Source organism: Deefgea sp. CFH1-16 (genome assembly GCF_016881365.1).
In the GTDB taxonomy this organism is placed as follows: domain Bacteria; phylum Pseudomonadota; class Gammaproteobacteria; order Burkholderiales; family Chitinibacteraceae; genus Deefgea.
Genome location: NZ_WLYT01000001.1, coordinates 2618742 through 2676412 on the forward strand (window position 1 = coordinate 2618742; position 57671 = coordinate 2676412).

Genomic DNA, 57671 nt, shown 5'->3' on the forward strand with positions numbered 1-57671 from the left:
ATCAAGACAGTATTTATTTAATGCTTCGCGTTGTTGATCGGCTTCTGGATTATCCACACCGTTGCCGCCGCGCACGGCATCCACCGCCGCTTGAATCGCAGCTTTATTGCCGCCATGGTCTTTGAGTAGGCGAGCGGCTTCGCCTTTGTCGTCGCACAGCGCGAGCAAAAATAAATCGCTAGAAATAAATTGATCGCCGCGTTGCATCGCCGCCTTATCAGTTTGATTGAGTAAGCGAGTCAGGTCTTTGCCAACGGTGAGATCGCTATCGCCACTGGATACTTTGGCGATGCGTGCAAGCGAGCCATCGAGCGCGCTGTGGAGTGGTTGCACATTGACACCCGCGCGCGCTAGCAATGCGGCGGTACCTGAATCACTGTCATTTAGTAGCGCCAACAATAAATGTTGCGGTTCGATATAAGCATTGTCGTTCAGGTTGGCGATGCTTTGTGCATCAGCCAATGCCTGTTGGAATTTGGTGGTGAGTTTGTCAAAACGCATCTTTCAATCTCCAAAAAAGTGAAACGGTATACGAGTTAAATTGCACCGGTTGTAATTTAATCAATAGGAAGTGCTGCGGAAATATTGACAAATTAGCGATGTGTTTACCTTAAGTGCGCTGTTGCTGCGGGTGTGTGTAAAACGGTACTGAAGAATTTATTTAGATCGATTGTTTTTCTGGCTTTGTTATAGCCCGAGTGCGCCGTTTGCAAAGCAAGAGGCTGATATTGCATGGGGTAGTCGGCTGCGGGCATAAAAAAACCGCCAGCAAGCTGGCGGTAGTTGAGTGCTAACCCAAATTAAGTTCGTACACAATCCATATAGTAGCGCGTGACGCCGCTGGTGGTTTCGGCGACTAAACCGTGGATGTACGTCTCAAAGCCAGGGAATTTCTGGTTGAAATCACGGGCAAATTTTAAGTAATCCACGATGGTTTTGTTGAATACTTCACCCGGAATCAATAGCGGAATGCCCGGTGGATACGGCGTGAGCATCACCGCAGTAATGCGGCCTTCTAAATCATCAATCGCGACGCGATCAAGTTCACGATGCGCCATTTTGGCAAAGGCTTTCGCCGGTTTCATCGCCGGTACCATATCGGACAAATACATCTCGGTGGTCAAGCGGGCAACACCGTGCTCTTTATAAATGCCGTGGATTTGCTGGCAAAGATCACGCAGGCCAATGCGCTCGTATTGCGGATATTTAGCAATGAACTCAGGCAAGATGCGCCACAGCGGGGCGTTTTTATCAAAGTCGTCTTTAAACTGTTGCAAGGCCGCGAGTAGCGTATTCCAGCGGCCTTTGGTAATGCCGATGGTAAACATAATAAAGAAGGAGTATAGCCCGCACTTCTCAACAACCACGCCGTGTTCAGCCAGATACTTGGTCACAATACTCGCAGGAATCCCTTGCGCGTCAAAGTCACCATTTAAATCCAAGCCCGGCGTCAAGATAGTGGCTTTGATGGGGTCGAGCATATTAAAGCCGTCGGCAATCTCGCCAAAGCCGTGCCAATTGTCGCCGGCTTTTAGCATCCAAGCGTCACGATGGTCTAGACCTTCGTCGGTCAAATCGTCTGGGCCCCATACCGAGAACCACCAGTCTTCACCGTATTCTTCATCCACTTTGCGCATCGCACGGCGAAAATCGAGTGCTTCCATCAAGGATTCTTCGACCAGCGCGGTGCCGCCCGGCGCTTCCATCATCGCTGCCGCTACGTCGCACGACGCAATAATTGAATATTGCGGGCTGGTCGACGTGTGCATCAAATACGCTTCGTTAAATAAATCGCGATCGAGCTGACGGTTTTCTGGGTCTTGCACCAAGATTTGTGATGCTTGGCTTAGGCCAGCGAGTAACTTATGCGTGGATTGTGTTGAAAACACCATCGATTCTTTACAGCGCGGACGGTCTTCGCCAATCGCGTGATAATCGCCATAAAACTCGTGAAAAGCTGCGTGTGGCAACCACGCCTCATCAAAATGCAGCGTATCGATTTCGCCGTCGAGCATGCCTTTGATGTCTTCGACGTTATACATAATGCCGTCGTAAGTCGATTGCGTGATCGTCAAAATACGCGGTTTAAAGTTTGGATTTTCCAGTAGTTTTTCCCGCGCAAATGGATTGTCCATCATTTTTTTGCGGATATTTTCTGGTGTAAATTCAGATTTTGGAATCGGACCAATAATGCCGTAATGATTACGCGTTGGCATCAAAAACACCGGCACTGCGCCCATCATCATGATCGAATGCAAAATTGATTTGTGGCAGTTGCGATCCACGACAACGACGTCACCCGGCGCAACGGTTGAGTGCCAAACGATTTTGTTCGACGTTGACGTGCCGTTGGTGACGAAAAATAAATGGTCGGCATTAAAAATGCGCGCGGCATTGCGCTCAGAGGCGGCAATCGGCCCAGTATGATCGAGCAATTGACCGAGCTCTTCCACCGCATTGCAAACGTCGGGCGCGCAACATGTTTTCACCAAAAAACTGGTGGAACATTTGCCCAACGGGAGATTTTAAAAACGCCACACCACCCGAATGCCCCGGGCAGTGCCAAGAGTAAGAGCCGTCTTGGGCGTAATGGGTTAGTGCGCGGAAAAAAGGCGGCGCAAGGGTATCGAGATACGATTTCGCTTCGCGAATAATATGCCGCGCCACGAATTCTGGCGTGTCTTCGTGCATATGGATAAAACCATGCAATTCACGTAAGACATCATTCGGAATATGCCGCGCAGTGCGCGTTTCACCGTAAATATAAATTGGGATATCTGGATTGCGACGGCGAATTTCGGCGACAAAGCTGCGTAAGCTAGTTAAAGCTTCATGCGTTTCTTCAATCGAGCCCGAGCCAAATTCTTCGTCGTCAATCGACAAAATAAAGCCAGCGGCACGGCTTTGCTGCTGCGCAAAAGAGGTGAGGTCGCCATAACTGGTATAGCCCACCACATCCACACCCTCGGCCTCAATCGCCGCAGCCAGTTCACGAATACCGGAACCACTGGTGTTCTCGGTGCGAAAATCTTCGTCGATAATGACGAGAGGGAAGTAAAAGCGCATGTCAGTCCTTCGCTAAAAGTAAAAACGCCCCTGTCTGGGGGCAGGGGCGTAGTTTAAACGAGAATGGGTATTGGGATGATGAAAATTAAGATGAATTGTCACCTTGATGTCACGCGGATTTACTTGCTCCAGCAAGCAGGTGGTGAAGGCTGTGCATTGCCATTACTTACGGTCATTACCATGGTGCAACTTACGCCATTAATTTTGTCATTGACTTGGCTCGTGCCACTGATTGCTGTGGCGGTGAGCGTATAGGTGATGCCTGTGGCGTTGGAAACCTTCACGCAGTAATAACCATTGTCGGTTTTAATTCCAGAGGTTTCACAATTGGCGGTAAGACCAAGATCACTGAGTGTTTCGGTATAGCTGACGTTATTAGCACGCCATTTTTCTTCGGCTTGTTGCAATTTACTGATGGTGACGACAGCGTCGCTACGACGGCTTTTGCGAATACTTTCCTGATAACTAGGAAAAGCAATTGCCGCCAGAATACCAATGATCACCACTGTAATCATTAGTTCGATTAACGTAAAACCTCGATGTCGTCGTTGCATGACTTTGCACCTAAAAATGAAATTAAAAGACGTATGAATCAATTGAGGTTGCTTAAATATGTCTTTTTGAAAAGGTTAAAGTTTTTTCCAAAGTGCAGGTGCATCCGTAGGACTCCAGCCGGTTTGTGATACGTGACCTTGAATGCACTTATAGCGCTGTCCCTCAAAAATAATCTCTTGACCGGTCGCATATGTCACCCCAATCTCCCATTTGTTTGATGCGCTCGGTGTAGGGGGTGGTGTTGCTGGTGCTGATGGAATTGCTGTTGGCGCTCCAGTTGCCGATGCTACTTTAGGGCTGCCATCGGTATTGGGTGGTGTGCAAGCGCTAGTGATATCAATGGTGCCGGAGTTACTAAATTGCCCTACATCGACCCATCCCGAGTTAGCGCTGCCCGGTGATGCTACGCCGCAACCGCTTGGTTTATTACACACAGCCAAACATCTTTTTTATTGCTGGACGCGGTGTGTAGTGCAAACATGCCTTTTTGATATCCGCCAGTGTTACTTGTAGTCCACTGACAAATAGGATTGGGCCACGGCGCAGTGGATTTTTGCACTTTGGTAAATAGAACTACATTTTGCGGTGTATTGCTTGCATCGGTCCATGAGGTGGTGGACTGTATGAGTAGCTGATCTTGTTCGGCAAAGGTGAGCTCACTGGCACTCGTGCGGCAGCTGGTTTCAGCAGTAGTTCTTTTAATGCAAAATTTTATTGATAAAACTAGCACTTTTGCCTGTCGTGCTCACATCTCCAACCAAATCTATTGCAGTGCCATTGTCGATGGTTTCGGTGCTAATTAATTGATTATGTGTATCGATAAATTGGCGCAGTTGATCCAATCGAGACTGTGCAATATTACTAGCTTCAATTTTTTGGGCTGCTAAGCCATTGTTGAGCGTAAATACGCCTTGAATTTTGGCCAGTATAATGCCGACGATACCAATGATAATCGAGCAAATTAAGACTTCAATTAAGCTAAAGCCAGTATTTTTATGCATTGTTATTCTCTTAAAAATCGATCCAGTTATCAGGTTTTTTGTCGGTTGATGGCAACGTGATTTGAATGTTAATCGGCGCATAACTGACGTGTAGTGACCCTCTGGCCGTTTTATTTTGTTGATTTGTGATATTTGCGCTTAATGCATCTTTTTTTGTATTGGCACCGTGTGATGTGCCGTGGACGTCAGTGATTGTTTTGCCTTCGGTGTCGACATCCCAATTGCCTTCGAGCACGAGCGAGCCATCAGTGATTTTAAATGCGCCATTTTGATAGATATTGTTGGCATATAGTAAGGCATCGCTGACTTGCATTTGTCCGACGGTGTTTTTGACGTCACCATTGATAATCACTGCGATTTGCGGCTGATTTGGTCCTGCATACAAGCTGGAGCAAGGTGCTGCGAGATTCAGGTCGCCATCGATCCATAATATTTTGGTTTTGGCTGCTCGTACGGCAGCAACTTGTGCTGTCGTTGGACAAGCTGCAGGAGAAAACCACTACGCCATTATTACTGGCTGCGGCTTTAACTTCGGCTTTGCTCAGGCCGCCAAAGTAACTAGCAAAAAACTCATCACCGGACTGGCCTGCTAAAGCACTGTCGATTTTGGTGCTGGCGTTAGCACCATCGAATGTAGTTTTGTCGGCACCGGTTTTACCTTTGGTGCTGCTGAGGCAGTAAGTGGGATCATTTTCTGGGCGCCATTTATCTGCTTTGCCGGTGCTGATATTTATGGTTGGATCGCAATTGTCTGGTGAATCAATCGCGTCTTTGCCCCCCGAACCAAATAGAATCCCGCAGTTCGCTTTGGTGGTTCTTCCGGAATTTAAATCGACCGTTGTACTTACATCGGTATCAATATAACCACGCGACGAAATGCCACTGCTGGCAGGGGTGAGTGAAGCGCCTAAATCAATTACGCGACGAACAATCGCATTGGAATTTCCTGTTTCTGAGCAGATTGCGTTATCGCCATTAGCGATTGTATTGCCTGCACAGCCGGTACTCACTGCCGTGATTTTGCCACTATTGATTTGTAGTAAAATGTTATATGCCAAACCGGGGTTGGTATTATCAAGCGATTTAATTAGGGTTAAATTATTCGCGAGATTGGTTTTTTTGAGTTTATAAGGGGCAGCTGCATTAGCGCCTGCCTTGCATTCAGCTGTGACGGCTGGGGCGGTATTTTTTTTCTAAAAAAACTGTACTACTGTCATCTGGATTGGCTTTGAGTAAAGCCATGTCATTGGCAAGAATGGGCATGATTTCGGTAATGCCATATTCGGCGGCTTGCAATGCCATATCGTATTGATAATTATTGTTTGATTTTTTTTGGAATAAAAAAGAGGCTTTATTGGCGTATAAAACACCTAAGGTCGCAATAAATAAAATAATTATGGTGGTAGTGAGTGCAACTACGCCATTTTGTTTAAAGTTCATCTTAAATTCCTTAATTACTGTATTACTGGCAAGTTTCTTAATTGCACGGTTTGTTCTAATTCAGCATTAAACGCGGGGAGGTTAACCCCTGCACCTTGCGCGCTTTGGCCGCGGATATAGAGTGTGATATTGCCTGCCGCTAAAGCGCCAATTTGCATGGCTGGCGTGGCGGTATTTTTGGTTACGGTCGGTGTCGTGCGTACAGTAAAGAAAAAATTATTGATTTTGGGTGTGCCACTATGGGCGCTATTGATTGGAAACCAGCCATCGGCTTCGTTGCCTGTACAGGTTGTGGTGCCCGTAGCGCCATTGAGTAGCACTAATACTTGGTTGTTTTTAAAGGTTAAGCCAAAAACATCCTCACTTCCGAAAGTTCCATTGCCAGAAGAAATGGCCGCGCTATCGTAATTGTCGTAGCGAAAAATAACGCATTGGTAAGCGTTTTTTCCTTCGATGGTTGCTGCTTGGCTGATATAGACTTTTCTAAATTGTGGGCTTAAATCCATGTCCTTGCTGTAACCTGCACGGCGTAAATCGCGGCTGGCTTCAGCCATCACAGAGCGTAAGGCTTCATGTAAATTGGTTTGTTGGATGCCTTCTTTACCTGATAACACGCTACCTAAGCCAATCGCCGATGCGGCACCAATCAGCATTAAACCGATGGTGAGTGAAATCATAATTTCGATTAAAGACAAACCTGTTTGTTTGGAGAGGCGAGTTAAACGCATGCTACATATCCACCGATGCTTGAAGTTCCATTGCTACAGATTGATATCAATCCAGTTGGTGTGAGATTGACTCTTAATTGGTAATTACCACCTGCAATTGACATGCTTTGTGTTGTTTTTACCGTGATGTCGTTGTTGTTAAAACCTGGACGTTGGCTTCTGGGGGTGAAGCGCGTTTTGTCTATTTGCTGGTGTTGTCGATTGTTAATGTAATTGCATTATTAAATTCGCTGGCACTGATAAGTCGATAAATTGTACTGTTACTGCAATTGGCCGTAATTGCCAGTTGCCAATTGCTACTGTTTTTATCAGTAATGGTGAGACAAGTTTCTTTATTTTGTTTAATGCTTTCTGATTTGGCATAACTTAATGTTGATTGGATTTCTTCCGCGGCGCCTTTTACACGTGTTTTGATCAGCCAGTCACTAAAGCTTGGGATGGCGATTGCCATTAAGATGGCGGCGATAGCAATCGTTATGAGTAGTTCAATCAAGGTAAAACCGCGGCTGCGATAAGAGGGCATGGTGTCCGACCAGATTTGGATTTGTTATTGTGGTTTGATGGTACGGGGTTTTGCTTACGGTGGACAAGACCACTTTTCTCGTGTGGGAAGAGCGGTCTTATCTTGGTGACGAACGGTAGTTTGTTGTTGCTTACGGTTAACAACTCAACTAGGCGTTGATTTTTTTGTGCGCTGCACGATTCAGGCGGTCGTGAATAGCCAGCCATTCTGCGCCTTCTGGCGGGGTTACCAGTAAAAGTTGATCATAGCCTTGACGGTCTAGCTGGCGGAGTGTGGCGTAGATTTGCTGGGCGTAGTCCGCTGGATTATTCGGCATGGCATGCTCGATATACGCTGCATGGTCTTGAATATGCGGAGTGAGTAATACCACTTTCTTACCATTGGCGCTTTCTGTTGCCGCCAATTGCTGCATGCTGGCTAAGGGGCCGGTAATGAGGGGGGTGCGCGGCGCGTAGTGTGAATCGAGTAAACCCGATACCCGTTGTTTGGCAGTGCTGCTGGTGCTGTGATGCTCAATCGCGTGACCCAATACGGCTTCGATCGCAGCGCGTGAAATGCCACCCGGGCGCAATAGTTTAGCTTGATCACCCACTAGGCTCACGATGGTGGATTCAACGCCAACGTCACAGGCACCGCCATCCAAAATTAAACGCACTTGCTCAGTGCTAAATTCATGGCGTACATGTTCCGCGGTGGTGGGGCTAACGTGACCAAATTGATTGGCGCTGGGTGCAGCAAGACCGCCGCCAAACTTTAGCAGTAATTCATGAGTGATCGGGTGCGCTGGCGCGCGTAGGCCAACGGTGTCTTGCCCACCGGTGACCGCATCGCTGACATGCGCTTGGCGCTCTAAAATCAGCGTTAACGGGCCGGGCCAAAATGCTTCGGCCAGTTGGTATGCGCTATCGGGAATGTTTTGCGCCCAGTCTGCCAGTTGCGCTACGCCGGCAATATGCACAATCACCGGATGGTCATTGGGGCGGCCTTTGGCAGCAAAAATTTTGGCCACTGCGGCATCTTGACTGGCATCGGCCGCCAAACCGTAGACGGTTTCCGTTGGGATGCCAACGAGTTCACCAGCACGGAGTAAGGCTAGGGCGGCAGAAAGATCGGCAGGAGAGGGCGCTAAGGTCATTTTGGTCTGGCTATACACTTTGGAATGCGCTGATTATATCATTGCCCTTCATTCACGGTTTGCTTTAGCTCGGACTCGGTGAGATGGCGTTGATCGGCACTGCTTCATGGTGCTCACGAGCCGAGCTTTTCACCGGCTCGCTGGCAAAGGCCGATTGCTGGCGCGATTGCACGATAAGCCGGTGCTGCTCAATTAATTGCGGGATGTTATTGGCTAGATTAATCGGGCGCTCTTCAGGTCTAAAGTCACTGGCTGGGCAGATGCCTGCCCAAGTATTTCGGCCATTGTTTTTTGCTAGATAAAGGCAGTAATCGGCCAGGCTGGCGGCGTATTCCCAACTACAGGCTTCGGGGTGCTGATCGATGAATGGGAAAAAAACAAAGCCAACTGAACAAGTGAGCCGAATGGGTTGAGGGGCGTCGATATTAAAGTGGTGATTTTCGATATCCGCTCGAATTCGCTCTACCAAAATCGGGAATTTATGGCGATTGACATTGCTGGCCACAATTAAAAATTCTTCTCCACCCCCAGCGCACCACGGTATCGCTATCGCGAGCGGCTTTTTGCAAAATCTGGGCAATTTGTTGCAATACTAGATCGCCCGCATGATGGCCAAATTGGTCGTTCACGCGTTTAAAATGATCAACATCAATCATTAATAAGGCCAAATCATGATTGGCATGCTGATCGGGTTGATTTTTAAGCTGATTAGCGCGATGCGCTTTCAAGGTAATGGCGCTCATGCCCAGCATGCTTGTTTCGAGAAAACGGCGGTTTTTGAGTTGGGTGAGTGAATCCGTATTACTTTGATCAAATAGCAAGGCATTGGCTTTATTGAGTTCTTGGGTGCGGGCGGCCACCATAATTTGCCGTAGTGGGCCGCCCACCCAGCGCGCCAGCCATATCGCTAAGCCACCGGCAAGTCCAAATGTGCCAACGACAAAAATAAAGATCATTTTTTCCATTTGATCGGCCATCTGGTGTTCTTGTTTCACGCGCTCGCTCAGCGACAGCACTTGCTGTTGAGTCATTTGTCTGAGGGCGTTGAGTACTTGGTTGTATTTTTCCGCCGCATCACTGAGCGACAGATCTACCGCATCGCGCCGGGCGGCGGGTGTGTCTTCTGACAAAATCTTGAGCACATCGCGTGAGGCATTGGCCCATGCGGCTAATGTTTTTTCAAACGCGGGCGGTGGGGCAATTTTGGCTTTATTTAAGGTGATGTACTGCTGCCAGAGTGCATCCAGTTGGGCAAGGTGTTCGGCGTGTTTTTGTAATGTTTCTTGCGCGGTGGGGGTTGCCGTTTGCATAAATAGCAGACTGCGTTCGGCCAAAATGACTTGATGCATTTCGCTTTGTGCTTGCTCTAGTTTGAGTAGTGCCGGCACGTCTTGGGTAGCAACGGTCTGAAAGGTGGTGATCATTCTCGCGAATGCCCAAATGCCAAAGCCACCGATGAGCCCCGTTAGCATGGCCAATGCGCCAAAACTAATCATCAGTCTGGCCAATACCGAAAATCGATCTGTGCTGGTACTCATCATCATCCCTTAATTGGCAAGCTTTTCGAGCTGTGACAAATTGATGCCGACCACTAAAACGCCGATCGGTTTGCCAGCACTGAGTACCGGCACTGCGATTTGGAGCGCATAGGTTTGGGTGGATTCATCAAACTCAGGCTTGCCTTGCCATGTTTTTCCGGTGGTGAACGGCACGTCAAATTTGGCTTGTCCTTGATGGATATAGCTCGAGGTTTTTTCGATAAAGGCGACTTTTTCGCCTTTAGCTGCAGATAAAAAAGCTTCGCTGATGGCGAGTTTGCTTTTGGCTTGCATCGACTTAAGATATTGCGCTGCGGCATTGGTTTGAAACTCATTAATCAGTGCATCACTACGCCGAATGAGTTTCCATTTGGCCTTATCCATGCCGGGTAATGGGCCGATTTGGTTTTGTTTTTCTACCGCTTGCACCACAATTGGATTGGCTGCCCATGTGGCAATGAGGGTTTTTTGTTTATCTAGCTGACTTTGAATTGCGGGTGTCATCATGAATTCGCCAGCATAAAGGCTGGTATTAAAGAGTAGAAATAGCATGCCGAGCATCGATGCCGCTAAAAATCTTACGTTTTTCATAACACCACCTTTCCGTTGGCTTGTTTTTGCCGCTTGATTCAAGGTTAGTGTATGTCTATCGATTTTGCTCGAAGGCTTGTTGCAGAGTGGATTGCTGAGGTTGAAATGGGGACGAATGAAACGCGGGGTGAATGATTTATTTGTCGCGGTTTTGGTGGGTATATGTAGCTAAATGAATACCTATAAAGTGTTCAAATAGATACCTTTGTAATAATGCCTTGGCTTAGGTATGAATCAGGGCTGGTGCTGTAGCACCAACCCTGATGATTGTGTGGTTTAAGTCTCGCAGCGCGGCTTAGTAAATCGGTAATGCCATAAAGATTTTAATAATGATGGCGTTCAGAATGTCGATAAAGAAAGCGCCGACCATGGGCACGACAATAAAGGCTAAGTGGGATGGGCCAAAGCGATGCGTTACCGCTTGCATATTGGCAATCGCCGTTGGGGTTGCACCCAAGCCAAAGCCGCAATGACCTGCTGCCAACACCACGGCATCATAGTTGGAACCCATGACTCGGAAAGTCACAAAGATGGCGTAAGCGGCCATGGCCATCGCTTGTACTGCGAGCAAAATCACCATCGGTAGCGCCAAATTCGCCAATTCCCACAGGCGCAAACTCATCAAGGCCATTGCTAAAAATAGCGCCAAGCTAACGTTACCCAACACCGAGACTTCACGTTCAAACACTTGGTACCAGCCTAAGCCAGACAAGACATTGCGCAGCACGACACCGGTAAATAAAACGCAAACAAAGGTCGGTAATTCAAACGCCGTGCCCGATATTAGTCCCGCCAAAAATTGCCCCCCCGCTAAGCTCAGCGCAATCAAGGCCAGTGATTCAATAAATGAATTCACCGTGATCAGGCGCGTCGCTTGTGGTTCTTCAAAGCCGGTTGGTGCTTGATCGTGGTTGTGCTCGGCACCAGGCACTTTGACTTTACGCAGCAAAAACTTGGCCACTGGGCCGCCAATTAAACCGCCCAACACCAAACCAAACGTGGCACACGCCATCGCTAATTCGGTGGCGCCTTGAATGCCAAATTGCTCGCTAAATACTGAGCTCCATGCTGCACCAGTTCCGTGACCACCCGACAGTGTGACTGAGCCAGCCAGTAGGCCTAAATGACCATCCAGCCCCAATAAATTGGCCAAGCTAATGCCAATAATGTTTTGCATTAATAACAAGCCAGCGACGACGCATAAAAACTTAATCATCACGCTGCCGCCCGCTTTAAGGCTGGCTAAATTGGCCGATAAACCAATGGTGGCAAAAAAGGCCAGCATTAAGGGCGTTTGCAATGAGGTATCAAATTTAACGGTGACGCCAGCCACTTGCTGCGCAAATAGCATCAATAACGCCACCACCAAACCACCGGCAACAGGCTCGGGGATGGTGAAAGCTTTTAGCGGCGCTGTTTTTTCGACCAGAATTCGACCAAATAGCAAAACAAGTGAGGCAGCAACCAATGTACCGTAGCCACTAATTGTAATCATAAGGTTTTCCTAAGTAATGCCCATGTGGAATGTGGCGCTGTAAGAATAAGGGCGGCACAATTGTGTCGCCTATTACCAGTAATTACAATGTGGCACGGTGTTAACTATTTCGCTTTACAATTCAAGCGCTAACAGTTCGGCGACGGTTTGCCGGCGGCGAATTTGCCGAATGGCATCGCCATCAATCAGCACTTCGGCGATTAGTGGTCGGGTATTGTAGTTGGATGACATGCTGGCACCATAAGCGCCGGTGTCGTGAAAAACCACCCAGTCGCCAATTTGAGCGCTAGGCAGTAAACGCGGTTCAACCACGCCGCCTTCGGCCTGAGTAAACACGTCCCCAGATTCACACAAAGGCCCGGCCAAGACTGTTGGGCGTAGCGCACCATCCGCTGGCGTGCCATCAGCGCGCAAAACGCTAATTTCATGATAACTGCCATACATTGCTGGGCGCATCAGATCAGAAAAACCCGCGTCAACTAAGACAAAATGATTGTTGCCAACGTCTTTTTTTGGCGCGCACTTCGGTGATTAACTGTCCACTTTCTGCAACTAAAAACCGACCGGGTTCAATTTCTAAATGCACTGGATGCCCTAAAAAGGCCGCAATCTCTTGGCGCGCCGCATCCCATAAATGAAAGTAATGCGCGGTATCAATCGGTTCGCCGCCGACTTGGTAAGGAATTGATAAACCGCCGCCAGCTGAAATCGCCCGAATATCGCGGCCTGATTGTTTCACTTGCGCCACCATCGCCGCGCAAACGTCTTGCAAATGGCGGTAATCCACGCCCGAACCAATGTGCATATGTAGGCCGACTAAATCAAGATGGTATTTTTCAATCAAGGCCAATGCTTCGGGCAGTTGTGTGTGCCAAATGCCGTGCTTGCTTTGCTCGCCACCGGTATTGGTTTTTTGGCTATGGCCGTGACCAAAACCGGGATTGATCCGGAGCCAAACGCGGTGTCCTGGATGCGCCTCACCCAGTTGCTCTAGCATTTGCGGGCTACCGCAATTGACTTGAATATCGAGCTCAACCACGCGGGCCAAGGTGGCGCGATCCAGTAAATCGGCGGTGAACACGATGTCGTCGGCATCGGCGCCGGTGGCAAAGCCCGCCGCAATCGCGCGCTCGATTTCACCGAGCGACACCGAATCGACTTTTACGCCTTGCTCACGCATTAACCGCAAAATATGAATATTTGAATTGGCTTTTTGCGCAAACCGAATGGTGTCAAATGCCTTAAGTTGGCCAATGCGCTGGCGAATCGTCGCGGCGTTGTAAGTCCATGTTGGGGTAGAAAATTCGGCGGCAATGCTGCAAATCTGTTCGGCGTTCAGCGCTTTCATTGTTTTTTCCAGTGGGTTGGGTTTGGCAAGACATAAGGAGCGACAGAGCCGCGCCAATAGGCGGCAATTCAGCGCTTTGGTTGGCATTTTTATGGTTGCTATTCAATCAGATTGCGAAATCGTGGTAAAACGATTAATTCTATGCCCCCACCATTTTTGCTTATGTTTGATTACAAATTACTCGAAGCACTGGATATGGTTTTGCGTTGTGGTAGTTTTGATGCGGCGGCTAAACGTTTGCATTTAACGCCGTCGGCGATTTCGCAGCGCATTCGCCAGCTCGAAGAGCGCCATGGTGAAGTGCTGTTGCGGCGTGAAACGCCACTCAGTGCCACGGCCAGCGGCGAACAACTGCTGGCGCATGTGCGGCAAGTTCGCTTGCTGGAGGCCGATTTAGCCAAGCGATTTGACGCCAGCAATGACGATGTCGCATGGAGCAATTTGCGCGTTGGCATTACCGCCGACAGTTTGGCCATTGGCCTGATTGCAGCGATCGCGCCCAATTTATTGCCGGCAAAATTATTGCTCGATTGTGTGGTGGAGGATGAAGCTTTACACGCTTGATTTACTGCGCGCTGGTGATGTAATTGGATGTATTAGCACGCAGCCATTGCCTGTAGCTGGCTGCGTGGCAATACCCTTGGGTGAATTGTCTTACATTGGCGTAGCTAATGCCGCGTTTGTTGCCCAATACTTTGCCAATGGGGTGAATGCACACAGTTTGGCTGGTGCACCGGCCGCAGTGTTTGGGCAAAAAGAAAGCTTGCATCGGCGCTTGCTGCGCGAACGCTTTGCTTTGCTCGACGCGCAATTTCCTTGTTATGTAATTCCCGAAAGCCATGCATTGTATGCCGCGGCCAAGTCGGGGCTGGCGTATGCGATTGTGCCGCGAGCGCAAGCTGCCACGGAGCTAACAGCTGGAACGATGTTGGCGCTCGCCGAATTTGCGACGACGGTGCCACTGTATTGGCATCATTGGGCGCGGCAAACACCACCCGCTTTGGCCTTGACGCAAGCGATTGAGCAATTTGCCGCCAGCCATTTTGCTCGCTAAATGGGGCGAATTCCACCTTGCGCTATTGATTTAGGCGCGGCGATGTTTTTTTGATGTTGTCTGTTGGCGTTGATTTTATTTTTACGGAGTGAATGTGATGCATGAACCTTTAATCGTTTTTTTGGATCGAGCCAGTTTGCCGGTGCGCTTAAAACCGCTGGCCATGCCGCATCATTGGCAAGAATATCCGCAAACGCTGGCCCATGAGGTGGTGGAAAGGCTGGCGGGGGCGACGGTCGCCATTAGTAATAAAGTGCCAATCAACCGCGAAATGATGGCGGCTTTGCCCGATTTAAAACTCATCGCGGTGGCAGCAACCGGATACAACCAGATCGACGTGTTGGCGGCAAAAGAATTGAATATTGCGGTGTGCAATATTCGTGATTATGCAATTCATGGTGTGGCCGAGCATACGCTGATGCTGATGTTGGCTTTGCGGCGACAATTGCTGTCGTATCGGCAGCAAGTGTTGGCCGGAGCATGGCAGGCGGCCAGTGGTTTTTGTGTTTTTGGTGCGCCACTGCATGATTTGGCCGGTAGTCGTTTATGTTTGATCGGCTCGGGCGCGTTAGGACAAGCGACTGCAGCATTGGCACGCGCTTTTGGTATGCAAGTGTTTTTTGTTGAGCATCGTGGTGCCGCCGTGGTTCGGCCAGGGTTTTTGCCGTGGGACGAGGCGTTGGCCACGGCGGATATTTTAAGTTTGCATTGCCCGCTCAATGACACCACGCGTGGCATGATTGCCGCGCCGGAATTAGCGGCGATGAAAGCCACGAGCATATTAATTAACACGGCACGCGGTGGTTTAGTCGATGAAGCAGATTTGCTAACGGCGCTGCAAACTGGGCAGATTGCTGGGGCGGGATTGGATGTTTTAGTGACTGAGCCACCGACTGCGGGCAATGCGCTGCTGGATGTCGCGCTGCCCAATTTATTGATTACACCGCATGTGGCGTGGGCCAGCGTGGAAACCATGCAAACCTTGGCCGATCAATTAATTGATAATATCGGCGGATTTTTGCAAGGCCAACCACGTAATTTGCTGTAAATGCCGTGCCGTATAGGGCGTCTGTGCCACCGCGCGGGTGGCACTGAGTCTTAGATGCGTTCTCGCCACGCGGCGATTTTGCGAAAGATCCAACTTTGCGGTTGCTCAGCCCCAGTGCGAGCGTATTCCATTAAGCTGACTTCACTACACATGGCTTGGTGAGATTGCTGGGCGTGATGGTCGCCAATAAATAGCAATTCATCGCCAAAGCGCAATGTGTCTTCGGCTTTGGGTAATAAAATATCTTTTTCGCCATGGCGACGCAGCAGCGCGATGCATTGCAATGGCCGACCGTGATCAATCACGCTGTGATAAAAATGTTTGATCTGTAATGCGGGTAACGGACGTGCCAAAAAGGCCTGCACCGCAGCGGGGTTTTTAGCGTTTAAACGCACCGTCCAGTGTTCCGGCACAATGCCTTGGCAAAGATTTTCGATGTCGAGCGTCAATTGGCTTGCCCATTCGTCCTCTTTGCTCACTAAAGCCAAAACAAACTGAGCCAATAGCGGATTGGCCATGGCGCGCAATGCTTCATGCGCGACGACTTCGCTGCGAATTGAAATAAAATTCGGCGCAAAGGCTTTGAATAGTAAATGATTGGTGGCTAAATTTTGCCGCGCAACAATAAATAGCGCCGGGTTAATCGCCCGGGCGGTGGCCAGCGACGAGAGATTATTGGCGTCGTCATCGTGGCAGACAAATAAACCCACGGCGTGCTCAATGCCGGCGATTTTGAGTGAGGCGGCGTCAACCCCTAAAGCTTGGTGGTAGATCTGAGGATCGAGTTCGGGCTGTGGATCGGGGTCGATAATGTGAACGCTAATACCTTCTTGCGATAAGGCTTTATGAATCGAGCGCCCAAAGCGCCCATACCCGACAATCACCCAATGCCCCTTGGGCGGTTTAATGCTCGGCGGGAAAGGGTTGCCGGGAAAATCCGACAAAATTTTACGCAAATGCGAAACAGCCGGGGCATGCATCGCCAATTGAAACTGCTGGCCCACCGCTTCAAACATATTAATGACTTTATTGGTGCCAAATGACGCCATATTGTCGCTAATTTCTTGGTTTTTGCTGCGGCAAATCGAGAGTAATTTGGGGCGTAACACATAGGCGGTGATGGCAATCGATAGATTGGTGTTTTCATTGCCAGTAATGCCCAGCACTCCAATGCAGCGTGGGTGCGATATCCCCGCGATTTTGAGTAACTCAGGATTGGCAGCGTCGCCGGCGTGAAATGGGGCGTCAAAATGGTAGTCCGCCAAGGCCACTTCATTAATTCGTTCTTCACGTTGATCAATAACCACAAAGCGAATGTCTTGCGTGTCGAGCACTTCGCAAAGGATGCGCCCGGTTTGCCCGTAGCCACAAATGAGATAAAACGGTTCATTCATCCGCTTCACTTTGCTGCTAAAGCGGGTGTATTGCAGCGCTTTAGCCAGCGCTTGATCGGCGAGATAAGGCGAAAATCGAGCTTAAGGCGTAAGTCCAGCCAATTACCGCCAGATAAATACACACTAAAACCCACATCCTTTGCGCGCTGGTAAAGGCATAAGGAATCTCACCAAAACCAATGGTGGTGGCGGTGTAGCTGATAAAGTAAATCGCGTGGAAAAAATCCATCCGATACGGCTGGCCGGCATTATCGACGCCGGGAATCAATACCAGACCAAATACCGAAATGGCATAGATCAAAATCAGCGTGATAATCGGCGTGCGTAAACGCCGCAGCATTAAAAAGAAAATATTGGGCATGGCAGGCTTAACGGCGATGTTGCAAGGTTTCACCAATTAATAAAATGACTGAGACCAAGTTGGCCGCCAAAGCACCGGCAGACAGCGACACAATGGTGGTGGTAATCGCTGGCGTCATTCCGACTTGGGTAATATACAGCGCTTTCCACCAAACGAAACTCGCGGCAATTAACTGTAAATCCGCCACCAAGCTGGTCGCTAAATGCAGCGCGCCGACTTGGGTTCGATCGCCAAATTTAATTACCGTGGCGATTAAATTGACGACGATGGCCGCAAACAGCTCATTCACATCGTGCTGGTGGGCGATGTCAATTTGGCCGATGACAAAACCAAAATTGAGCGTAAACGCCAGTAAGATAAAGAAGCCAAAGATGACTTTTTCTAAATTCATGGTGAAATTCCAATCAAGTAAATCGTGAACCGATGATCAGCGGGGGCGTGATGCAGATTTAATCAGGGCCTTACGCCGACCAATTAAGCGCCAACGCGCTGCTTTTATACGGTGCGCGCATCATGCTTTGCTTCCCCTATTGGGTCAAATCATTCGCCGTAAAAGCGCGATGTAATTATTACAGTTGCTTGGCGCGGGTGCTGGCGATTTGGCCGGACACCCGTATTTTGGATTTTATCCCCAGAAGTCGTGGATAAAATCCAGCTCCGGCTGTGGGTAAGTCACTTAAGTCGTTGAAATTAAGTGTCTCTTGTAAAGTGGCTAAGCCTATGTGAAAAAATAGGCCATTTCATGGCTTTATGCTCAAGTGGCGTGAGTTTTTGCGTGCATAAGCTGTGGATAAACGGCTTATCTTCATGATTTGTTTGAATAAATAAGGGCTGACTTTTTTTTAAGCAAGTTTTTGCGGGGAGGCTGGTAGGCAATGGCTGATTCGGGGCGAGTAAAACAAGCGCAATGTCTGACTAGCGAGCGTCAATCGGTGGCAGAGGCAGCAAAGCAGTGGCGGATCAATGTGGCGTAGGGCATGGAGTAGGGGCGCGAAGGATTGCGAAGGCGCTGGCAGAAAAAATGAACGGCTTAGTTTCAAGCCGATCGTTAAGCCATAAGGGGCTTATTATTTTTTGTCGCTGGATTTTGCTGCAGGCATAAAGCCCGCTACCGGCACTGTTGCTGATTTTTCTTTTTTCGGTTTTTTAGTTTCTTTATTGCTGCGTGCTTGACCCTTGGCCATGATGTTGCTCCGATTTGATGATTAAGTAGTAATGATGAATGGCAACCTGCACGGTGCATCGCGCACGAGGTTAGATTCATCATAGGCGCATCAAGCATGGCTTAGGGATTTAATTACGCGATTAGCCACAATTATCAGTCTGGGTATATTGCTGAAACTTAAATTTAATAAAAGTAAGCGGCGTATACCCCAGACGTGAGGAGGGGGTTATTTGGCGCCACCGAGTAATTGAGTGAGTTGGCGGTAGCGTTTGTAATAGTTTTCTTCCTGCTGCGTTTTTTCGGTATGAGCGAGTTTTTTATTTAAGGTGAGTTTGAATAAATCATGAAACAGCTGTAAATCAGTGACTTGGCGTAGGCTGCGATTGTCCGCGGGTATAAACCCCGCCAATTGGTCGGCATAATATAAGCGCTGTTTGGCTTGCGCGGTGTTGTTGCCCGTTTTGCCGTACTGAGTAAAAAACTGTTTGATTTTGTTTTTGAGCGGGGCAGGTAGATCTTGTCGTTGAATTAAGGGGTCAAAGGCAAATTCTGGCGACTGCCAAATCATGCGCATTTTGGCGTGATCACGCGGGTATTTTTCTTTGAGCTGCTCTAAGTCAAATGAATTACTGACGGCGACATCGACTTGCTGGGTGGCCAGCGCAATAAAGGATTGTTCGGCATTGCCATACACAATGTGTTTGAAATAATTTTCTGGGATGATGTTTTTTTGTAAAAACAAATGGTAGTGCGGAATGTAATATTCAGCGGTGCTGCCATGAATGCCTGAGGCGTAGTTCAGTTGCTGCGGATGTTGAAGTAATTGCTCGGCATTTTTGATCGGGCTGTTGGCGCGAACTAACATCACGCTGCGATACGTTGCCTGATTGCCACTTTGCACTAAGGATGCAAAAACTTCGGCCTTGGCATTTTCTACCGCATCGAGCGCCAATTTGTTATCAACGCGGGCCACTTGGATCTCATTGTTTTTAATTTTATTCAATAACACCGCTCTATCATTGCCCACCCAAGCTTTTACCGGTTGACCGACTGCGGCGGCCAGATCATTCAGAATCGGTTGCCAGTCCTCTAGTGTTTGCTCGTTATTGCGCGAGGTCAGTAAGCCGACGGTGATATCGGCGTGCGCGGGGAGCACCAAACAGCAAAGTAGCAAGCAAAGAGGGCGAAATGACATAGCAAATAATCCCAAGCAACGAAGGGACTACATCATAGGGATTGAGTGTGACGGTAATATGAAATGTTTGTAAGTAATCACGCATCAGTCATTAAGAGGCACGACTTTAGCGTTGATGAGCGGCAAAGTCGGTGAACCTAAAGCGAAAAAAGCCCAGCAGCGCGAGATTGCTGCAGTGTAAAGCGGCGTTGATTTGCTTTGAATGAGTTGTGGTTTCGACCTTGGCGTGCGAACAAGGTATAATCAGCGCCTTCTGGTTGGTCGCGTATGAATAATTATGCCTATTTATGCTTATCGCTGTACTGAGTGTGGTCATCAAGACGAGCACTTACAAAAAATGTCCGCTGATGCATTAACGCAATGCCCAGCTTGCCAAGCCGAAAAATACACTCGGTGTGTAACTGCTGCGGGTTTTCAACTCAAAGGCTCGGGCTGGTATCAAACTGATTTTAAAGGCGGTTCTGGCACAACCGGTTCGAACTCTTAATCGATTTTTACTTGAGTAAAATTGTGACCTCATTATTTAAGCGCTACTTTTTTACTGGTTTATTGATTTGGATTCCTTTAGTGATCACATTGTGGGTGCTCAATCTATTGATTAGCACCATGGATCAGCTAGGGGCATTTGTACCAAATCAAGTTCGTCCTGATTATTGGATTTTGCAAGCGATGGCGCAGTTATTTCCCCACTTAAGAGGGGAAGAAAACATTCCTGGCTTTGGAGTGATTTTAACGGTGCTGGTGCTGTTGTTAACTGGGATTTTTGCTGCCAATATTTTGGGTCGTCGTTTGTTGGAAGTCGGCGAGTCGATTTTGAAGCGCATTCCCATTGTTCGCTCGATTTATATGAGCGTGAAGCAAGTTTCAGACACCTTGTTTTCTGATTCAGGTAATGCGTTTCGCAAAGCAGTATTGGTGCAGTTTCCCCATCATGGGACTTGGTCAGTCGGTTTTGTGACCGGTATTCCCAGTGGCGAAATTAGTGACAAACTCGGTGGTGAATTAATTTCGGTGTTTGTGCCCACCACGCCCAATCCGACATCGGGCTTTTTGTTTATGGCTAAAGCCGATGACGTTAAAGAGCTGGATATGAGTGTGGATGAGGCATTGAAATACGTGATTTCGCTGGGTGTAGTGATGCCCAGTACTAAGCCCTTGATTTATCCGCAGGCGCAGGCTTTATCTGGCGAGCCAGCTGTCGCGGTAAAAGGCTAATTAAAAAATAATGTGGCTGTGCCACAAGCGGGCTTGTCCGTTTTATTGATTGTTTGTGTTATTTATTTGAGGAAGTTCTTTGATGCGTACCGATTATTGCGGTTTGATTGATGGTCGTTATCTGGGCCAAACTGTCACGATTAAGGGCTGGGCCCATCGTCGTCGTGACCATGGTGGTGTGATTTTTATCGATTTGCGCGACCGTGAAGGTTTGGTGCAAGTGGTGTTTGCGCCAGAAACGCCAGAAGCGTTTGCCATTGCTGATGCCACCCGCAATGAATATGTATTGGAAATCACCGGCTTGGTGCGTGCTCGCCCAGAAGGGACCACCAATAGCAAAATGTTCACGGGTCAAATTGAAGTCTTGGCAAGCAGCATTACCGTATTGAATCAAGCGGCAACGCCGCCGTTCCAGATCGACGATGAAAATCTCTCTGAAAACGTGCGTTTAACCAACCGCGTGATCGATTTGCGTCGCCCAGTAATGCAAAAAAACATGCGTTTGCGTTACCGCGTAGCGATGTTAATCCGTAACTACCTGGATGGTTTGGGCTTTATCGATATCGAAACGCCAATGTTGACGCGCTCAACGCCAGAAGGCGCGCGCGATTACTTGGTGCCAAGCCGCGTGCACGATGGTCAATTCTTTGCCTTGCCGCAATCGCCACAATTGTTCAAACAATTGTTGATGGTGGCCGGTTTCGATCGCTACTACCAAATCGTTAAATGCTTCCGTGATGAAGATTTGCGCGCTGATCGTCAGCCAGAATTCACCCAGATTGATATCGAAACTTCGTTCTTGAACGAAGACGAAATCATGGACATCACCGAATCAATGGCCAAACACGTATTTAAAGAAGCCATCGGCGTTGAATTGGGCGACTTCCCACGGATGGCGTATGACGACGCTATGCGTTTGTACGGCTCTGACAAACCAGATTTGCGCGTGTCGTTGCAGTTCACTGAACTGACTGACTTGATGAAAACCGAAGAATTCAAAGTCTTCCGTGGCGCTGCTGACATGGAAAACGGCCGCGTAGTCGGCTTACGTATTCCAGGTGGCGCGAGCATCAGCCGTAAAGAAATCGACGACTACACCAAGTTCGTGGCGATCTACGGTGCGAAAGGCTTGGCGTACATTAAAGTCAACGACGTTACCAATCTGAGCAACGGCGAAGGCTCTGGTTTGCAATCGCCAATCGTTAAAAACTTGAGCGAAGCTTGCCTGCAAGAAATCATCACCCGCACTGGTGCAACCACTGGCGATTTGATTTTCTTTGGCGCAGACAAAGAAAAAATCGTTAACGAAGCCATCGGCGCATTGCGCTTGAAAGTCGGTCACGAAAAAGGCGAAGCAGCGGGTTACTTCACACGCGGCTGGAAACCATTGTGGGTGGTTGACTTCCCAATGTTTGAACGCGACGACGACGCCGGCCGTTGGAATGCTTGCCACCATCCGTTCACCAGCCCGAAAGTGGAGCACATCGAGTTCCTTAAATCTGATCCGGGCAAATGCAAAGCCCGCGCTTACGATATGGTCCTTAACGGTTGGGAAATGGGCGGCGGTTCAGTGCGTATCCACCGCGCTGATATGCAATCGACCGTGTTTGAAGCACTCGGTATCGGCGAAGAAGAAGCGCAAAACAAATTCGGCTTCTTGCTCGACAATCTGCAATTTGGTGCCCCTCCGCATGGCGGCTTAGCCTTTGGTTTGGATCGTTTGGTGACTTTGATGACCGGCGCCGAATCTATCCGCGACGTGATTGCCTTCCCGAAAACCCAACGTGCACAGTGCTTGTTAACCAACGCACCGAACGAAGTGGACGAAAAAACAATTGCGCGAATTGCACATTCGTTTGCGTAACACCCAGCAAGCCAATTTAGCGTAATTGCTGATTAGCTTGGATTAAAAAAAGGCGACTTCGGTCGCCTTTTTTGTTGGGTATTGGCTGGAAGGCTTTGATGGATATTGGCTGTATTGATATACCCATTGGTTTGTTCGGGTAGGTTGGTGCGTAGGGCGGGTTAGTATAGGTAGGGCGGGTTAGCCTTTAGGCGTAACCCGCCGATCAGTTTGCCGTGGCGCAAATTGCGATCCGTGATGCTTAGATTGAGTAAGTTGGGCTAAGCCTGCGCGGCCCAACAATCGCGCGGTCAACGTTGGGTTGAATTCGATGCACACTTTAAATCAAAGTCGCGCTAATGCCGCGCGGCACCCACCTTTCTTTGCTTCGCCAAAGAAAGTGTGGGCCAAAGAAAGGCGACCCGAGTATCTGCGCGGGCTGTGCCCGTACCTTCGCTGCGGACAATCGAGGCGGTTGCGATCAAAACTCGGCCTGCGGCCTCAAACAATGATCGCAAAAACCCCGCCCCGCTTGTTCCTCGCTCAGCTTGCTACACGGGATCTCGCGCAGCTCAACGAGGCTTGATTTTAAATCGATGTATTGTTCTCTACGCTCTGTAAATAAAGGCTTGCAAGTAAATACATCCATATTGTAGGGTAATGAGTTATAACAAGTGCTTTTTTTATTTAAAAAGGATTTAAGTAATGGAACTGTTCGAGGGATTTAGAAAATCAGGAATGTTCGTAATCTCTGATGACTCAGAAATTTATGGCGACTTAATTCTTAATGGATCTAAGTCCACGCTAGATGCGTACTCTCGAAAAGCCTTCAACACAAATAAGATTCAAAATGCTTGTATTCTTGGCGAGCTACATGATAGGACGAAGGTTTCCCTAATAGATTGCATCACAACTCTGCCTGCTGGCGGCGGATATCGTGGAGATAAGCACTATTACTCCTCTAGCTTTTTCCCGCATTATGTCATCGTTGGTGATGAGCATATAAGGCCTGAGGATAAGAAAATTGAAAAAGTAAGCTTTCATGTCACCGACGACACTCCCTTATTCTACGATCTTCACGCTTTTGGAATGGTAATAAATACAGCTCCTTACTTGGCAAAAATCGCAGATGAAATTCGTGAAAAGGGGGGCGATATTACCTTAGGTGATGATCCCCATCTTTTCTACTTCACAGGCAAATACGAAATATTTAAAGCGGTAACTGATTTAGGAGTCGTGACCGCAGAGCACCGCCCTTCATATGGCATGCCTGGACCAAGTGGAAATCCATTTCAACAACAAAATTTTCGTTACTATCGCTTTTAATGAAAAAGTGGCAATCGATACAGCTATCCAATCGGTTAACACCTTACTACGTTTCTTAGAAATCATTGCTGGTCGTCCGCAATCCGTGCAGAGTCTTGCATTTATGATGGCAAGTACTACTACCAATCTACCTAATTCACTTAGCGTTTACTGGAGTATGTTTCCTCCATCCGAGGCTGATGCCACTGAACGGAAGCCACATCCAACGGATCTCCCAATTCAAGCTGCACAAACTCCTGAGTATTTCGCAAATGTACTAACTAACTGGTTAGCCAAAAATCAAGAATGGCAAGACGCGCGTTTTCGCTTCTCAAACGGATTTGCTCAACAGCATAATTTCACAATTGATCGTTTGGTAGGTGCTGCAAATATGTTCGACATACTTCCGGCCTCAGCCGTTCCTGCTGATTTACCACTATCGGAAGAGTTGGAAAAAGCAAAAAACTCAACTCGTACCTTATTTAGGAGTCTTTCTCAAAGCCCCGAGAAGGACAGCGTTCTTGGAGCACTTGGCAGACTTGGAAAAGCCAGTTTGAAACGAAAAATTCGTAGCCGAGCGCAACTCATTCTCGATCAAGTTCCAGCCAACTTTCCTGAGCTTGTAATGGTGATCGATGAGGCGGTTAATTGTCGAAACTATTTTGTCCACGGCTCAGATACAAAGAAAATGAACTACAGCGATGAATTTAATCAAGTGGTGTTTTTCACTGAAGTACTTGAATTTATCTTCGCAGCATCAGATCTCATTGAGTGCGGTTGGGATATCAGAACTTGGAGTAAGCAGCGCAGCACTTTATCGCATCCATTTGGTAGATTCCGTGTGAACTATGAGCTGCAACTGCAAGATTTAAAACGTGCAATTGCAGCAGCTAAATCTTAACATCGCGTACTCAGCGTATGGTGCAATAACGTAGAAACAAGGGTGCAATAAGCCCTGCATACCCCGCCGCATCATCACAATGCATCAAGCTGGAATGCACTTCGTTTATTCCACCCTACGTATACTTTCTGTTTATATCTGACGCTGAGTCATTGTCTTGGGTCATGCTCAAATAAGCTTTTAACGTGGCTGAGTCTTGGCTTGGGTGTTGGCTGTGATGTCAAGGTTAAAAATCAGCGTTAACCGTGGGTGAGCATACTCAATTTAGGTGTGGGATGTTGACTGTGTAGCGGCTGTATATTGGGTGCATTTGTAATTGGCTATCTCGACGGAGGGTCAGATTGTGTGGTGCTTATATGGTTAAAAAATACCCAGTATAGTTAGGTATTGTACTTTAAGTCTTTATTTATAAGGCTTGTGGCTATATACCTATGGTGTTGCGATGGCTTTCTGCTGTGCGAGTGTTGATGGTTTTTAAAGTGTGAATCAAGGGGTAGGCTGATTTTTTACTGTGTATCGGAGTGAGCTCGGCTGGTTTTAAAGCTTTGCGCTATTGATTTTGTATTGTGTGAGTTTTTGCGTCGCCCTTCGTTATGGCAAGGCGCACAATAGCGCGTTTATGAAGGCGGCTTGCAACCGCTATTTCTACCAACCTAGCCATCACAGTGAAGCTATGAACCACCAACAAATTGATACCATTCACAATGCCGCCAAATCTGGGCGTGTCGAGCTCGTTCGACTGGGCATTGCCTTACTCTTTATTGTCGGCATTGTGCTGTATACCGCTTCACGTGGCACCACGCCGAGCATCATGCTGATTGTGGCTTCGGTTGTCGGCGCGTATATGGCCATCAATATTGGGGCGAATGACGTGGCGAATAATGTGGGTCCTGCGGTCGGCTCTAAAGCGCTGACGATGGGTGGGGCTTTAATTATTGCCGGTATTTTTGAGGCGACAGGGGCGATTGTGGCGGGGGGCGATGTGGTGTCGACCATCCGTAGCGGCATTATTGACCCGAGTTTGATTCCGGATAAACAAACCTTTATCTGGATTATGTTGGCGGCTTTGTTGGGGGTGCATTGTGGCTCAATATTGCCACGGTGGTAGGGGCGCCAGTATCGACGACGCATTCCATTGTTGGGGCGGTTTTGGGGGCGGGTGTCGCGGCTGGTGGCATGGGTATCGCCGATTGGGGGCAAGTGGGCAAGATTGCCATGAGTTGGGTGATTTCGCCTTTGCTCGGTGGTATTTTTGCGGCGATATTTTTATATCTGATTAAACGAACGATTACTTACCAAACCAATATGATCGCTGCGGCGGCGAAAATGATTCCAGTGTTAGTGGGGTTGATGGCGTGGACTTTTAGCACTTATTTAATGCTCAAAGGTTTGAATAAAATTTGGAAAGTTGATTTTTGGTTTGCTGTTGGGATTGGCTTCGCAGTCGGTGCGGTTGTTTGTGCCATTTTGGCGCCGGTGATTCGGTCGCGAATTAACGATGTGGCCAATAATAAGCAAAGCGTGAATCGTTTCTTTACCATTCCTTTGATTTTTGCTGCCGCCTTGCTAAGTTTTGCCCACGGCGCCAATGATGTGGCCAATGCAATTGGTCCTTTGGCGGCGATTAATGATGCGCTAATCAGTAGCGGGACTAGTTTGCAAGACAGTGCCAGTATTCCACTGTGGATTATGGTGATTGGTGCGATTGGTATTGCACTCGGTTTGGCGCTGTATGGGCCGAAGGTGATTCGTACTGTGGGTTCGGAAATTACTGAACTCGATCAAATGCGGGCTTTCTGTATTGCGATGGCGGCAACGATTACGGTGATTTTTGCCAGTCAATTGGGTTTGCCGGTGAGTTCGACACATATTGCGGTCGGTGGCGTGTTTGGCGTTGGTTTCTTGCGTGAGTATCTTAAAGCCAGTCATGCGCGCACGCTGGATGAAATTAAGGCACATCATCCAGAAGGCGATGAGACTGCGGTAGATACTTTCTTGCTGCGTTTTAATAAAGCCGGCTTAAAAGAAAAAGCCTTGATGTTGCAAGAGCTGAAGCAGCAAGCCAAATCGCAACTTGATCCGGCGCATTTTTCTAAAATGGAGCGCAAAGGCTTGAAAAAAGTCTATCGCCAAGAGCTCGTGAAGCGCTCGCAAATTATGAAGATTGCGGCCGCATGGATTGTAACGCTACCGATTTCGGCCTTGCTGTCGGCGATGTTGTTCTTTATGTTGCGCGGCATGTTGATGCCGGCTTAAGCCACTCGATGCAAACAGCGCCAGCATTGACTGGCGCTGTTTATTGGTCTCGATTGAAGGCGATTGAGGAATTAGATTGGTATGGGTCTGTTGCATTTTATTGCTGGTGATGCAGCAGGGCTGTGTTTTGTTTAGCGTATCTATGTTGGGTATTGCTTTGTAGTCGTTATTGCATAAAGGTTAGATTTATATACCTATGGCGCTAAATATTAAAGCGCAAAAAAAAACCGCTGACGTGTCAGCGGTTTTTTTTATCCAAACTCAAGCAGCTTAGTCTTGGTGGTAGTTGGGTGCTTCTTTGGTGATTTGCACGTCATGAACGTGTGATTCACGGATGCCGGCTGAAGTGATTTGTACGAATTCAGCTTTGGCGTGAACGTCGTCAATCGTTGCGCAACCTAGATATCCCATTGATGAGCGTAGGCCGCCAACCAATTGGTGGATCACGGCAGACAATGGACCTTTGTACGGTACGCGGCCTTCAATGCCTTCTGGTACCAATTTGTCGGCATCGGCAGTTTTGTCTTGGAAGTAGCGATCAGACGAGCCGTTCGCGCCGCTCATTGCGCCGAGTGAGCCCATGCCACGGTAGCTCTTGTATGAGCGGCCTTGGTAGAGTTCAACTTCACCCGGTGCTTCTTCGGTACCACCGAACAAACCACCCAACATCACCATGTGCGCGCCAGCGGCGATGGCTTTAGCGATGTCGCCCGAGAAGCGAATCCCGCCGTCGGCGATCAATGGTACGCCAGTGCCAGCAAGGGCTTCGGCGACATTGGCCACTGCTGAAATTTGCGGTACGCCAACACCAGCCACGATACGGGTGGTGCAGATTGAGCCTGGGCCGATGCCGACTTTAACGGCATCTGCGCCAGCTTCAACCAAGGCTAAAGCCGCAGCGGCAGTGGCAATATTGCCACCAATGACTTGAACGTGTGGGAAGTTGGTTTTAACCCAACGCACGCGATCAAGAACGCCTTGGCTATGGCCGTGTGCGGTATCGACCACGATCACGTCAACGCCAGCTTCAACTAATAATTTAACGCGCTCGTCAGTACCAGCGCCAACGCCAACGGCAGCACCAACGCGTAAACGACCTTGTTCATCTTTGGCAGCCAGTGGGTGCTCGCTGGTTTTGATGATGTCTTTGACGGTGATGAGACCTTTAAGGCGGAATGCGTCGTCGATCACCAGAACGCGTTCTAGACGGTGTTCGTGCATTAAGGCGCGAGCGTCGTCGATGCTGGTGCCTTCGCGAACAGTAATCAAGCGCGCTTTTGGCGTCATGATTGATGAAACAGGCACATCAAGGCGCGTTTCAAAACGAATGTCACGGTTGGTAACGATACCAACGAGCAAGCCTTGGTCAATGACCGGCAAGCCCGAGATTTTGTGTTGTTGAGTCAGTTGCAACACATCACGAACCAACATGTTGGGGGCAACGGTGATCGGGTCTTTTACAATCCCTGATTCATAGCGTTTTACCTTGGCGACTTCTTGTGCCTGACGCGCTGGGGTCATGTTTTTATGCAAGATACCGATGCCGCCTTCTTGTGCCATTGCAATGGCCAATGGGGCTTCGGTAACGGTATCCATCGCAGCGGAAACCAGCGGCAAATTCAGGCGGATATTGCGCGTGAATTGCGTCGCCAGCGAAACATCGCGCGGCATAACATTGGAATGAGCGGGTACAAGCAAAACGTCGTCGAACGTAAGGGCTTTTTGCACGATGCGCATGAGTAGAATCCTTTTCGCCAAAAAAGCATTATACCGAAACCATGATGTCACGCCTATTGCATTAGTTATGAAAAGGGTGATTGCTGCGCAATGCGGCGAAGGTTTCGGGTGTTGTTTTCATCGAAATTTTAAATTTCCTGTGTAAATTGCTGTGGTCGCTTTCTTAGTGTGTAATCATTGCATTGGGAGAACAGAGAATCAAGCGCTGAATTGCGTGTCTGGACTCTATATAAAATAACCATGCAAAAAAACCCAAAGGGGGCGGTGTGCCGAGTTTTCCAAAGCGTTTGCGATTATTGCTGTTGGTGGCTGTTTTGTTAATTGTGGGGTTTTTAACCACGAGTATTGCCAGTTATTTAGTGTCGCGTGATGCGGTTCGTGAAGGCATTGTCGGCACGGCATTGCCGTTGACTGGCGACAGTATTTATTCTGAGATTCAAAAAGATATTTTGCGGCCGGTGTTTATTTCATCGCAAATGGCACACGATACGTTTGTGCGCGACTGGCTATTAAATGGCGAGAAAGATCCTGAGCAATTAACGCGGTATTTAAGTGAGGTTAAAACCAAGAACGGGACCTTTACCAGTTTTTTGGTTTCAGAAAAAAGTCGTAATTATTACCATAACAGTGGCGTGTTAAAAAAAATTCAATCGGACGATGCACGTGATGCTTGGTATTTTCGCGTTCGAGAAATGAATAAAGCATTTGAAACTAACGTGGATCCCGATTGGGCAAATCGGGCTAAAATAACGATTTTTATTAATTATCAGATTTTTGATTATCAAAATCGATTTATTGGTACCACAGGCGTTGGTTTAACTTTGGATACGATGAGTCGATTGTTAAAAACATATGAGACTCGTTTTCAGCGCAATATTTATTTTGTGAATGAATCAGGTCAAGTGGTTTTAACCGGTAATTCAGCACAAGGTCGAAACTCAATTTTATCGCACGAAGGAATAAGTAGTATAGCGGCGAAGATTTTAAATCATCAATTAAAACCAACGCAGTTAAGTTATCAGCTCAACGGGCAGTTGATACAAGTGAATAGCCGGTTTATTCCTGAATTGGGGTGGTATTTAATTGTTGAGCAAAATGAAACTGCTGATTTACGCCCAGTGCAACATATGTTTCAGCTTAATTTATTGATTTCTGCATTGATTACTTTATTGGTTTTGTGTATTGCCATTTATAGTATTAACCGAAATCAGCGAAGCTTGGAGGCGTTGGCTTGTACTGATGGCTTAACGCAGTTATTGAATCGGCAGGCTTTTGAGGTGGTGTTGGGGCAAAAAAAAAACTGAGTTGGCGCGCCGCCCGCGTTCGCTGTCCGGTATTTTGATTGATATTGACTATTTTAAATTAATTAATGATGAATTTGGTCATCTGATCGGAGATGATGTGTTGCGCAAAGTGGCGGATATTTTGCGGCACACGGTGCGTACTGGCGATACATTGGCGCGTTGGGGCGGGGAAGAATTCATTATTTTATTGGATGATTGCCCACGGGTGATGGCGCTGGAGCTGGCTGAACGCTTGCGTTTGGCGGTCGCCAATTATGATTTTGCTTTGCCAAGACACACCCTAGTGACGATGAGCTTAGGTGTGGTTGAGTTGCAAGCCGGCGAAACTGAGACTGAATTTTTCCAGCGAGCTGACTTATTACTCTACGCAGCAAAATCAGCAGGCCGAAATTGCGTGATGGCCGATGCTTAGTGGACTCGTTTTGGTGTATTGATAGTTGGCCAGAAAAAGTTTGATATGACCATTTCTTGCTAGCTATTTATGATTCATCTTGTCATTGTCAATGTTCGTTCAATTTTGCGAAAACGATCAGCATTTGCAATTTAAGGAGTTTTAAATGCCAACATATCAGTTTTTTTAAAATAACTATCGAGGCGAGGAGCGAAACTCGCTATTTGCATACCGATCAAGATCAATTTATTGCCAATAAAGAGCTGTTGCTTGCTCAAGGGTTTGAAGTTGATGGCTATATAATATATGCCGCTAATGAAAATGATGCAATTGCAGTTTTTAATAGTGATATACCTTATGCGCAAATAGAGATATATAATCCAAATGCGGCTAATGATCTTGCCCATTTTGCTGAGGTCGTCAACAAGTGGATTAGTCGTCTAGTGAATAAATTTAAAAAATAGTGATTAGTATATCGATATAAATTTCCTCATCGATATCAGACAATAAATTAAAAGTCGGCCGCTTAAAATTTTATTGAAATTTTTTATAATCCGTTTCGGCCGAGTTGTTTTGGCGTTTTCCTCCGCAACGCCTTGGCTTGAGGGAATATTGCGAATGATTTTAGCTGTTTGACGTTTTAAGGTCATGGCCAATGAGCGTAGTGTTTTTTAGCAAAACATGCTGATTGTCCTTGCTGTTTCGTTGATTGTTGATCAGTTGCTTGGCAGGAGATCTTAGCGATGAAAGCGATTCTCTCGAACACGTCGAATACGGCGCTTATTTTGTCTGGCGGTGGCGCGCGGGCGGCTTATCAAGTCGGTGTGTTACTCGCGATAGCTAAAATATTGCCACGCGGTAGTCCAAATCCATTTCCGATTATCTGCGGAACTTCAGCGGGGGCGATTAATGCCGCGGCGATGGCGGTAGGGGCGGGAGATTTTCATCGTGCGGTGCTGCAATTGGCGCGGATGTGGCAAGGTTTGCGGGGGGAGTCGATTTATCTGGCTGATTTGCCGTATTTGAGCAAAACGGCAGCGCATTGGTTGTTGGCTTTATTGTGTGTGGTGGTTTGGGCGAGCGTAATCCACGCGCCTTTTTAGATAATGCGCCTTTGCGTGCTTTATTGAGCCGCGAAGTGGATTTTGGCCAAATTGAACAACATATTCAAAGTGGTGCATTACGTGCGGTGGCGATTTCGGCGCTGGGTTATAGCAGCGGGCAGTCGGTGTCTTTTTTTCAAGGTGCGGATGATTTGTCTGTTTGGTCGAGAGCGAAGCGAGTAGGGGTACGTACTGAGCTCAATGTCTCGCATTTAATGGCGTCTAGCGCTATACCGCTTATTTTTCCGGCCGAGCATATCCATCGTGAATATTTTGGTGATGGCTCAGTGCGGCAAATTGCCCCTTTGAGTCCGGCGATTCATTTGGGTGCTCGACGCGTGTTAGTCATAGGGGTCGCGCCGCATTCTGATCATGGACCGACGCGGCTGCATAGCCCGTCTTATCCCACCTTGGCGCAAGTGACGGGGCAACTGTTTAATAGTGTGTTTCTCGATAGTTTGGATACCGATTTGGAGCGGATGACGCGAATTAATCGAACCTTGTCTTATGTGCCGCTGGCCGCGCGGCTTACCGGTCAGTTAGAGCTGCACCCGATTGAGGTGTTGACTATTTCGCCATCCAAGCCGCTAGAAAAATTAACTTTAAGTTTTAGTCGGGATTTTCCATTGGGAATGCGGTTTTTATTGGGCGGCTTGGGGGCTTTTCGACGGCAGGGTTCGGTGGTGGCGAGTTATTTATTATTTAGTCAGGCGTATTTGCGGCAGTTGATTCGCTTGGGCTATCGAGATGCGATGGATAAAGAAGCTGAGCTGAGTGTTTTTTTTTGGCTGCAAATTCTAAGGCAAGCAGCGTAGAATAGTTATTTTCTATCTTGTCGGAGTTTGGGCATGGCTTGGTTGCGTTGGCGTGTGGGGTTTTTTGCTCTGTTTTTGCTCTGTGTCGGCATGATGGGGTTTGCACTTTATCACCAGTTTTATCAGTGGCTTATGCCATGTTTACTTTGTGTTTACGAACGCTTATTGGTTGTTACACTGGGTTTGCTGAGTTTGCTTGCGGCAATCTGGCAGCCAACTACCAGGCGCGGGGTGATGTGGTTTTCTGGCGTGTATGCCGCAGTGGCATTGTGGGGCGCAGGAATCACCGTGTGGCATTTAATGCTGCAATATGCGCCGGCAGAAACGGGGGTTAATTGTGCGTCTAGTTTGCCGTTTCCGATTGATTTAAATGCTTTACCTGCTTGGATTTCGGCGGTGATTCGTCCGGTTGGTGATTGCTCGGTCGTGGATTTTGCTTTGTTTGGAATGTCGATGCCATTTTGGCTGTTGGTGGCCTTTGTCGGCTTTTTAGTGCCTTTGTCGTATTTGGCTAAAATCCGTTTGCTTGAAATTCGTCGCCGAGGTCTGTGATATGACATTGACTGAATTACGTTACATCGTTGCTGTGGCGCGTGAGCGTCACTTTGGGCGTGCAGCCAATAGCTGTTTTGTATCGCAGCCGACGTTGTCGGTGGCCGTGAAAAAATTAGAAGAAGAGCTGGGTGTGGTGCTGTTTGAGCGCGCCGCCGGTGAGGTGACGGTAACGCCGAGCGGTGAGCGTATTGTTGAGCAGGCGCAGCGCGTGCTTGAAGAAGTGTCGATGGTGAAGCAGTTGGCCGAACAAGGGAAAGATCCATTGGCTGGGGCCTTGCGTTTGGGGGTAATTTACACCATTGGGCCGTATTTATTGCCGCATTTGATTCCGCAATTGCGCCGTATCGCGCCGCAAATGCAGTTATTGCTCGAAGAAGATTACACCGTGCGTTTGGCCGAAATGCTCAAGCAAGGCGAGATTGATCTGGCGATTTTGGCTGAGCCGTTTCACGAAGGCGGTATTTCTACCCAAGCGTTGTATGACGAAGATTTTATCGTGGCAACGCCTAAAGGGCACGAGTGGGAATTGCTCGAGTCGGTATCGTCTGAGCAATTGTCGGATGAAAATGTATTGTTGTTGTCGCCAGGTAATTGTTTTCGCGACCAAGTTTTGCAAACCTGCTCCGATTTAAATCGTGAAAGTATGTCGGTGGGGAGTTTGCAGCGGACATTGCAAGGCTCGTCATTAACGACGATTCGGCATATGGTCGCCGGTGGTATTGGTGTGACCGTATTGCCTGCGACGTCGGTGAGTGTGGCCGATGAGGCTTTGCTAACCTTACGTCCGTTCACAGGGCCAGTGCCTTCACGGCGCGTTATCTTGGCTTGGCGAAGGAATTTTCCACGTCAGGCGGCGATTGAAGCGGTGCGGCAAGCTTTGTTGCAATCGGATTTAGAGCCGATTCATCGTCTGCCGGATGCGCCGATTAATTCATAGTCTTTGATTAATTTCTTTGACTAATTGAAATCCACTGCAGCCGATTTTTTGATGCGCTATTGCGTTCTTAATACCGGCTCAATCCCGAGCTGTCGTAGTTTTTTTTACGGCGATATCGGCTTGTGATTTGCTCTTAAACGGGCCAATTTGCACTCGGGTTTCTAGGTAGGCCGGAATGCCTGCCGTTTGTAATTGTACGAGTAGTTTTTCGGCATTTTTCGCATGCAAAAAGACTCCGGCTTGAACGCTATAGCCTTGCTGCCCAGTGGTTGCTGCTGGGTAGTTATTGCTTGGTTTGACGGGTTGGCGAGCGGCCATTGGCGTTGGTGCATTCATTAGTGGTATGGGTAACGGATCTGGTTTGGGCGCGCTGCGCGTTTGCTCGGCCACGACGGCACGCTGTGCCGTTGCGCTTGGCTTGGGAGCCGGATTGCTAATGGCTTGAATCGGTGTTTGATTGTGACTGAGACTTGAGTTCGGACTCGGACTCGGACTCGGACTCGGACTCGGACTCGGACTGAGGGTAGGAGCGCTTGCCACTTCACTGCTGATGTTCGGATTGGGCGTTGCCGATTCGATCTCGGAGGCGGCAATGAGTGGCGTGAGGATTTTTGCTGTCTCCACATCACTGGCTATTTTAACTTCAGGTACCGCATTTTTTCGTTCTTGATCAAACCATGCAATGGCAGCAAGTACAATGCCGATCAATGCGGCAGCGATGCCGAGTCGCCACAAGAGTTGGGTTTTTAATTGCTGCTGTTCTTTCTGCTGCAAGATGGGGTCAAGTCCATCACTCATCTGTCAGGTGCTCGCTATGGTGTTATACTGTTGGGCTATTTGCCTCAGATTTAAGGCTTCAAGTCGGTTGCTCAAACTCCCTGTGTTGCGGCGAGGTGGATACGATGTGATCCATTTTTTGTGTTGCCGCTGATTACGGGAGCTTAAATAGGGCTTGAATTCGGTCTTCGTGAAATAAATATAATTCGCACGAGGCTAGCTTAAATTACATTATGCTGCAAAGTTTCTTTCGTTAAATTGAAAATAACGACTCACACTGGAGATAAAAATGGCTGTTGAACGTACCCTATCGATTATTAAACCTGACGCTGTTGCAAAAATGTCATTGGTAAAATTTATGATCGTTTTTGAAACTGCGGGTTTAAAAATCGCTGCGGCGAAACTAAAGCACCTAACACGTGCCGAAGCTGAAGGCTTTTACGCAGTACATAAAGAGCGTCCTTTCTTTGGCGCTTTGGTTGAATTCATGATTTCAGGTCCAGTCATGATTCAAGTGCTTGAAGGCGAAAACGCGATGAAATTGAATCGCGATTTGATGGGCGCAACCAATCCAAAAGATGCCGCTGCCGGTACGATTCGTGCGGACTTTGCCGATAGTATTGATGCCAATGCAGTACACGGCTCAGATAGTTTGGAAAATGCCGCAATTGAAATCGCTTATTTTTTCGATGCAGCTGAAGTGTACGCACGTTAAGTTTTAGCTTGTAAGTAGTGGTGGTAAAGACGCTCGCTTGGCTCGCTAAGCGAGCGTCACTGATGAAATAAATGGCGTAAGCCTTGGTGGATAAAGACATGGCAATAAATTTGTTGGATTACGATGCGGAGCGTCTAGGCCAATTGATGGTACAACTCGGTGAAAAGCCGTTTCGTGCCAAACAACTGATGAAGTGGATTCATCAGCGCGGCGTAGCGGATTTCGATGCGATGAGTGATATCGCTAAATCGTTTCGGCAAAAATTAGCTGTCGATGCCTGTATTGCACCACCGGCGATGATGGCCGAACAAATTGCCAAAGATGGCACCCGCAAATGGTTGTTGGATGTGGGCACGGGTAACGGGGTTGAAGCGGTGTTTATTCCCGAAGATGACCGCGGTACTTTATGTGTTTCTAGTCAGGTGGGCTGCGCGCTCGATTGCACTTTTTGCTCGACGGCACGACAAGGATTTAACCGTAATTTATCGACTGCTGAGATTATTGGGCAGTTATGGTGGGCCAATCGCCGCCTCTCTTTTGATGCGGCGCGTGTTGGTACTGCGACCAATGACGATACCCGGATTGTATCGAATGTGGTCATGATGGGCATGGGTGAACCACTGGCCAATTATGATAATGTGGTTGCTGCGATGCGTTTGATGCTGGATGACAATGCGTATGGCTTGTCACGCCGCCGCGTGACCTTATCGACCTCCGGCATGGTGCCGCAAATGGATAAGCTGCGCGAAGATTGTCCTGTTGCGTTGGCAGTGAGTTTGCATGCGCCGAACGACTCCATTCGCGATCAAATTGTGCCGATTAATAAAAAATATCCACTCAAACAATTGATGGATGCGTGCAATCGTTATTTAGAAAAAGCACCGCGTGATTTTATTACTTTTGAATATGTGATGCTTGATGGCATCAATGATAAGCCTGAGCATGCGCATCAATTGGCGGCATTGGCGCGATCGACTTCGTGTAAGTTTAATTTGATTCCGTTTAATCCGTTTCCTAATGCCGGTTATCAGCGTTCAAGTCGTGAAGCAATTCATCGTTTCCGCGATATTTTATTGCAAGCGGGTTACATCGTGACCGTGCGTAAAACGCGTGGCGATGATATTGATGCCGCTTGCGGGCAATTGGCAGGGCAGGTTTTGGACAAAACCCGCCGCACCGAAAAAATGCTCGAAACTCGGCCAATTATTTTTAAATCAGGAGGCGATGCGTGAAAAATACTTTATTGCTAGTGGCGTTGTGTCTTGGCCTAAGTCATTTTGCACTGGCGAATGAAGATTCTCGCGCAAGCGTTAGAACGCGACTCGCGTCCGAATATTATAAAGTGGGGCAGTACCCCATTGCTGTGGATGAAGCCAAAAAAGCCATTGCCGCCGATGCCAAATATGTCTTGGCTTACAATGTGATGGCTTTGTCGTATTGGGCTTTGGGTGATAAAACCACTGCGGCTGATATTTTTAAGCAGGCTTTAAAGATCGAGCCGAATAATTCAGATGTGAATCACAATTACGCGAATTTTCTTTGCGCTAATGGTCAGGTTCAGCAAGCTGAAACCCATTTTAATACCGCGCTCAGCGATCCTTTGTATCCAACGCCAGAAAATACCATGATGGCTGCGGCCAATTGCGCTTTAAGTAATCAAGATAATGCTTTGGCTGCGCAGTGGTATAAAAAAATTCTGATACAAAGACCAAATTATTTACAAGCTAAATTTCAGCTGAGTAATTTAATGTTAAAGTCGGGGGACTTGCCTGAGGCAAAGCGTTTGTTTGTTGATCTATATCGATCAAGTAAGCCAACCCCCGTTGAATTGTTATGGCTGGGTGTGAGAATCGAGCGTGCCATTGGCAATAAAACCGCCGAGCAACGCTATGCCAAAGAATTACTCAGCGCTTTCCCCGATTCAGTAGAAGCCACTAAGTTACAGATTGGAAAATATGACTGATCAGTTTGAATCTTCATCGACCGCAAGCTTGTTGCCTGCAGGTCGACAATTACGCAATGCACGAGAAGCTTTAGAATTAAGTCCAGAGCAAGTTGCTAATCAATTAAAACTTGCGGTACGCCAAGTGCTGGCGATTGAGCAAGAAGCCTTTGATGAATTGCCAAGCAATTTATTTATCCGAGGTTTTGTGCGTAATTATGCGCGGCTGGTGCATTTAGATCCTGAGCCTTTGCTGGAGTATTTGGCACAGGTGTTGCCTGCAGAGCAAGTGTCGACCACCTTGCTGGATGCGCCTTTGGAAACCAATGGCACGATTCCATTTAAAAGTAAGCGTCGGCGTCAACCATCAGCAATTGTATTGATGGGCGTATTGGGCTTGGCTTTGGGGGTAGCGGGCGTATTTTGGTATTTGCAGCAACCGGCCCATCCTGAGCTGGCTTTGCCAGAGATGGAAAGCCAACCGATTGTGGATGTGGATCCGGCATCTGCAGTACAAGAAGAAGTTATTGTCGCCAGTGGCCGCCAGTGCAATTGCGCCAGCGAGCGCACCACAAGCAGCCTTGCCGGTTGCTAGTGCACCACAGGTTCAAAAAACCGTTACGGTTCCCGCTAGTGCAGCATCGGTAGTGGCTGAAGCGCATTCAATTAAAATCACCTCGCAGACCGATAGCTGGGTGCAAATTGTGGATGCTAATGGCAATAAAGTGTTGTCCGAGATTATTCGTCCGGGTTACGAGCGCGTGGTGGCCGGTGTGCCGCCTTATCGCGTTAAGGTCGGTAACGCCCCAAAAAACCCAATTGTATTTTAATGGTCAAAATGTGGATTTGAGTGCTTATCTCAAGCCCGGTTCTGATGTGGTTAATATGGAATTGAAATAATCGTATGTCGAGCCTGATTACACGTCGTAAAACCCGTCAAGTTCAAGTCGGCCATGTTTGGGTCGGTAGTGATCATCCTGTCGTCGTGCAGTCGATGACTAATACTGATACGGCCGATGCTGAAGGCACGGCAAGACAGAATTTTTGAATTGTGGCGCGCCGGTTCTGAGGTGGTACGTATCACCGTGAATAGCCCAGAAGCCGCAGCTCAAGTTGCCAATATTAAAACCAAGTTAGAGAACTGGGGTTGTAAAGTTCCGTTGGTTGGCGACTTTCATTACAATGGCGATCGCTTATTGCGTGATTACCCCGACTGCGCACAGGCCTTGGCGAAATACCGGATTAATCCGGGTAATGTTGGTAAAGGCAGTAAACGCGACGAAAAATTTGCGTCGATGATTGAAAAAGCCATCGAGTATAAAAAAGCGGTGCGCATTGGCGTGAACTGGGGATCGCTTGATCAAAGCATTGCTGCGCGGATGATGGACGAAAATAGCAAGCGCTCTAAACCACTCAGTGCGGATGCAGTGATGCGCGAAGCATTGATTGTGTCTGCGCTCGAATCGGCTGAGCAAGCAGTGAAGTGGGGCTTATCACCCGATCAAATTTTGCTGTCGTGCAAAGTGTCCCATGTGCAAGATTTTGATCGCGGTATACCGCGATTTGGGTGCGCGCTGTGATTACCCATTGCATTTGGGTTTGACTGAAGCGGGCATGGGTAGCAAAGGGATTGTGGCATCGAGCGCTGCTTTGGCGATTTTGATGCAAGAAGGCATTGGTGACACGATTCGGATTTCGTTGACGCCAGAACCTAATGGCGATCGCACGAAAGAAGTGATTGTGGCACAAGAGTTATTGCAAACCATGGGTTTGCGTAGTTTTACGCCATTGGTTACGGCTTGCCCTGGTTGTGGTCGTACCACGTCGACTGTGTTTCAAGAGTTGGCACAAGACATTCAAAGCTTTTTGCGTGAAAAAATGCCGGTGTGGCGTAAAGACTATCCGGGTGTAGAAGAAATGAAAGTCGCAGTCATGGGCTGTGTGGTCAATGGGCCGGGTGAATCTAAGCTGGCCGATATTGGGATTAGTTTGCCGGGTACCGGTGAAGTGCCAGTGTGTCCGGTGTATATCGATGGCGAAAAAGACGTCACGCTCAAGGGTGAGCATGTGGCTGTGGAGTTTCAGGCCATTGTTGAGCGCTATGTGATGACGCATTACGCTGTGGGTGGTTCAAAACGGCGTGAACAAGCAGCAAAAATTATTCCATTAACTTCAATTTGAATGGGTAATGCTCTGTAGCCTTTTTAATTATTGGGCTGCAATCAAATACCCTTTCTTGATTTAATTTAAAGTTTATAAAAATATGGCTCAAACCATCCAAGGTATTCGCGGCATGAATGATGTTCTGCCGCAAGAATCAAGTCGCTGGCAGTTTTTTGAACAAGTTACACGTGAATGGCTAGCCGCCTATGGCTATAGCCAGATTCGGATGCCGATTGTTGAATCAACGCATTTGTTTATTCGAGGTGTTGGTGAGCATACCGATATCGTTGAAAAAGAAATGTACGCCTTTGAAGACAGCCTTAACGGTGAAAAACTGACGCTGCGCCCAGAAGGGACCGCCGGTTGTGTGCGAGCCTGCATTGAACACGGCTTACTTTACAATCAAACCCAGCGTTTGTGGTACACCGGGCCGATGTTCCGTCATGAGCGTCCACAAAAGGGACGCTATCGTCAGTTTCATCAGATGGGTATTGAGGCATTTGGTTTTTCAACGCCGGATGTCGATGCCGAGGTGATTGTGATGCTGGCCGATTTATGGCCACGTCTTGGTTTGAGCGGAATGAGTTTAGAACTCAATTCTTTGGGCGATATTGAAGAGCGCGCGGCACACCGCGCCCAGTTGATTCAATATTTGGAAGGGTATGTCGATATCCTCGATGAAGATAGCAAGCGCCGGCTCTATACCAACCCATTGCGCGTTTTGGATACCAAAAATCCAGCCTTGCAACAAATGGCTGAAAATGCCCCGCAACTGATCGACTTTTTGGGTGAAGCATCAAAAACACACTTTGAAACCGTCAAAGCCTTGCTCGACGATGCAGGGATTGCGTATACCCTAAATCCACGGTTAGTGCGTGGCCTCGATTATTATAATCGTACCGTTTTTTGAATGGACGACAACGCAATTGGGCGCGCAAAGTACCGTGGCTGCCGGTGGTCGTTATGATGGTTTGGTTGAACAATTGGGCGGTAAGCCTTGCCCGGCGGTTGGATTTGCGATCGGTATTGAGCGCTTAATGTTGCTATTGGAAATCAACGAAGTCGTGATTCCAGTACAGTTGCCAGATGCTTACGTGGTTCATCAAGGCGAAGCCGCAGCGAGAAATGCATTTGCCGTGGCGCGTCAATTGCGCGCAGCAGGCTTGAATGTCATTTATCATGGCGGCAGTGGCAGTTTTAAATCGCAATTTAAAAAAGCCGATCAATCAGGTGCACGTTTTGCCGTGGTGATTGGTGAGGGTGAAGTAGCGTCACAGACCGTTAATTTAAAAACACTGACCGGCGAGCAGCAAGGCAAACAAGAAATCGTGCAGCAAGATCAGTTAGCACAAGTGATTCGCAGTATTTAATTTATTCAGGGGATAACCATGGCCGCATTTGATTTACAAGAACAAGAACAAATCGCCACCATGAAAGACTGGTGGCAAAACTGGGGTAAATGGTTGGCGCTTGGGATTGCGGCATTTTTGATTTCGTTTGCCGCGTGGAAGGGCTGGCAAGGCTGGCAAAAGCAGCAAATTGCGAAGGCTGCTGAAGTCTATGCGCAAATTGAAAACAATTTAACTGACGATGGCAAATTTAAAACGGGTGTTTTGCTATTGAAAAATGATTACAGCAAAACGCCTTATGCGCCCCGTGCCGCTTTAATTGCCGCCAAATTGGATTATCTCAAGGGTGATGCAGCGGCTTCACGCACTGAGTTAACTTGGGTGATTGAGCATAGTCAGGAAGCGGCATTGCGCGATACAGCGCGCTTGCGATTAGCCAGTATTTTGGCGGAAGAGAAAAAATATCCTGAAGCGTTGGTATTGCTGAAAACGCCAGAAGAAGACGCTTTTTTCTCCGCTTTACGCCGAACTTCGCGGTGATATTTTGCAAGCACAAGGCCAAACTGCGGCTGCCGCTGATGCCTATCGCCAAGCCATTGCCAAGCTGCCAAAAGACGCACCGAATTTGAAATTAGTAGAAATTAAATTGGATGTATTGGGAGATAAGTAAGCATGAAATGCCTTCGTCCATTATTGCTACTCAGCGTCTTTAGCATTAGTGCTTGTAGTACTACGAGTAATGCGCCTGAACCTGCCAAGTTGCCTGTTGTTACGACAACAGCAAATATCAAGATTGATTGGAAGTCCTCTGTCGGTGGGAAAACAGAGTATCGTTTTCAGCCCGCTTTTAATGGTGAAATTGATTGCTGCTGTGGGTGGCGATAATGAATTGGCGTTGTTTGAGCGCGCGAATGGCAAAAAACGTTGGCAAATTAAAATTGCGCAACCCGTTGCTGGTGGTGTCGGTATATCGGGTGGTGTGATTGCGGTTGGTAGCCGCAATGGCGATGTGTTGACGTATGATTTAAACGGTCAACCGATTTGGTCGGCTAAAGTCACGAGTGAGGTGATTTCTGCCCCTGTTGTGAGTGATGACTTGGTCATTGTGCGCTCTGGCGATGGCAAAGTGAGTGCTTTTTCTGCGGATAAAGGCGAATTAAAATGGATTTATCAGCGTCCACAACCGGCTTTATTGTTACGTAATTATGCGCCGCCCGTGGTTGCTGACGGCGTGGTGTATGTGGGGCAGGCTGCCGGACGTTTGACCGCAATTTCGATCGCAGATGGTCGTGTCCTCTGGGAAGCACCCGTCGCTTTGCCGCGTGGAGCGAGTGAGCTCGAGCGAGTGACTGATATTGTTGCGCCACCCGTGGTGCGTGGCGATATGGTTTGTGCCGTGGCTTTCCAAGGGCGTGTTGCTTGTCTAGGCGCTAAGCAAGGCAATTTGCTATGGACGCGTGAAATTTCCAGCTGGACGGGCTTAGCGATTGATAGTCAAAACGTGTATGTTACCGACGCCAAGGGACAAATTAATGCCTTTGAACGTACAACAGGCCGCAGTATTTGGCGCCAAGATTTATTAGCTAACCGCTTAGTTTCTGCGCCAGCGATGTTGGCTGGCAATATTTTAGTCGGTGATTTAGATGGTTATATCCATGTTGTAAACCCAGAAGATGGTCGCTTTGTTGGGCAATTGCCCACCGATGGTGGCCGCATTTATTTAGCACCGCAATCTGATAGCTCGCAAGCGATTGTTCAGACCGGAAAAGGCAGTATTTATCTGCTCAGCACTCAGTAATACCCATCGACATTAGGGCGGCGCAGTTGCGCCGTCATATGGATGGAATAAGGAATTGAATTGAAACCAACTATTGCCCTCGTCGGGCGCCCCAATGTGGGCAAATCAACACTATTTAATCGTTTAACCAAAACTCGTGATGCTTTGGTGGCCGATCAGCCTGGCCTGACGCGTGATCGTCACTATGGTCATGGTAAAGTTGGAGAGAAACCTTACTTGGTGATCGATACCGGTGGATTTGAACCGGTTATTGATGAAGGTATTATGTTTGAAATGGCTAAGCAAACCTTGCAAGCCATTGATGAAGCTGATGCCATTGTGTTTATTGTTGACGGACGTAATGGCTTAACACCACAAGACAAAATGATTGCCAATCGTTTGCGTCAAGGTGATCGCCCTGTTTGGGTGGCGGTCAATAAAATTGAAGGTATGAATAGTGCGGTGATGACCGCCGAGTTTCATGAGTTCGGTTTAGGTGATCCGGTTGCGATTTCAGCCTCGCATGGCGAGGGTGTTCGTCACCTGATTAATGAAATCTTGGAAGGATTCCCAGATCCTGAGCCAGAAGAAGAACAAACACACCCTAAATTTGCCATCGTGGGTCGTCCAAACGTGGGCAAGTCAACCTTGGTGAACGCCATTCTTGGTGAAGAGCGCGTAATTGCTTTTGATGCCCCAGGTACAACTCGTGATTCAGTGGCTATTGATTTTGAACGAAATGGCTCCAAACTATACGGTAATTGATACTGCCGGTGTGCGTCGCCGCGGTAAGGTGACCGATATGATCGAAAAGTTTTCGGTCATTAAAACCATGCAAGCGATTGAAGATTGCAATGTGGTGATTTTAGTTTTGGATGCAACGCAAGATGTATCGGATCAAGACGGTAAGATTGCTGGCTTTGTTTTAGAGTCAGGTCGTGCTTTGGTCGTCGCCATTAATAAATGGGACTCGGCCAATTTAGAGCAGCGTGAAATTATTAAACGCGATATGGCGCGCAAGCTCGCTTTCCTCGATTTTGCGAAGTATCACTATATTTCGGCTTTGCAAGGTAGTGGTGTTGGTGATTTGTTTGGTTCAATTAATCAAGCCTATGATGCGGCGATGATTAAGATTCCTACGCCAAAACTAACACGTGCATTGCAGTTGGCAATGGAGCGTCAACAACCGCCATTGGCCGGTAAGATTCGTCCAAAAATGCGTTATGCTCACCAAGGTGGTAGTAATCCGCCGGTTGTGATTATTCACGGTAACGCTTTGGAAGCAGTTCATGCATCATATTGGCGTTATTTAGAGCATTTCTTTATTAAAACCTTTAAGTTGCAAGGTACGCCTTTGCGGGTGCAGTTTAAAAAGACTGATAATCCATTTGAAGGCAAAGAAGCGCCAAATCGTGGACGTCGTGGTCCACAAAGTGCAAAAAATGCACTAAAAAAGCGCTAAAAATTGCGTTATAGTACTAAGCTGCCAATAATTGTATTGTCGGTGTAAGATGTTCCAAGCGAAACCGTACAGACGGAAAACTAATAACAAGTCGGAGAATAATAATGAGTGCTAAGGGACAAATGCTGCAAGATCCGTTTTTAAATATCTTGCGTAAAGAACACGTGCCCGTTTCAATCTACTTGGTCAATGGCATTAAATTGCAGGGGCAAATTGAATCATTTGATCAGTATGTTGTATTGCTTCGCAATACGGTGACTCAGATGGTTTATAAGCATGCTATTTCAACGGTTGTTCCTTCTCGTGCGGTGAATGTGCCGCATGATAATCCTGCCGCAGCCAGTGCAGAAAGCTAATTAGATCGAGCATTCGTTAGCCCCGAAGGCTTCGCTTTTCGGGGTTTTATCTTGCGCGGCGTTTTGTTTTTCTGGAAGTGAAGAGGTATGCATGTTTGAACGCCATCAGGGCGGTGATGAAGCAATTTTGGTTTGTCTGGATTTTGGCGAAGCTGATTTTGCCGACAGTCAAGAAGAATTCATCGAGTTAGTGAAGTCCGCTGGAGTTCATCCACTGGCGGTTATTCAAGGTAAGCGTCAGCGGCCAGACCCAGCTTATTTTTGTGGTAGTGGCAAAGCGGATGAAATTGCTGAGGCGGTTTTAGCGCATGACGCAGGGTTGGTGATTTTTAATCATCAATTATCCCCAGGCCAAGAGCGAAATCTTGAAAGTAAAGTCAAGTGTCGAGTGCTCGATCGTACCACCTTGATTCTGGATATTTTTGCGCAACGTGCGCGAACTTCTGAAGGTAAGTTGCAAGTCGAGTTAGCGCAGTTAGCGCACATCCAAACGCGATTAATTCGCGGCTGGACTCATCTGGAACGCCAAAAGGGTGGGGTGGGTTTGCGTGGGCCGGGTGAAACGCAGCTCGAAACTGACCGGCGCTTAATTGGGATTCGAGTTAAGCGCTTGAAAGATCAGTTGCTGATTGTGCAAAAGCAGCGCGCGACACAAAGAAAGCGACGAGATCGATCTGGACAGTTCACCGTTTCAATTGTTGGTTATACCAATGCTGGAAAATCAACGCTATTTAATGCATTAACCAAAGCAAAGCTCTACGCAGCAGATCAACTTTTTGCGACGCTAGATACTACCAGCCGCAAGTTATACATCGATGCTGATCATTCGGTGGTGATCTCCGATACTGTTGGTTTTATTCGCGATTTGCCTCACACCTTGGTAGCGGCATTTCGTGCAACTTTAGAAGAAACGATTGAAGCGGATGTGTTATTGCACGTGGTTGATATCAATCATTCAATGCGTGATTTGCAAATTAGTGAAGTCAATAAAGTATTAACTGAAATTGGTGCGGAACATATACCGCAGTTGATGGTCTTTAATAAGATTGATCAGCGTGATTTGGCTGCCGAAGTTGAACGTGACGAATATGGTAGTATTCGCAGCGTTAAATTAAGCGCCTTGCGTGGCGAAGGATTAAATCTTTTGCGCGAAGCACTGGTTGAAGCGATGAATCAAACCGTTAAGGAAGATAAATGAGTCAAAATGATCCGCAATGGGGTGGTGACCGAAATAAAAAAGGTGGTCCACCGAATTTGGATGAGATTTTTCGTAATATCATCAATAAAATCAATGCTTTGCTCGGTAATAAAATCCCTCAAAATAATGCGCCAGTGAATCCATCATCTGGCTCTGGTGCGACTGGGGTATTTGTTGTTTTGGGTGCTTTGTTGGCGTTGTGGCTGGCATCGGGTACTTACATGGTCGACGAGCGTGAAGATGCAGTGGTAACTCGCTTTGGTAAGTATGTTGAAACCGTGGTTCACCCTGGTTTGCACTGGCATTTGCCGTATCCGATTGAATCGCGCGAATTGGTGAATATGACCGAAATTCGCAGTCTTGATGTCGGCGTGCGTGGCGATGCGGGTTCAAATAGTGAAGCCTCATTGATGCTGACTTCTGACCAGAACATTATTCAGATTCAATTGGAAGTGCAGTACACCCTCAATTCAGCGAAAGACTTCTTGTTTGATAATCGTTTTATTGACGGCGGTCGTGATGTTGTAAAGCAAACGGCTGAATCAGCCATTCGTGAAGTGGTTGGCCGCAATAAAGTGGATTACGTCCTCAATGAAGGTCGTGGCAAGATTGCAGAAGACACCAAAGAAATTATGCAGTCGCTGCTGAATCGCTATGGCACAGGGATGACGATTGCACGGGTGAATATTTCGGATGTGCAACCGCCTGAACAGGTACAAGCTGCTTTTGCCGATGCCGTTAAAGCCCGTCAAGACAAATCGCGATTGATTAACGAAGGTACTGCTTACGCCAATGACGTGATTCCAAAAGCTAGCGGTATGGCTGCTCGTTTGAATGAAGAGGCAGAAGGCTATCGTGAGCAAATTGTTGCTCGAGCAGAGGGTGATGCCTCACGCTTTAAACAAATCGCCGCTGAATATGTGAAATCACCACAAGTTACGCGTGACCGTATGTATTTAGATGCAATGCAAAGCATGTATCAAAACACGACCAAAGTTTTGGTTGATCAAAAGGCCGGTGGTAGTTTGTTGTATCTACCTTTGGATAAATTGATGCAAATGAATGGCGCAGCTGCATCGGTTAATGCGGACGCAGCCAAACCAGCGGCAACGTCTTCGGCTCCTGTAGCTGTTAATTCTGAAACCCCAGCAAATCGCGTTAATCGCGGTGAGCGTGACGGTCGTTAAGGAGGAAGGCAAATGAATCGTATTCTTCCTGTGTTATCAGCGGTAATGCTGGTGTTATTTTTAGCTTCATTGTGTTTGTTTACTGTAGATCAACGTCAATATGCCGTGATTTTCCAGTTTTCTGAAGCTAAACGGGTCATTAAAGATCCTGGTATTCATTTCAAATTACCCTTTGTACAAGATGTTCGTTATTTTGATAAGCGCATTCAAACCATCGATGAGAATATGCCTGCACGGATTCAAACCATTGAAAAAATGAATGTGAATGTAAATAGCTACATCAAATACCAGATTTTCGATGTAGAGAAATACTACAAAGCAGTCGGTATGGATGAGCGCAAAGCGGTAGATCGACTTCGCAATACCGTGAACAACATGCTGCGTGATGAATTTGGTAAGCACACCGTACAAGATGTGATTTCGGGCAAACGCGATAAGGTGATGGAATATGTTGGCAAAGTGGCCAATATTGATGCCGAACGTATTGGTATCCGTGTCATTGATGTCCGTATCAAACAAGTTGATTTTGAGCCAAGCACTTTAAACTCTCGGTGTATGAGCGGATGCAATCTGAGCGTAAAGCCGTGGCCAATCAATTACGTGCAGAAGGTAGTGCTGATGCTGAAAAAATTAAAGCCGATGCTGATAAACAGCGCGAAGTAATCATGGCAGATGCGTATAATAAGGCGCAGCAACTTAAGGGTGCTGGTGATGCTAAGGCGGCAGCGATATACTCGGATGCTTATGGCAAAACCCCTGAGTTCTATGCTTTTTATAAGAGTCTAGATGCTTACAAACAAAGTTTTGGTAAGAAAAGCGACTTAATGGTGGTTGATCCAAGTTCGGACTTTTTCAAATACATGAAAAATCCACGTGCTGGATCAGGCAAATAAGTTTGTTGTGTAACGGTTGTTGTTTTATTAGGGCTTGGGGCTAATACCTTTTAAAGGTATTATGCCCTTTGCCTTGTCTGCCATTGGGTGTGCAAGTGGATTAAAAATTGCCGCCATGAGTGATCGCCAAATATGAGTTTTGGATTTCGCTTGCTAATGGTTGGCGTATTGATTTCGCTGGTGGTGTAGTAGGTATTGCTACCCATATCTTGTTTTACGCCCGCTCTGTGGGGATACCGCAGGCGGGCATTTGATTTGTCTGGACTATGCGCAACTGGATCCTACCCGAATACATTTCCGATGTACTCCCTATGGAGTCGCGTCAACTTGAAACGCTACGTCGTTCCTTACTCGATCTTTATGCTCGGTATGGCTATGAGCAAGTTGAGCCACCACTGGTTGAGTATGTCGAATCACTCTTTACGCAAGACGATAGCGCACTCGATTTAAAAACCTTTAAATTGGTCGATGAGTTGTCGGGCCGTCAAATGGGCTTGCGTGCCGACATCACGCCGCAAGTAGCACGAATTGACGCGCATATCTTGAATCGCAAAGGTGTTGCGCGCTTGTGCTATGCCGGATCGGTAGTGACCACGCGACCAGATGGCTTGATGTCGAATCGTCAGCCGCGTCAAATCGGTGCTGAAATTTATGGCTGTGCCAGTATTGGTGCGGATATTGAAGCCATCGAATTAATGTTTGCCAGTTTGGCTTTAACTGGCGTGACTGATTTTTGTCTTGAGATTGGACACATCGGTTTATTTAACGCGATGGCCGATGTAGCGCATTGGCCAAATGATGCTAGACAAGCGGCATTTAACGCTTTGCAGCAAAAAGATGTACCGGCATTAGAAGCGCTGACTGCCGATTTATCACCCGAGTTGCGCCAAGGCATTTTGGCTTTGCCACTTTGCTATGGTGGCAGCGATGTGCTGGTTCGCGCTCGTCAAGCCTTGCCTGCCATTGATGCGGTCACTGCGGCATTAGATGCTTTGCATGAATTAGAAGCCGCATTGCTCAATCGCGGCATGACTGTGCGCTTTGATTTGGCCGAATCGCCAGGTAGTTACTACCATACCGGTTTAGTATTTAATGCTTACGCCAATGGCTTTGCTAGCGCAGTAGCGCGCGGTGGGCGCTATGATCGTGTCGGTGGAAAAATTTGGCCGCTCACGTCCTGCTACTGGGTTTAGTTTAGATTTACGTGCCTTGACTTCATTGCCATTTCCGACGCATCAGGCTGCGATCTTAGCGCCGCAAACTGATGATATGGCTTTGATTTCTGCGATACGCGCATTACGTAATGCCGGTGAAATTGTGATCGTAGATTTGGGTGTTGATGTCACAGAAGTGCATATTAACCGCTCATTGCAATTGATTAATGGTCAATGGCAGGTTGTGCCATTGCAATAAATTGGTGTTTTCCCTGTAAAGGGCTGGCTCATTGAGCATTTTAAAGTTAAAGTTCGGGCGCGTTGCGTTGCTGTTGCGACGATAGCCATTGTTTTGAATAGCATTGAGGTTTGGAAATGAGCAAAAATGTCGTCGTAATCGGCACACAATGGGGTGACGAGGGTAAGGGTAAGATTGTTGACTGGTTAACGGATCACGCCCAAGGTGTGGTGCGCTTTCAAGGCGGTCATAACGCAGGCCATACATTGTGGGTTGGCGGTAAAAAAACAGTTTTGCGCTTGATTCCATCGGGCATCTTGCATGCAGGTAAAGCCTGCTTTATCGGTAATGGCGTGGTGATTTCTCCGACGGCCTTGCTGCAAGAAATTGATGAGCTTAGCGCAGCCGGCATTGACGTTGCCAGCCGTTTGACCATTTCTGAAGCTTGCCCATTGATTTTGCCGTACCACATTGCCATCGACCAAGCGCGTGAAGCAGCGAAGGGCGAGAAAAAAATTGGCACGACAGGTCGTGGTATTGGCCCAGCGTACGAAGACAAAGTGGCGCGTCGCTCAATTCGCGTGCAAGATTTATACCATCCTGAACGTTTCGCCGCTAAATTGCTGGAAAACCTCGATTGGTACAACTTTGCATTGAAGAACTACTTCAACGCACCGACGCTCGATTTCCAAACTGTTTACGATGAAACCATGGCCTACGCCGAGCGCATTCGCCCAATGGTTGGCGATGTATCGCGTACCTGTATGACATGAATAAAGCTGGCGAGCCATTGTTGTTTGAGGGCGCGCAAGGTACCTTGCTTGACGTCGATCACGGTACTTACCCATTTGTGACTTCAAGTAACTGTGTTGCCGGTGCTGCTGCGCCGGGCGCAGGCGTGGCACCACAAATGTTGCAATACGTATTGGGTATCGTGAAGGCCTACACCACTCGCGTTGGCTCTGGCCCATTCCCGACTGAATTGTTCGACGACGTTGGCGCTGGCTTGGCTGAACGCGGTCACGAGTTCGGTTCGGTAACGGGTCGTGCACGTCGTTGTGGTTGGTTTGACGCTGCCGCGCTGAAACGTTCAATTCAAATCAACGGTGTTTCAGGTTTGTGTGTGACCAAACTTGACGTGATGGATTCGATCGAAACCATTAAATTGTGTACTGGTTATATGTTGAATGGCAAAGCCATCGACATCTTGCCAATTGGCGCAGAAAACATTGCCTTGTGCGAGCCAATCTACGAAGAAATGCCAGGTTGGTCTGAATCGACATTCGGCGTGAAAAAATTCGAAGAATTGCCATTGAACGCGCAAAACTATCTGAAACGCATCGCAGAAATCTGCGAAGCGCCAATCGCTATTATTTCGACTGGCCCAGATCGCGACGAAACCATCGTTCTGCAACACCCATACCAAGACTAATCATCTGTGTATATGAAAAAACCGCTGTGGTTACAGCGGTTTTTTTTACGTCTGGGCTTTGGACGCAAATAAATAGATTTATTAATCCGCCACTTTACTAAACCGTGCGAGAGGAGCGCCATCAATGATCATGTTCTCTACAAACATTGAGTACGGTCGCACCCACAAAGCGCCTTCGCCATACAGCGGCCGATACACTACCAGCCATTCTTCCGTTTCGCTGTGGATGGCCAAATCAATCACTTGATAACGATTACCTTTGTAATGCTGATATTCGCCAAGGGCGAGTTCTGGACGTGGAGTCATGGGTATTGCTCTCTAAGTTTTATTTAATAGTGGCTATAAGCAGATACATACTAAAAGACATATGCTGCTGATTTGTTATTGATCTTACTTTAGTGTTTTTTGATCAATATTTCACAACGCGTGCTTGTTGCGATAATTTCAGCCTCGCCACCGATTGGGAAGGTGATTTGTGGTGTTGTATGTCCAAAATCAAGGTTGCATATGACAGGGATTGAATTCAATTCAGGTTTTGAGTGAATCAGTTTACAAATTTGTTCGAGCGTAATCTGTGACGCTGTTTGAAACCGACCAATCACAATACCTTTTACAGAGTAAAATGATTTTAGATGGATGATAGATTGTAAATTACGGTCAAATTCACTGAGTGTATTCTGCTCCAGCAGATTATCTTCCTCGAGGAATAAAATTGCATTTTCTGGTTCTGGTAAAAAGCAACTGCCTTGCAATAAATTGAAAGTGCATAAGTTTCCACCAACAATCGTTCCTGATGCTTGGCCTGTATTAATGACCTGATATCCTGTGTTGGGATAAAAATCACGTTGATCTTGATTGATGTACCACTCATCATCCGACCAATATTGGGATGGCGTGATTGAATATCCATTCTCACTCATTAAACATTTTTTTAAAATATTCGATGGTGTAATCAAGTCCTTGCGCCATGCCTAATGTCGAAAAATGTGGCCCGTTATAGGTAATGAGCTCTGTTTTTGTATAAATGGCATTGCTTAAAGCCGTGATGTCTGAAAATCCACACAGTATTTTGGGGTTAGATTTGATGATTGAATAATCAATTTTATTCAGTAATTGATTTGAGTTGTGGCCGCCAATTGCAGTCAAAATACCTTTAACGGTTTTATCAGAAAACGCAGTATGCAGATCGTCAATTCTGGCTTCAATCGATGATGAGTGAAACTCATCCATTTGATGGCAATTTTTAGAAAAACAAACTTCTAAGCCGATTTCATTGAGCCTTGTAGTGGCGAGTTCGATCACGTGCTGAGAAATGATGCCAAGGCTTCTTTGATGGTGCAATCACACAGATTTTATCGCCGAGCTTCAATTTGTCTCCTGTCATTTGTTCCTCTGTTTTGCGCTATGCTGGGTTAAATATCTATTGGGTATGTTGTTATAAGCTTTGTTAATTAATGGTTTGATACCCATACTCTTGTTGGCGATGGGGGTTATTCATCGTCATTGTTACTTGCTTAATCTAATCCGATGATTTGGCATAAAAAAACAGCCACCGATTTTGGGTGGCTGTTTGCTTTAGCATGCTGTGATTACAATTTACTCTCAACCCAGGCCGCGGCCGCCTGCATGGCTTCTTGCAGTTTGGCGGGTTCAGTACCACCTGCTTGGGCGATGTCAGGGCGTCCGCCGCCTTTACCGCCGACGATTTGCGCGGCAAAATTAACCAGTTCACCGGCTTTGACTTTGCTGGTGAGATCTGGCGATACCCGAGCGATCAGGCTGACTTTACCTTCAGAGACACAAGCGAGTAGGGCGATGCCGCTTTCTAGGCGATCCATCAGTTTATTGCTCATTTCACGCAAAGTAGCTGGGTCAACGTCTTCTACCACGCTGCCAATGCATTTTACGCCATTGATGGTGCGCAGGCCCACGCCGATCAGTTGGTCTAATTGACCAAACGCCATTTGTCCTTTGAGCGTGCTGACTTCTTTTTGCGCCGCTTTCAGGTCAAGTTGCAGTTTTTTTCCAATTTGCCAATCAATTCGCCCGGATGTGCGCCAACGATAGACGTTGCGGTTTTCAGTTCAGCGTCTTGGGCTTGCACTGCGGCGAGCGCAGCGGTGCCAGTGATGGCTTCAATCCGACGTACACCGGCCGCAATGCCGCTTTCGGCGACGATTTTGAATAGGCCAATATCGCCAGTGCGTTTAACGTGCGTACCGCCACAAAGTTCCGTCGAGAAGTCGCCCATTTTCAAAACGCGTACTTCGTCGCCGTATTTCTCGCCAAACAAGGCCATCGCGCCAAATTTAATGGCGTCGTCGTAGCTCATCAAGCGCACTTGGGCTTCTTCGTTGGCCATGATGACGTGATTGACCAAGCTTTCGATTTTGGCGATTTCGTCCGCAGTGACCGCTTTCGGGTGTGAGAAGTCAAAACGCGTGCGTTCGGCATTCACCAACGAGCCTTTTTGCTCCACGTGCGTACCCAGTACTTCGCGTAGCGCTGCGTGCAATAAATGCGTCGCCGAGTGATTGCGTTGGCTGGCTTGGCGTTTGGCAATATCGATACTGGCAGTGACTTCGTCGCCGACATTGAGCGCGCCGCTGATGATTTGGCCTTGATGACCAAATACATCGGCTTTTACTTTTTGTGTGTCGGTCACATTAAATACGCCAGGGCCAGCAATCACGCCAACATCACCAGCTTGACCACCGGATTCGGCATAGAACGGCGTGTGATCGAGTACGATCACGCCTTCGTCGCCATTCTCTAGTGTTTGAACTGGTTCGCTGCCTTTGTACAGTGCTAACACTTTGGCTGAACGGCTAGCTTCGGTGTAGCCGTGGAAGCACGATGCCTCGCCTTCGTAGGCCAAGCCTGCCGTCATTTTAAATGAGCCTGCAGCTTTGGATTGCTTGCGTTGAACATCCAGTGCAGCTTCAAAACCAGCAATATCAACGGTGACATTGCGCTCGCGGCAGACGTCAGCAGTCAAGTCAATCGGGAAGCCGTAGGTGTCAGACAATTTGAATGCCACATCGCCATCGAGTACTTGCTTGCCGCCGGCCAGAACGGTGTCGAGTAAAGCCATGCCGTTTTCAAGTGTGCGGCCGAAGATTTCTTCTTCGTTTTTGAGGGCTTCAACGATGTGTTCTTGGCGTTGACGCAATTCTGGGTACGCATTACCCATGACTTCAGCCAATGGCGCAACCAGCTTGTGGAAGAAGTGGCCTTTTTGGCCGAGCTTATAACCATGACGCACTGCGCGGCGAATGATCCGGCGCAATACATAGCCACGGCCATCGTTGGCTGGCAAAGCACCATCGGCGATCAAGAACGCGCAAGAGCGAATATGGTCGGCAATGACGCGTAGCGATGGCGAATCGGCATCCGCTGCGCCGGTTTCGCGTTTCGCTGCGGCAAGCAGATGTTGGAATAAATCGATTTCGTAATTGGCGTGCACGCCTTGCATCACCGCAGAAATACGCTCCAAGCCCATGCCGGTGTCTACCGATGGTTTTGGTAGTGGATGCAAAACACCCGCTTCATCGCGGTTAAATTGCATAAACACGTTGTTCCAGATTTCGATGAAACGGTCACCGTCTTCTTCTGCCGATCCTGGAGGGCCACCCCAGTGATGCGCGCCATGATCGTAAAAAATTTCGGTACATGGACCACAAGGACCGGTGTCGCCCATTTGCCAGAAGTTGTCCGATACGCCAGGGCCTTTATTGTCACCAATGCGAACGATGCGATCGCTCGGGATGCCAATTTCTTGATTCCAAATATCAAAGGCCTCGTCGTCCGTGGCGTACACGGTAACCATCAGTTTTTCTTTGGGAATGGCTAGCCATTCTGGGCCTGTCAAAAATTCCCAAGCAAAGAAGATGGCATCGCGCTTGAAGTAATCGCCAAAGGAGAAATTACCCAGCATTTCAAAAAAGGTGTGGTGGCGCGCGGTATAGCCGACGTTTTCTAAGTCGTTATGTTTGCCGCCTGCGCGAACGCATTTTTGGCTTGAGGTGGCGCGAGTGTACGAGCGTTTATCAAAACCTAAAAAAACGTCTTTAAATTGGTTCATCCCAGCATTGGTGAACAAAATGGTCGGGTCATTCAAAGGAATTAAGCTGGATGACGCCACAATTTGGTGGCCCTTGCTGGCAAAAAAGTCCAAGAACTTTTGGCGAATCTGAGCGGATGTCATGGCTACCTGCGGTAAACGAAGCAAACCATCGATTTTACGGTAAAAGGCGCTATATCGGTAGTCGTGTCGTGCATACGTCGGCTTTCTAACGCAGGTGTGAATGAAAGTTGACGGTAAATGAAGTATTAAAGAGGCAGTTCTCAATGGTTTTGTTTGTTGATGAACTGCTTTTAACGATGGCAATGTAAAGCTTTACCCTTCTGGTGGTCTTGCATGGTTAGTGGTAAATTTCATTTTATGTAAGTATTTTTTGATTGTTTGCGTTGATGTTTGTTGCTGGTCGTCGATGTAACTCATGCTGTTTATTGAGTGGCGGGGCTGTTATTTCGCATTTTAATAAATTGGCTTTAGCCAAAGGATTTTGAAATGAAAAGCATATTTAAATGGTGTTCGACTGTGGTGCTTGGCATTGTTTTGGCAGGCTGCGCAGGGATGGGTATGAATCAGCAGCAAACTTATGAAGTCCAGCAAGGGGTAATCGAACAAATTTCTTTGGTGCCTTTAACGCATTCAGATCAATTGGGGGTGGGGGCTATTTTGGGCGGTGCGGCAGGTGCGGGTTTGGGGAGTTTGATTGGTGCAGGTACTGGGCGTGATGTTGCGATGGCAGTGGGAGCGATCGCCGGTGCGGTGGCAGGGAAGTATGGCGAAAATCGTTATGATGGCAATCAGCAAGGGCAACAAGTTGTGGTGCGCTTAAATAGTGGTGTGTTGGTGGTGGTGACTCAGCCGTATGAAGCCAATATTTATAAAGGCCAGCGTGTTTATATTGAGGGCTCTGGCTCGAGTGCGCGTATTGCGCCGATGTAATTGTAGCGGGTGTTTAAAATAAAAAAGCACGAATGAATTCGTGCTTTTTTATTGGGTATATCAATGTAGCTTATGTTTAATAAGGTCTATAGGTAAATACCTAGATAAGCCCAAGCCCTTTAAGCATGATGACTAAAATCAGCGTTGGTGTGATGTAACGAACCAAAATAAACACGGCTTTAATAATGAGGCCATTATTGAGTTGCCCATCATTGCTCAGTTGTGTTTTTGTAGCTGCGGCAAGCCATAAACCCAGCCGACAAATAGACAAATCAAGATGCCACCAATTGGCATTAAAATATTTGAGCTGATGTAGTCGAAAAGATCGAATGGATTTAAGCCAAATAAAGTCCAGCTGGCGGTCAGTGACGATGAGAGCGACGCCGGAATCCCAAATAAGCCAATCACCCCCAGTGTGAGTAAAGTGGCTTTTTTGCGACTGAACTTAAAGCGTTCAGACAGCATGGCTACCGGTACTTCCATGATCGACAAAATCGCCCCCGTTGCGGCAATGGCGGCTAAAACAAAAAACAGCGCCATAAAAAATTGCCCAAATGGCATGCTGGCAAAGACGCCAGGGATGGTCATAAACACCAGCGATGGACCGGCTGCCGGCTCAAAACCAAATGAAAACACCGCAGGGAAAATCGCTAAACCCGCCAGCAATGATACGGATAAATCAGCCAGCATCACGCGAGTGGCCGTTAATGGAATGTTTTGTTCGGCGCGGAAGTAGCTGCCATACGTGAGCATGGTGCCCATGCCGATCGATAGCTTGAAAAAAGCTAAGCCAACAGCAGTTAGCATGACCGAGGCGGTAATTTTGCTAAAGTCAGGCGCAAACAAAAATTTCACGCCTTCCATTGCGCCTGGCAGCGTCAAGCTACGGATGCACAATAAAATTAATAGCAAAAACAAAATCGGCATTAATTTTTTGGCGGCAGCTTCAATGCCTTTGGAAACGCCCATCATAATGATGGTGCCTGCCCATGCTAATACCACCCATTGCCAAAATAAGGCTTCGAGCGGGTTGGAAACTAGGTCGCCAAATGCCGCTTTGGCGCTGGCTGGATCGGTGCCTTGGATGCTACCGGTGATTGATTTGAAGATATAAGCAAATACCCAGCCAGCTACACCGGTGTAAAAGGCTAAAATCAGTACTGCTGCAATTAAGCCCATATAGCCAATGACAGGCCAAAAGCGCTGCTTTTTCGGTGCGAGCACTTCAAATGTCGTGACGGCATTGGCGCGAGAGGCGCGCCCAAGCATAATTTCAGCAATCATAACGGGGAGTGCGACTAATAAAGTGGCCAGTACGTAAACCACTAAAAAACTCGCCCCGCCATTTGTGCCGGTCATATAGGGGAACTTCCAGATATTACCTAAACCAACTGCGGAACCTAGTGTGGCGACTAAGACACCAAATGTGGAGGTGAAACCATCGCGACTTGCGCTCATGCCATGCCCTTGTAGTAAATTGTAAACAACAGCACACTATTCAGAGTTAGCTAGTGTATTGTCCATGAGGGAAAACCCGAGACTTAGACTTTGATTGATTCAGACTAAGGCTTTTAACGGGATTGAAATAATACAAAGCCACTTTGCTTTGGTTTGATCAAGTGACTTTGTTTTGTTTGATTCGTGTGGAATCTCGCGGGAAGCGATTGTAGTGGTTTAACTGATGACTTGTAACTAACTGGTCGAGTCAAAATTCAAATAGGACGTAGACAAATTTAATGAAAACACCAAAGAGATTAGAACCATTGGTGGAAGATGGTTTGGTTGACGAAGTCTTGCGCCAATTAATGAGTGGCAAAGAGGCCACTGTGTATGTCGTGCGTTGTGGCGATGAAGTTCGGTGCGCCAAGGTATATAAAGACGCCAACCATCGCAGCTTTAAAAAGAATGCCGCCTATCAAGAAGGCCGTAAGGTAAAAAAAATAGCCGCCAAGCTAGAGCGATGGAAAAAGGCTCTCGTTACGGTCGACAGATGCAAGAAGAAGAGTGGCAAA

At 47.6% G+C, this 57671-nt stretch carries 58 protein-coding genes and 8 pseudogenes (2 of these 66 cut by a window edge); 37 read left to right on the top strand and 29 right to left on the bottom strand.

All coding sequences use genetic code 11. The annotated features are described in order from the left end of the window. The 18 genes from clpB to GKO28_RS14460 all read right to left on the bottom strand — a co-directional run. On the bottom strand, positions 1–501 hold the 5' portion of the coding sequence (gene clpB, locus GKO28_RS14385; protein WP_182076759.1) for an ATP-dependent chaperone ClpB. Its footprint begins 2082 nt before the window's first position; the window shows 501 of its 2583 coding nt (coding positions 1–501); it begins with the start codon at positions 499–501; the stop codon falls past the left edge of the window. 299 nt (positions 502–800) lie between these two features. Further along, positions 801–2453, bottom strand: a complete 1653-nt coding sequence (locus GKO28_RS14390) for a lysine decarboxylase (RefSeq protein ID WP_374220734.1) — start codon at positions 2451–2453, stop codon at positions 801–803. Then, positions 2401–3066: an Orn/Lys/Arg decarboxylase N-terminal domain-containing protein gene (locus GKO28_RS20305; protein WP_247646565.1), complete on the bottom strand. Its 666-nt coding sequence runs from the start codon at positions 3064–3066 to the stop codon at positions 2401–2403. The genes GKO28_RS14390 and GKO28_RS20305 overlap by 53 nt, the downstream gene beginning before the upstream one ends. Before the next feature lie 119 nt (positions 3067–3185). Continuing rightward, positions 3186–3620 carry a type IV pilin protein gene (locus GKO28_RS14395; RefSeq protein ID WP_182076761.1) on the bottom strand — a complete coding sequence of 145 codons (435 nt, stop codon included), beginning with the start codon at positions 3618–3620 and terminating at the stop codon, positions 3186–3188. A 75-nt stretch (positions 3621–3695) separates the two neighbouring features. Further along, positions 3696–4055 (bottom strand): carbohydrate-binding protein, encoded by a 360-nt coding sequence (locus GKO28_RS14400; RefSeq protein ID WP_182076762.1) that lies wholly within the window; start codon positions 4053–4055, stop codon positions 3696–3698. 264 nt (positions 4056–4319) lie between these two features. Then, the gene (locus tag GKO28_RS14405; protein WP_182076764.1) at positions 4320–4622 is read right to left on the bottom strand and encodes a prepilin-type N-terminal cleavage/methylation domain-containing protein; all 303 of its coding nucleotides are present in this window, start codon (positions 4620–4622) and stop codon (positions 4320–4322) included. 10 nt (positions 4623–4632) lie between these two features. Further along, positions 4633–4974, bottom strand: a complete 342-nt coding sequence (locus GKO28_RS14410; RefSeq protein ID WP_182076765.1) for a hypothetical protein — start codon at positions 4972–4974, stop codon at positions 4633–4635. Beyond that, positions 4958–5680 carry a hypothetical protein gene (locus GKO28_RS14415; protein WP_182076767.1) on the bottom strand — a complete coding sequence of 241 codons (723 nt, stop codon included), beginning with the start codon at positions 5678–5680 and terminating at the stop codon, positions 4958–4960. Before GKO28_RS14415 ends, GKO28_RS14410 begins: the two co-directional genes overlap by 17 nt. A gap of 103 nt (positions 5681–5783) precedes the next feature. After that, positions 5784–6062 carry a pilus assembly PilX N-terminal domain-containing protein gene (locus tag GKO28_RS14420; RefSeq protein ID WP_182076768.1) on the bottom strand — a complete coding sequence of 93 codons (279 nt, stop codon included), beginning with the start codon at positions 6060–6062 and terminating at the stop codon, positions 5784–5786. Positions 6063–6076: 14 nt separating this feature from the next. Next, entirely contained in the window at positions 6077–6790 is a 714-nt protein-coding gene (locus GKO28_RS14425; protein WP_182076770.1) for a PilW family protein, read from the bottom strand. Positions 6791–6971: 181 nt separating this feature from the next. After that, complete coding sequence (locus tag GKO28_RS14430; RefSeq protein WP_182076771.1) at positions 6972–7313, bottom strand: GspH/FimT family pseudopilin; 342 nt, start codon at positions 7311–7313, stop codon at positions 6972–6974. 148 nt (positions 7314–7461) lie between these two features. After that, positions 7462–8448 carry an L-threonylcarbamoyladenylate synthase gene (locus tag GKO28_RS14435; protein WP_182076772.1) on the bottom strand — a complete coding sequence of 329 codons (987 nt, stop codon included), beginning with the start codon at positions 8446–8448 and terminating at the stop codon, positions 7462–7464. Positions 8449–8512: 64 nt separating this feature from the next. Next, positions 8513–8953 carry a hypothetical protein gene (locus tag GKO28_RS14440; RefSeq protein ID WP_182076774.1) on the bottom strand — a complete coding sequence of 147 codons (441 nt, stop codon included), beginning with the start codon at positions 8951–8953 and terminating at the stop codon, positions 8513–8515. Then, positions 8928–9986, bottom strand: a complete 1059-nt coding sequence (locus GKO28_RS14445) for a diguanylate cyclase (protein ID WP_182076775.1) — start codon at positions 9984–9986, stop codon at positions 8928–8930. Before GKO28_RS14445 ends, GKO28_RS14440 begins: the two co-directional genes overlap by 26 nt. A gap of 9 nt (positions 9987–9995) precedes the next feature. After that, the gene (locus GKO28_RS14450) at positions 9996–10577 is read right to left on the bottom strand and encodes a cache domain-containing protein (RefSeq protein ID WP_182076776.1); all 582 of its coding nucleotides are present in this window, start codon (positions 10575–10577) and stop codon (positions 9996–9998) included. A 295-nt stretch (positions 10578–10872) separates the two neighbouring features. Next, positions 10873–12072, bottom strand: coding sequence for a sodium/glutamate symporter (gltS, locus tag GKO28_RS14455; RefSeq protein ID WP_182076778.1), 1200 nt, complete (start codon positions 12070–12072; stop codon positions 10873–10875). 114 nt (positions 12073–12186) lie between these two features. Then, positions 12187–12528 carry a hypothetical protein gene (locus tag GKO28_RS20320; RefSeq protein WP_247646566.1) on the bottom strand — a complete coding sequence of 114 codons (342 nt, stop codon included), beginning with the start codon at positions 12526–12528 and terminating at the stop codon, positions 12187–12189. Positions 12529–12547: 19 nt separating this feature from the next. Then, positions 12548–13507 (bottom strand): diaminopimelate decarboxylase, encoded by a 960-nt coding sequence (locus tag GKO28_RS14460; protein ID WP_247646567.1) that lies wholly within the window; start codon positions 13505–13507, stop codon positions 12548–12550. Positions 13508–13561: 54 nt separating this feature from the next. On the opposite strand from GKO28_RS14460, the gene GKO28_RS14465 reads away from it, so the two are divergent. The 3 genes from GKO28_RS14465 to GKO28_RS14475 all read left to right on the top strand — a co-directional run bounded on the left by GKO28_RS14465 (position 13562) and on the right by GKO28_RS14475 (position 15522). Next, on the top strand, positions 13562–13984 hold the full coding sequence (locus tag GKO28_RS14465) for a LysR family transcriptional regulator (protein WP_182076780.1): 423 nt from the start codon (positions 13562–13564) through the stop codon (positions 13982–13984). Beyond that, positions 13965–14474, top strand: coding sequence for a LysR substrate-binding domain-containing protein (locus GKO28_RS14470; RefSeq protein ID WP_182076781.1), 510 nt, complete (start codon positions 13965–13967; stop codon positions 14472–14474). The genes GKO28_RS14465 and GKO28_RS14470 overlap by 20 nt, the downstream gene beginning before the upstream one ends. Before the next feature lie 97 nt (positions 14475–14571). After that, a complete protein-coding gene (locus GKO28_RS14475; protein WP_182076783.1) occupies positions 14572–15522 on the top strand; it encodes a D-2-hydroxyacid dehydrogenase in 951 nt (316 codons plus the stop codon). 50 nt (positions 15523–15572) lie between these two features. Here GKO28_RS14475 and GKO28_RS14480 read toward each other — a convergent pair whose 3' ends face one another. The 4 genes from GKO28_RS14480 to phnD all read right to left on the bottom strand — a co-directional run bounded on the left by GKO28_RS14480 (position 15573) and on the right by phnD (position 19637). Then, the gene (locus GKO28_RS14480; protein ID WP_182076786.1) at positions 15573–16916 is read right to left on the bottom strand and encodes a TrkA family potassium uptake protein; all 1344 of its coding nucleotides are present in this window, start codon (positions 16914–16916) and stop codon (positions 15573–15575) included. Positions 16917–16956: 40 nt separating this feature from the next. After that, on the bottom strand, positions 16957–17277 hold the full coding sequence (locus GKO28_RS14485) for an ion channel (RefSeq protein WP_182076787.1): 321 nt from the start codon (positions 17275–17277) through the stop codon (positions 16957–16959). Between the two features lie 7 nt (positions 17278–17284). Continuing rightward, complete coding sequence (locus tag GKO28_RS14490; RefSeq protein WP_182076789.1) at positions 17285–17668, bottom strand: DUF6394 family protein; 384 nt, start codon at positions 17666–17668, stop codon at positions 17285–17287. 1000 nt (positions 17669–18668) lie between these two features. Then, a complete protein-coding gene (gene phnD / locus GKO28_RS14495; protein WP_182076790.1) occupies positions 18669–19637 on the bottom strand; it encodes a phosphate/phosphite/phosphonate ABC transporter substrate-binding protein in 969 nt (322 codons plus the stop codon). A 277-nt stretch (positions 19638–19914) separates the two neighbouring features. On the opposite strand from phnD, the gene GKO28_RS14500 reads away from it, so the two are divergent. The 6 genes and pseudogenes from GKO28_RS14500 to GKO28_RS14530 all read left to right on the top strand — a co-directional run bounded on the left by GKO28_RS14500 (position 19915) and on the right by GKO28_RS14530 (position 27157). After that, on the top strand, positions 19915–20124 hold the full coding sequence (locus GKO28_RS14500; protein WP_182076792.1) for an FmdB family zinc ribbon protein: 210 nt from the start codon (positions 19915–19917) through the stop codon (positions 20122–20124). Positions 20125–20135: 11 nt separating this feature from the next. Further along, positions 20136–20852, top strand: a complete 717-nt coding sequence (locus GKO28_RS14505) for a DUF502 domain-containing protein (RefSeq protein WP_247646568.1) — start codon at positions 20136–20138, stop codon at positions 20850–20852. Positions 20853–20934: 82 nt separating this feature from the next. After that, positions 20935–22741 (top strand): annotated as a pseudogene (aspS, locus tag GKO28_RS14510) (aspartate--tRNA ligase). A gap of 659 nt (positions 22742–23400) precedes the next feature. Continuing rightward, the gene (locus GKO28_RS14515) at positions 23401–24021 is read left to right on the top strand and encodes a hypothetical protein (RefSeq protein WP_182076794.1); all 621 of its coding nucleotides are present in this window, start codon (positions 23401–23403) and stop codon (positions 24019–24021) included. Continuing rightward, positions 23975–24901 (top strand): HEPN domain-containing protein, encoded by a 927-nt coding sequence (locus tag GKO28_RS14520; protein ID WP_182076796.1) that lies wholly within the window; start codon positions 23975–23977, stop codon positions 24899–24901. Before GKO28_RS14515 ends, GKO28_RS14520 begins: the two co-directional genes overlap by 47 nt. Before the next feature lie 916 nt (positions 24902–25817). Continuing rightward, positions 25818–27157: pseudogene (locus GKO28_RS14530) on the top strand (inorganic phosphate transporter). Between the two features lie 270 nt (positions 27158–27427). On the opposite strand, the gene guaB reads toward GKO28_RS14530, so the two are convergent. Beyond that, positions 27428–28894 (bottom strand): IMP dehydrogenase, encoded by a 1467-nt coding sequence (gene guaB, locus GKO28_RS14535; RefSeq protein ID WP_182076798.1) that lies wholly within the window; start codon positions 28892–28894, stop codon positions 27428–27430. A 266-nt stretch (positions 28895–29160) separates the two neighbouring features. Between guaB and GKO28_RS14540 the strand changes: the two genes are divergently transcribed. The 7 genes from GKO28_RS14540 to GKO28_RS14565 all read left to right on the top strand — a co-directional run bounded on the left by GKO28_RS14540 (position 29161) and on the right by GKO28_RS14565 (position 33999). After that, on the top strand, positions 29161–30198 hold the full coding sequence (locus tag GKO28_RS14540; protein WP_203564182.1) for a cache domain-containing protein: 1038 nt from the start codon (positions 29161–29163) through the stop codon (positions 30196–30198). A gap of 1 nt (position 30199) precedes the next feature. Then, complete coding sequence (locus tag GKO28_RS14545) at positions 30200–30610, top strand: GGDEF domain-containing protein (protein ID WP_203564183.1); 411 nt, start codon at positions 30200–30202, stop codon at positions 30608–30610. Positions 30611–30813: 203 nt separating this feature from the next. Then, positions 30814–31053 carry a hypothetical protein gene (locus GKO28_RS14550; RefSeq protein WP_182076800.1) on the top strand — a complete coding sequence of 80 codons (240 nt, stop codon included), beginning with the start codon at positions 30814–30816 and terminating at the stop codon, positions 31051–31053. Positions 31054–31332: 279 nt separating this feature from the next. Further along, positions 31333–31692 carry a patatin-like phospholipase family protein gene (locus tag GKO28_RS20325; protein WP_247646570.1) on the top strand — a complete coding sequence of 120 codons (360 nt, stop codon included), beginning with the start codon at positions 31333–31335 and terminating at the stop codon, positions 31690–31692. Then, entirely contained in the window at positions 31632–32507 is an 876-nt protein-coding gene (locus tag GKO28_RS14555; RefSeq protein WP_247646571.1) for a patatin-like phospholipase family protein, read from the top strand. Before GKO28_RS20325 ends, GKO28_RS14555 begins: the two co-directional genes overlap by 61 nt. A gap of 33 nt (positions 32508–32540) precedes the next feature. Beyond that, positions 32541–33059 carry a disulfide bond formation protein B gene (locus GKO28_RS14560; RefSeq protein WP_182076801.1) on the top strand — a complete coding sequence of 173 codons (519 nt, stop codon included), beginning with the start codon at positions 32541–32543 and terminating at the stop codon, positions 33057–33059. A 1-nt stretch (position 33060) separates the two neighbouring features. After that, on the top strand, positions 33061–33999 hold the full coding sequence (locus GKO28_RS14565) for a hydrogen peroxide-inducible genes activator (RefSeq protein WP_173531866.1): 939 nt from the start codon (positions 33061–33063) through the stop codon (positions 33997–33999). 78 nt (positions 34000–34077) lie between these two features. Here GKO28_RS14565 and GKO28_RS14570 read toward each other — a convergent pair whose 3' ends face one another. Beyond that, on the bottom strand, positions 34078–34797 hold the full coding sequence (locus GKO28_RS14570; protein ID WP_182076803.1) for an SPOR domain-containing protein: 720 nt from the start codon (positions 34795–34797) through the stop codon (positions 34078–34080). Positions 34798–35065: 268 nt separating this feature from the next. Between GKO28_RS14570 and ndk the strand changes: the two genes are divergently transcribed. From ndk to GKO28_RS14655, 19 genes and pseudogenes are all read left to right on the top strand, one after another. Then, a complete protein-coding gene (gene ndk / locus GKO28_RS14575) occupies positions 35066–35491 on the top strand; it encodes a nucleoside-diphosphate kinase (RefSeq protein WP_182076805.1) in 426 nt (141 codons plus the stop codon). A gap of 98 nt (positions 35492–35589) precedes the next feature. Further along, on the top strand, positions 35590–36723 hold the full coding sequence (gene rlmN / locus GKO28_RS14580) for a 23S rRNA (adenine(2503)-C(2))-methyltransferase RlmN (protein ID WP_182076806.1): 1134 nt from the start codon (positions 35590–35592) through the stop codon (positions 36721–36723). Then, complete coding sequence (gene pilW / locus GKO28_RS14585) at positions 36720–37454, top strand: type IV pilus biogenesis/stability protein PilW (RefSeq protein ID WP_182076807.1); 735 nt, start codon at positions 36720–36722, stop codon at positions 37452–37454. Before rlmN ends, pilW begins: the two co-directional genes overlap by 4 nt. Further along, positions 37447–38028 carry a RodZ family helix-turn-helix domain-containing protein gene (locus tag GKO28_RS14590; RefSeq protein ID WP_182076809.1) on the top strand — a complete coding sequence of 194 codons (582 nt, stop codon included), beginning with the start codon at positions 37447–37449 and terminating at the stop codon, positions 38026–38028. Before pilW ends, GKO28_RS14590 begins: the two co-directional genes overlap by 8 nt. Before the next feature lie 52 nt (positions 38029–38080). Beyond that, entirely contained in the window at positions 38081–38263 is a 183-nt protein-coding gene (locus tag GKO28_RS22400; RefSeq protein WP_203564184.1) for a DUF4115 domain-containing protein, read from the top strand. 74 nt (positions 38264–38337) lie between these two features. Then, positions 38338–39614 (top strand): annotated as a pseudogene (gene ispG, locus GKO28_RS14600) (flavodoxin-dependent (E)-4-hydroxy-3-methylbut-2-enyl-diphosphate synthase). 82 nt (positions 39615–39696) lie between these two features. Then, positions 39697–40966, top strand: a pseudogene (gene hisS, locus GKO28_RS14605) (histidine--tRNA ligase). 18 nt (positions 40967–40984) lie between these two features. Then, positions 40985–41485 (top strand): tetratricopeptide repeat protein, encoded by a 501-nt coding sequence (locus GKO28_RS14610; RefSeq protein ID WP_182076811.1) that lies wholly within the window; start codon positions 40985–40987, stop codon positions 41483–41485. A 4-nt stretch (positions 41486–41489) separates the two neighbouring features. Continuing rightward, positions 41490–41615, top strand: coding sequence for a hypothetical protein (locus tag GKO28_RS21710; protein WP_282099317.1), 126 nt, complete (start codon positions 41490–41492; stop codon positions 41613–41615). A 69-nt stretch (positions 41616–41684) separates the two neighbouring features. Then, entirely contained in the window at positions 41685–42743 is a 1059-nt protein-coding gene (gene bamB / locus GKO28_RS14620; protein WP_282099318.1) for an outer membrane protein assembly factor BamB, read from the top strand. Between the two features lie 60 nt (positions 42744–42803). Further along, positions 42804–44184: pseudogene (der, locus tag GKO28_RS14625) on the top strand (ribosome biogenesis GTPase Der). A gap of 104 nt (positions 44185–44288) precedes the next feature. Next, positions 44289–44540 carry an RNA chaperone Hfq gene (gene hfq / locus GKO28_RS14630; protein ID WP_173531855.1) on the top strand — a complete coding sequence of 84 codons (252 nt, stop codon included), beginning with the start codon at positions 44289–44291 and terminating at the stop codon, positions 44538–44540. Positions 44541–44631: 91 nt separating this feature from the next. Beyond that, entirely contained in the window at positions 44632–45738 is a 1107-nt protein-coding gene (gene hflX, locus GKO28_RS14635) for a GTPase HflX (protein ID WP_173531854.1), read from the top strand. After that, positions 45735–46925 carry an FtsH protease activity modulator HflK gene (hflK, locus tag GKO28_RS14640; protein WP_182076814.1) on the top strand — a complete coding sequence of 397 codons (1191 nt, stop codon included), beginning with the start codon at positions 45735–45737 and terminating at the stop codon, positions 46923–46925. Before hflX ends, hflK begins: the two co-directional genes overlap by 4 nt. Before the next feature lie 12 nt (positions 46926–46937). Next, entirely contained in the window at positions 46938–47588 is a 651-nt protein-coding gene (gene hflC, locus GKO28_RS14645) for a protease modulator HflC (protein ID WP_247646573.1), read from the top strand. After that, positions 47510–47818, top strand: a complete 309-nt coding sequence (locus GKO28_RS20340) for a hypothetical protein (protein WP_247646574.1) — start codon at positions 47510–47512, stop codon at positions 47816–47818. The genes hflC and GKO28_RS20340 overlap by 79 nt, the downstream gene beginning before the upstream one ends. 266 nt (positions 47819–48084) lie before the next feature. Beyond that, on the top strand, positions 48085–49011 hold the full coding sequence (locus tag GKO28_RS14650; RefSeq protein WP_247646575.1) for an ATP phosphoribosyltransferase regulatory subunit: 927 nt from the start codon (positions 48085–48087) through the stop codon (positions 49009–49011). Next, positions 48971–49231, top strand: coding sequence for a hypothetical protein (locus GKO28_RS20345; RefSeq protein ID WP_247646576.1), 261 nt, complete (start codon positions 48971–48973; stop codon positions 49229–49231). The genes GKO28_RS14650 and GKO28_RS20345 overlap by 41 nt, the downstream gene beginning before the upstream one ends. Before the next feature lie 116 nt (positions 49232–49347). After that, positions 49348–50642 (top strand): annotated as a pseudogene (locus GKO28_RS14655) (adenylosuccinate synthase). An 81-nt stretch (positions 50643–50723) separates the two neighbouring features. On the opposite strand, the gene GKO28_RS14660 reads toward GKO28_RS14655, so the two are convergent. The 4 genes and pseudogenes from GKO28_RS14660 to alaS form a co-directional block, all read right to left on the bottom strand. Next, positions 50724–50948: a DUF1653 domain-containing protein gene (locus GKO28_RS14660; RefSeq protein WP_182076816.1), complete on the bottom strand. Its 225-nt coding sequence runs from the start codon at positions 50946–50948 to the stop codon at positions 50724–50726. A gap of 89 nt (positions 50949–51037) precedes the next feature. Continuing rightward, on the bottom strand, positions 51038–51598 hold the full coding sequence (locus GKO28_RS14665) for a hypothetical protein (RefSeq protein ID WP_203564185.1): 561 nt from the start codon (positions 51596–51598) through the stop codon (positions 51038–51040). Further along, on the bottom strand, positions 51555–51983 hold the full coding sequence (locus GKO28_RS14670) for an LD-carboxypeptidase (RefSeq protein WP_203564186.1): 429 nt from the start codon (positions 51981–51983) through the stop codon (positions 51555–51557). Before GKO28_RS14670 ends, GKO28_RS14665 begins: the two co-directional genes overlap by 44 nt. Positions 51984–52231: 248 nt before the next feature. After that, a pseudogene (alaS, locus tag GKO28_RS14675) lies at positions 52232–54849 on the bottom strand (alanine--tRNA ligase). Positions 54850–55215: 366 nt separating this feature from the next. On the opposite strand from alaS, the gene GKO28_RS14680 reads away from it, so the two are divergent. Continuing rightward, positions 55216–55659, top strand: coding sequence for a glycine zipper 2TM domain-containing protein (locus GKO28_RS14680; protein WP_173531846.1), 444 nt, complete (start codon positions 55216–55218; stop codon positions 55657–55659). A gap of 216 nt (positions 55660–55875) precedes the next feature. On the opposite strand, the gene GKO28_RS14685 is transcribed toward GKO28_RS14680, so the two are convergent. Beyond that, a complete protein-coding gene (locus GKO28_RS14685; RefSeq protein ID WP_247646577.1) occupies positions 55876–57117 on the bottom strand; it encodes a sodium-dependent transporter in 1242 nt (413 codons plus the stop codon). A 278-nt stretch (positions 57118–57395) separates the two neighbouring features. Here GKO28_RS14685 and GKO28_RS22975 point away from each other — a divergent pair. Then, positions 57396–57671: pseudogene (locus GKO28_RS22975) on the top strand (PA4780 family RIO1-like protein kinase) (its annotated part continues 552 nt past the right edge of the window); the annotation flags it as partial.

What these genes read in the sequence shown, in the direction of transcription:
- GKO28_RS14660 (WP_182076816.1), bottom strand. Translation starts at nt 50,948, where the DNA reads ATGACTCCACGTCCAGAACTCGCCCTTGGCGAATATCAGCATTACAAA.
- GKO28_RS14500 (WP_182076792.1), top strand. Translation starts at nt 19,915, where the DNA reads ATGCCTATTTATGCTTATCGCTGTACTGAGTGTGGTCATCAAGACGAG.
- GKO28_RS14490 (WP_182076789.1), bottom strand. Translation starts at nt 17,668, where the DNA reads ATGAATTTAGAAAAAGTCATCTTTGGCTTCTTTATCTTACTGGCGTTT.
- GKO28_RS14515 (WP_182076794.1), top strand. Translation starts at nt 23,401, where the DNA reads ATGGAACTGTTCGAGGGATTTAGAAAATCAGGAATGTTCGTAATCTCT.
- hflK (WP_182076814.1), top strand. Translation starts at nt 45,735, where the DNA reads ATGAGTCAAAATGATCCGCAATGGGGTGGTGACCGAAATAAAAAAGGT.
- GKO28_RS20305 (WP_247646565.1), bottom strand. Translation starts at nt 3,066, where the DNA reads ATGCGCTTTTACTTCCCTCTCGTCATTATCGACGAAGATTTTCGCACC.
- GKO28_RS20320 (WP_247646566.1), bottom strand. Translation starts at nt 12,528, where the DNA reads ATGCGCCCAGCAATGTATGGCAGTTATCATGAAATTAGCGTTTTGCGC.
- GKO28_RS14420 (WP_182076768.1), bottom strand. Translation starts at nt 6,062, where the DNA reads ATGAACTTTAAACAAAATGGCGTAGTTGCACTCACTACCACCATAATT.
- bamB (WP_282099318.1), top strand. Translation starts at nt 41,685, where the DNA reads ATGCGCCTGAACCTGCCAAGTTGCCTGTTGTTACGACAACAGCAAATA.
- GKO28_RS14445 (WP_182076775.1), bottom strand. Translation starts at nt 9,986, where the DNA reads ATGAGTACCAGCACAGATCGATTTTCGGTATTGGCCAGACTGATGATT.
- hflX (WP_173531854.1), top strand. Translation starts at nt 44,632, where the DNA reads ATGTTTGAACGCCATCAGGGCGGTGATGAAGCAATTTTGGTTTGTCTG.
- GKO28_RS14680 (WP_173531846.1), top strand. Translation starts at nt 55,216, where the DNA reads ATGAAAAGCATATTTAAATGGTGTTCGACTGTGGTGCTTGGCATTGTT.
- guaB (WP_182076798.1), bottom strand. Translation starts at nt 28,894, where the DNA reads ATGCGCATCGTGCAAAAAGCCCTTACGTTCGACGACGTTTTGCTTGTA.
- GKO28_RS14685 (WP_247646577.1), bottom strand. Translation starts at nt 57,117, where the DNA reads ATGAGCGCAAGTCGCGATGGTTTCACCTCCACATTTGGTGTCTTAGTC.
- GKO28_RS14650 (WP_247646575.1), top strand. Translation starts at nt 48,085, where the DNA reads ATGCGCAACTGGATCCTACCCGAATACATTTCCGATGTACTCCCTATG.
- GKO28_RS14610 (WP_182076811.1), top strand. Translation starts at nt 40,985, where the DNA reads ATGGCCGCATTTGATTTACAAGAACAAGAACAAATCGCCACCATGAAA.
- GKO28_RS14590 (WP_182076809.1), top strand. Translation starts at nt 37,447, where the DNA reads ATGACTGATCAGTTTGAATCTTCATCGACCGCAAGCTTGTTGCCTGCA.
- GKO28_RS14450 (WP_182076776.1), bottom strand. Translation starts at nt 10,577, where the DNA reads ATGAAAAACGTAAGATTTTTAGCGGCATCGATGCTCGGCATGCTATTT.
- GKO28_RS14465 (WP_182076780.1), top strand. Translation starts at nt 13,562, where the DNA reads ATGCCCCCACCATTTTTGCTTATGTTTGATTACAAATTACTCGAAGCA.
- hfq (WP_173531855.1), top strand. Translation starts at nt 44,289, where the DNA reads ATGAGTGCTAAGGGACAAATGCTGCAAGATCCGTTTTTAAATATCTTG.
- GKO28_RS14460 (WP_247646567.1), bottom strand. Translation starts at nt 13,507, where the DNA reads ATGCCAACCAAAGCGCTGAATTGCCGCCTATTGGCGCGGCTCTGTCGC.
- rlmN (WP_182076806.1), top strand. Translation starts at nt 35,590, where the DNA reads ATGGCAATAAATTTGTTGGATTACGATGCGGAGCGTCTAGGCCAATTG.
- GKO28_RS14565 (WP_173531866.1), top strand. Translation starts at nt 33,061, where the DNA reads ATGACATTGACTGAATTACGTTACATCGTTGCTGTGGCGCGTGAGCGT.
- GKO28_RS14570 (WP_182076803.1), bottom strand. Translation starts at nt 34,797, where the DNA reads ATGAGTGATGGACTTGACCCCATCTTGCAGCAGAAAGAACAGCAGCAA.
- GKO28_RS14405 (WP_182076764.1), bottom strand. Translation starts at nt 4,622, where the DNA reads ATGCATAAAAATACTGGCTTTAGCTTAATTGAAGTCTTAATTTGCTCG.
- GKO28_RS14425 (WP_182076770.1), bottom strand. Translation starts at nt 6,790, where the DNA reads ATGCGTTTAACTCGCCTCTCCAAACAAACAGGTTTGTCTTTAATCGAA.
- GKO28_RS14480 (WP_182076786.1), bottom strand. Translation starts at nt 16,916, where the DNA reads ATGAATGAACCGTTTTATCTCATTTGTGGCTACGGGCAAACCGGGCGC.
- GKO28_RS14395 (WP_182076761.1), bottom strand. Translation starts at nt 3,620, where the DNA reads ATGCAACGACGACATCGAGGTTTTACGTTAATCGAACTAATGATTACA.
- GKO28_RS14485 (WP_182076787.1), bottom strand. Translation starts at nt 17,277, where the DNA reads ATGCCCAATATTTTCTTTTTAATGCTGCGGCGTTTACGCACGCCGATT.
- GKO28_RS14435 (WP_182076772.1), bottom strand. Translation starts at nt 8,448, where the DNA reads ATGACCTTAGCGCCCTCTCCTGCCGATCTTTCTGCCGCCCTAGCCTTA.
- gltS (WP_182076778.1), bottom strand. Translation starts at nt 12,072, where the DNA reads ATGATTACAATTAGTGGCTACGGTACATTGGTTGCTGCCTCACTTGTT.
- GKO28_RS14475 (WP_182076783.1), top strand. Translation starts at nt 14,572, where the DNA reads ATGCATGAACCTTTAATCGTTTTTTTGGATCGAGCCAGTTTGCCGGTG.
- ndk (WP_182076805.1), top strand. Translation starts at nt 35,066, where the DNA reads ATGGCTGTTGAACGTACCCTATCGATTATTAAACCTGACGCTGTTGCA.
- GKO28_RS14430 (WP_182076771.1), bottom strand. Translation starts at nt 7,313, where the DNA reads ATGCCCTCTTATCGCAGCCGCGGTTTTACCTTGATTGAACTACTCATA.
- GKO28_RS14470 (WP_182076781.1), top strand. Translation starts at nt 13,965, where the DNA reads ATGAAGCTTTACACGCTTGATTTACTGCGCGCTGGTGATGTAATTGGA.
- phnD (WP_182076790.1), bottom strand. Translation starts at nt 19,637, where the DNA reads ATGTCATTTCGCCCTCTTTGCTTGCTACTTTGCTGTTTGGTGCTCCCC.
- hflC (WP_247646573.1), top strand. Translation starts at nt 46,938, where the DNA reads ATGAATCGTATTCTTCCTGTGTTATCAGCGGTAATGCTGGTGTTATTT.
- GKO28_RS14560 (WP_182076801.1), top strand. Translation starts at nt 32,541, where the DNA reads ATGGCTTGGTTGCGTTGGCGTGTGGGGTTTTTTGCTCTGTTTTTGCTC.
- GKO28_RS20325 (WP_247646570.1), top strand. Translation starts at nt 31,333, where the DNA reads ATGAAAGCGATTCTCTCGAACACGTCGAATACGGCGCTTATTTTGTCT.